General features: G+C 47.6%; 54 protein-coding genes and 1 riboswitch (2 of these 55 cut by a window edge). Of the genes, 37 read left to right on the top strand and 17 right to left on the bottom strand.

The features are described 5' to 3' along the window. From BLQ44_RS07765 to BLQ44_RS07745, 5 genes are all read left to right on the top strand, one after another. Nucleotides 1-1,526, top strand: partial view of a bifunctional 2',3'-cyclic-nucleotide 2'-phosphodiesterase/3'-nucleotidase gene (locus BLQ44_RS07765; RefSeq protein WP_245688130.1) — the 3' portion only. Its footprint begins 997 nt before the window's first position; 1,526 of the gene's 2,523 nt are visible here — the last part of the coding sequence; the start codon falls outside the window, past its left edge; it ends in the stop codon at nucleotides 1,524-1,526. A gap of 218 nt (nucleotides 1,527-1,744) precedes the next feature. Continuing rightward, entirely contained in the window at nucleotides 1,745-2,503 is a 759-nt protein-coding gene (locus BLQ44_RS07760; protein WP_176757469.1) for a CAP domain-containing protein, read from the top strand. Nucleotides 2,504-2,575: 72 nt separating this feature from the next. Beyond that, entirely contained in the window at nucleotides 2,576-3,973 is a 1,398-nt protein-coding gene (locus BLQ44_RS07755) for an amidase (RefSeq protein WP_093193329.1), read from the top strand. Between the two features lie 98 nt (nucleotides 3,974-4,071). Then, nucleotides 4,072-4,482, top strand: a complete 411-nt coding sequence (locus BLQ44_RS07750) for a GntR family transcriptional regulator (protein WP_093193328.1) — start codon at nucleotides 4,072-4,074, stop codon at nucleotides 4,480-4,482. Next, on the top strand, nucleotides 4,463-5,557 hold the full coding sequence (locus BLQ44_RS07745) for a DUF1648 domain-containing protein (RefSeq protein ID WP_093193327.1): 1,095 nt from the start codon (nucleotides 4,463-4,465) through the stop codon (nucleotides 5,555-5,557). Before BLQ44_RS07750 ends, BLQ44_RS07745 begins: the two co-directional genes overlap by 20 nt. 41 nt (nucleotides 5,558-5,598) lie before the next feature. Here the strand turns inward: BLQ44_RS07745 and BLQ44_RS07740 are convergent, their stop codons facing one another. Together BLQ44_RS07740 and BLQ44_RS07735 are read right to left on the bottom strand one after the other, a co-directional pair. After that, a complete protein-coding gene (locus tag BLQ44_RS07740; RefSeq protein WP_093193326.1) occupies nucleotides 5,599-6,219 on the bottom strand; it encodes a response regulator in 621 nt (206 codons plus the stop codon). Then, nucleotides 6,200-7,534, bottom strand: coding sequence for a sensor histidine kinase (locus BLQ44_RS07735; RefSeq protein WP_093193325.1), 1,335 nt, complete (start codon nucleotides 7,532-7,534; stop codon nucleotides 6,200-6,202). The genes BLQ44_RS07740 and BLQ44_RS07735 overlap by 20 nt, the downstream gene beginning before the upstream one ends. A gap of 322 nt (nucleotides 7,535-7,856) precedes the next feature. Here BLQ44_RS07735 and BLQ44_RS07730 point away from each other — a divergent pair, with 322 nt between their 5' ends. Together BLQ44_RS07730 and pabB are read left to right on the top strand one after the other, a co-directional pair. Then, nucleotides 7,857-8,486, top strand: coding sequence for an anthranilate synthase component II (locus tag BLQ44_RS07730; protein WP_322787521.1), 630 nt, complete (start codon nucleotides 7,857-7,859; stop codon nucleotides 8,484-8,486). After that, nucleotides 8,464-10,149 carry an aminodeoxychorismate synthase component I gene (gene pabB, locus BLQ44_RS07725; RefSeq protein ID WP_245688129.1) on the top strand — a complete coding sequence of 562 codons (1,686 nt, stop codon included), beginning with the start codon at nucleotides 8,464-8,466 and terminating at the stop codon, nucleotides 10,147-10,149. The genes BLQ44_RS07730 and pabB overlap by 23 nt, the downstream gene beginning before the upstream one ends. A gap of 52 nt (nucleotides 10,150-10,201) precedes the next feature. On the opposite strand, the gene BLQ44_RS07720 is transcribed toward pabB, so the two are convergent. Together BLQ44_RS07720 and exaC are read right to left on the bottom strand one after the other, a co-directional pair. Beyond that, the gene (locus BLQ44_RS07720; protein ID WP_093193322.1) at nucleotides 10,202-10,576 is read right to left on the bottom strand and encodes a DUF779 domain-containing protein; all 375 of its coding nucleotides are present in this window, start codon (nucleotides 10,574-10,576) and stop codon (nucleotides 10,202-10,204) included. Nucleotides 10,577-10,780: 204 nt separating this feature from the next. Continuing rightward, nucleotides 10,781-12,301: an acetaldehyde dehydrogenase ExaC gene (gene exaC / locus BLQ44_RS07715; RefSeq protein ID WP_093193321.1), complete on the bottom strand. Its 1,521-nt coding sequence runs from the start codon at nucleotides 12,299-12,301 to the stop codon at nucleotides 10,781-10,783. Between the two features lie 189 nt (nucleotides 12,302-12,490). Between exaC and BLQ44_RS07710 the strand changes: the two genes are divergently transcribed. After that, the gene (locus BLQ44_RS07710) at nucleotides 12,491-13,354 is read left to right on the top strand and encodes a 5'-3' exonuclease (protein ID WP_093193320.1); all 864 of its coding nucleotides are present in this window, start codon (nucleotides 12,491-12,493) and stop codon (nucleotides 13,352-13,354) included. 37 nt (nucleotides 13,355-13,391) lie between these two features. Here BLQ44_RS07710 and BLQ44_RS07705 read toward each other — a convergent pair whose 3' ends face one another. Together BLQ44_RS07705 and BLQ44_RS07700 are read right to left on the bottom strand one after the other, a co-directional pair. After that, nucleotides 13,392-14,027 (bottom strand): SDR family oxidoreductase, encoded by a 636-nt coding sequence (locus BLQ44_RS07705; RefSeq protein ID WP_093193319.1) that lies wholly within the window; start codon nucleotides 14,025-14,027, stop codon nucleotides 13,392-13,394. Nucleotides 14,028-14,092: 65 nt separating this feature from the next. Next, complete coding sequence (locus BLQ44_RS07700; protein ID WP_093193318.1) at nucleotides 14,093-15,025, bottom strand: PD-(D/E)XK nuclease family protein; 933 nt, start codon at nucleotides 15,023-15,025, stop codon at nucleotides 14,093-14,095. Nucleotides 15,026-15,079: 54 nt separating this feature from the next. Between BLQ44_RS07700 and thiD the strand changes: the two genes are divergently transcribed. Continuing rightward, nucleotides 15,080-15,874: a bifunctional hydroxymethylpyrimidine kinase/phosphomethylpyrimidine kinase gene (thiD, locus tag BLQ44_RS07695; protein ID WP_093193317.1), complete on the top strand. Its 795-nt coding sequence runs from the start codon at nucleotides 15,080-15,082 to the stop codon at nucleotides 15,872-15,874. A 107-nt stretch (nucleotides 15,875-15,981) separates the two neighbouring features. Here the strand turns inward: thiD and trhO are convergent, their stop codons facing one another. Together trhO and BLQ44_RS07685 are read right to left on the bottom strand one after the other, a co-directional pair. Beyond that, complete coding sequence (gene trhO / locus BLQ44_RS07690) at nucleotides 15,982-16,926, bottom strand: oxygen-dependent tRNA uridine(34) hydroxylase TrhO (RefSeq protein WP_407690369.1); 945 nt, start codon at nucleotides 16,924-16,926, stop codon at nucleotides 15,982-15,984. Nucleotides 16,927-17,039: 113 nt separating this feature from the next. Then, nucleotides 17,040-17,588, bottom strand: coding sequence for a cysteine hydrolase family protein (locus tag BLQ44_RS07685; protein ID WP_093193315.1), 549 nt, complete (start codon nucleotides 17,586-17,588; stop codon nucleotides 17,040-17,042). A gap of 189 nt (nucleotides 17,589-17,777) precedes the next feature. Here BLQ44_RS07685 and treP point away from each other — a divergent pair, with 189 nt between their 5' ends. The 5 genes from treP to BLQ44_RS07655 all read left to right on the top strand — a co-directional run bounded on the left by treP (nucleotide 17,778) and on the right by BLQ44_RS07655 (nucleotide 24,801). Continuing rightward, entirely contained in the window at nucleotides 17,778-19,187 is a 1,410-nt protein-coding gene (gene treP, locus BLQ44_RS07680) for a PTS system trehalose-specific EIIBC component (RefSeq protein ID WP_093193314.1), read from the top strand. A 74-nt stretch (nucleotides 19,188-19,261) separates the two neighbouring features. Beyond that, nucleotides 19,262-20,929, top strand: a complete 1,668-nt coding sequence (treC, locus tag BLQ44_RS07675; protein ID WP_093193313.1) for an alpha,alpha-phosphotrehalase — start codon at nucleotides 19,262-19,264, stop codon at nucleotides 20,927-20,929. Nucleotides 20,930-20,952: 23 nt separating this feature from the next. Further along, nucleotides 20,953-21,666, top strand: a complete 714-nt coding sequence (gene treR, locus BLQ44_RS07670; protein ID WP_093193312.1) for a trehalose operon repressor — start codon at nucleotides 20,953-20,955, stop codon at nucleotides 21,664-21,666. Between the two features lie 126 nt (nucleotides 21,667-21,792). Further along, entirely contained in the window at nucleotides 21,793-22,305 is a 513-nt protein-coding gene (locus BLQ44_RS07665) for a DUF6933 domain-containing protein (protein ID WP_093193311.1), read from the top strand. A gap of 546 nt (nucleotides 22,306-22,851) precedes the next feature. Continuing rightward, complete coding sequence (locus tag BLQ44_RS07655; protein WP_093193512.1) at nucleotides 22,852-24,801, top strand: aconitate hydratase; 1,950 nt, start codon at nucleotides 22,852-22,854, stop codon at nucleotides 24,799-24,801. Nucleotides 24,802-24,858: 57 nt separating this feature from the next. Here the strand turns inward: BLQ44_RS07655 and BLQ44_RS07650 are convergent, their stop codons facing one another. The 3 genes from BLQ44_RS07650 to BLQ44_RS07640 form a co-directional block, all read right to left on the bottom strand. Continuing rightward, nucleotides 24,859-25,710, bottom strand: a complete 852-nt coding sequence (locus BLQ44_RS07650) for a GAF domain-containing protein (protein ID WP_093193309.1) — start codon at nucleotides 25,708-25,710, stop codon at nucleotides 24,859-24,861. A gap of 42 nt (nucleotides 25,711-25,752) precedes the next feature. Next, nucleotides 25,753-26,475, bottom strand: coding sequence for a tryptophan-rich sensory protein (locus BLQ44_RS07645; protein ID WP_093193308.1), 723 nt, complete (start codon nucleotides 26,473-26,475; stop codon nucleotides 25,753-25,755). Between the two features lie 63 nt (nucleotides 26,476-26,538). Next, nucleotides 26,539-27,489, bottom strand: a complete 951-nt coding sequence (locus BLQ44_RS07640; RefSeq protein ID WP_093193307.1) for a ring-cleaving dioxygenase — start codon at nucleotides 27,487-27,489, stop codon at nucleotides 26,539-26,541. Nucleotides 27,490-27,617: 128 nt separating this feature from the next. Between BLQ44_RS07640 and BLQ44_RS07635 the strand changes: the two genes are divergently transcribed. Continuing rightward, complete coding sequence (locus BLQ44_RS07635; RefSeq protein WP_093193306.1) at nucleotides 27,618-28,229, top strand: trimeric intracellular cation channel family protein; 612 nt, start codon at nucleotides 27,618-27,620, stop codon at nucleotides 28,227-28,229. A gap of 228 nt (nucleotides 28,230-28,457) precedes the next feature. Here BLQ44_RS07635 and cysK read toward each other — a convergent pair whose 3' ends face one another. From cysK to BLQ44_RS07620, 3 genes are read right to left on the bottom strand one after another with little or no spacing between them, the layout of a single operon-like run. Then, the gene (cysK, locus tag BLQ44_RS07630; protein WP_093193305.1) at nucleotides 28,458-29,387 is read right to left on the bottom strand and encodes a cysteine synthase A; all 930 of its coding nucleotides are present in this window, start codon (nucleotides 29,385-29,387) and stop codon (nucleotides 28,458-28,460) included. A gap of 15 nt (nucleotides 29,388-29,402) precedes the next feature. Then, on the bottom strand, nucleotides 29,403-30,068 hold the full coding sequence (locus tag BLQ44_RS07625; protein WP_093193304.1) for a YpmS family protein: 666 nt from the start codon (nucleotides 30,066-30,068) through the stop codon (nucleotides 29,403-29,405). Between the two features lie 16 nt (nucleotides 30,069-30,084). Beyond that, nucleotides 30,085-31,005, bottom strand: coding sequence for an SGNH/GDSL hydrolase family protein (locus tag BLQ44_RS07620; protein WP_093193303.1), 921 nt, complete (start codon nucleotides 31,003-31,005; stop codon nucleotides 30,085-30,087). Nucleotides 31,006-31,632: 627 nt separating this feature from the next. Here BLQ44_RS07620 and BLQ44_RS07615 point away from each other — a divergent pair. Both BLQ44_RS07615 and BLQ44_RS07610 read left to right on the top strand, forming a co-directional pair. Further along, nucleotides 31,633-33,876, top strand: a complete 2,244-nt coding sequence (locus BLQ44_RS07615; RefSeq protein WP_093193302.1) for a helicase C-terminal domain-containing protein — start codon at nucleotides 31,633-31,635, stop codon at nucleotides 33,874-33,876. Between the two features lie 83 nt (nucleotides 33,877-33,959). Next, nucleotides 33,960-34,550 (top strand): biotin transporter BioY, encoded by a 591-nt coding sequence (locus BLQ44_RS07610; protein ID WP_093193301.1) that lies wholly within the window; start codon nucleotides 33,960-33,962, stop codon nucleotides 34,548-34,550. Nucleotides 34,551-34,591: 41 nt separating this feature from the next. On the opposite strand, the gene BLQ44_RS07605 is transcribed toward BLQ44_RS07610, so the two are convergent. Then, nucleotides 34,592-35,224 (bottom strand): TetR/AcrR family transcriptional regulator, encoded by a 633-nt coding sequence (locus BLQ44_RS07605; protein WP_093193300.1) that lies wholly within the window; start codon nucleotides 35,222-35,224, stop codon nucleotides 34,592-34,594. A gap of 126 nt (nucleotides 35,225-35,350) precedes the next feature. Between BLQ44_RS07605 and BLQ44_RS07600 the strand changes: the two genes are divergently transcribed. Next, nucleotides 35,351-37,582 (top strand): MMPL family transporter, encoded by a 2,232-nt coding sequence (locus BLQ44_RS07600; protein WP_093193299.1) that lies wholly within the window; start codon nucleotides 35,351-35,353, stop codon nucleotides 37,580-37,582. Nucleotides 37,583-37,899: 317 nt separating this feature from the next. Here the strand turns inward: BLQ44_RS07600 and BLQ44_RS07595 are convergent, their stop codons facing one another. Beyond that, nucleotides 37,900-38,298 (bottom strand): hypothetical protein, encoded by a 399-nt coding sequence (locus tag BLQ44_RS07595; RefSeq protein ID WP_093193298.1) that lies wholly within the window; start codon nucleotides 38,296-38,298, stop codon nucleotides 37,900-37,902. Nucleotides 38,299-38,435: 137 nt separating this feature from the next. Here BLQ44_RS07595 and BLQ44_RS07590 point away from each other — a divergent pair, with 137 nt between their 5' ends. From BLQ44_RS07590 to BLQ44_RS07555, 8 genes are all read left to right on the top strand, one after another. Beyond that, nucleotides 38,436-39,524 carry a M24 family metallopeptidase gene (locus BLQ44_RS07590; protein WP_093193297.1) on the top strand — a complete coding sequence of 363 codons (1,089 nt, stop codon included), beginning with the start codon at nucleotides 38,436-38,438 and terminating at the stop codon, nucleotides 39,522-39,524. A gap of 352 nt (nucleotides 39,525-39,876) precedes the next feature. Further along, on the top strand, nucleotides 39,877-40,209 hold the full coding sequence (locus tag BLQ44_RS07585) for a lmo0954 family membrane protein (RefSeq protein WP_093193296.1): 333 nt from the start codon (nucleotides 39,877-39,879) through the stop codon (nucleotides 40,207-40,209). Between the two features lie 13 nt (nucleotides 40,210-40,222). Continuing rightward, on the top strand, nucleotides 40,223-40,837 hold the full coding sequence (locus BLQ44_RS07580; protein ID WP_093193295.1) for a PspA/IM30 family protein: 615 nt from the start codon (nucleotides 40,223-40,225) through the stop codon (nucleotides 40,835-40,837). A gap of 59 nt (nucleotides 40,838-40,896) precedes the next feature. Then, nucleotides 40,897-41,601, top strand: a complete 705-nt coding sequence (liaF, locus tag BLQ44_RS07575) for a cell wall-active antibiotics response protein LiaF (protein WP_093193294.1) — start codon at nucleotides 40,897-40,899, stop codon at nucleotides 41,599-41,601. Then, nucleotides 41,598-42,629 (top strand): sensor histidine kinase, encoded by a 1,032-nt coding sequence (locus BLQ44_RS07570; protein WP_093193293.1) that lies wholly within the window; start codon nucleotides 41,598-41,600, stop codon nucleotides 42,627-42,629. Before liaF ends, BLQ44_RS07570 begins: the two co-directional genes overlap by 4 nt. Continuing rightward, nucleotides 42,604-43,227 (top strand): response regulator transcription factor, encoded by a 624-nt coding sequence (locus BLQ44_RS07565; protein WP_093193292.1) that lies wholly within the window; start codon nucleotides 42,604-42,606, stop codon nucleotides 43,225-43,227. The genes BLQ44_RS07570 and BLQ44_RS07565 overlap by 26 nt, the downstream gene beginning before the upstream one ends. A 51-nt stretch (nucleotides 43,228-43,278) precedes the next feature. Next, complete coding sequence (rpiA, locus tag BLQ44_RS07560) at nucleotides 43,279-43,983, top strand: ribose 5-phosphate isomerase A (RefSeq protein WP_245688128.1); 705 nt, start codon at nucleotides 43,279-43,281, stop codon at nucleotides 43,981-43,983. Nucleotides 43,984-44,055: 72 nt separating this feature from the next. Further along, nucleotides 44,056-45,249: a polysaccharide deacetylase family protein gene (locus BLQ44_RS07555; RefSeq protein WP_093193290.1), complete on the top strand. Its 1,194-nt coding sequence runs from the start codon at nucleotides 44,056-44,058 to the stop codon at nucleotides 45,247-45,249. 305 nt (nucleotides 45,250-45,554) lie between these two features. On the opposite strand, the gene metX is transcribed toward BLQ44_RS07555, so the two are convergent. Continuing rightward, entirely contained in the window at nucleotides 45,555-46,607 is a 1,053-nt protein-coding gene (gene metX, locus BLQ44_RS07550) for a homoserine O-acetyltransferase MetX (RefSeq protein WP_176757468.1), read from the bottom strand. A gap of 140 nt (nucleotides 46,608-46,747) precedes the next feature. Then, nucleotides 46,748-46,860, bottom strand: a riboswitch (SAM riboswitch). 153 nt (nucleotides 46,861-47,013) lie between these two features. Here metX and BLQ44_RS07545 point away from each other — a divergent pair. From BLQ44_RS07545 to BLQ44_RS07495, 11 genes are all read left to right on the top strand, one after another. Next, the gene (locus BLQ44_RS07545; protein WP_093193288.1) at nucleotides 47,014-47,214 is read left to right on the top strand and encodes a DUF2188 domain-containing protein; all 201 of its coding nucleotides are present in this window, start codon (nucleotides 47,014-47,016) and stop codon (nucleotides 47,212-47,214) included. A 313-nt stretch (nucleotides 47,215-47,527) separates the two neighbouring features. After that, entirely contained in the window at nucleotides 47,528-48,847 is a 1,320-nt protein-coding gene (locus BLQ44_RS07540) for an ABC transporter substrate-binding protein (protein WP_093193287.1), read from the top strand. 167 nt (nucleotides 48,848-49,014) lie between these two features. Then, a complete protein-coding gene (locus tag BLQ44_RS07535; RefSeq protein ID WP_093193286.1) occupies nucleotides 49,015-49,875 on the top strand; it encodes a carbohydrate ABC transporter permease in 861 nt (286 codons plus the stop codon). Beyond that, the gene (locus BLQ44_RS07530; RefSeq protein ID WP_093193285.1) at nucleotides 49,875-50,699 is read left to right on the top strand and encodes a carbohydrate ABC transporter permease; all 825 of its coding nucleotides are present in this window, start codon (nucleotides 49,875-49,877) and stop codon (nucleotides 50,697-50,699) included. The genes BLQ44_RS07535 and BLQ44_RS07530 overlap by 1 nt, the downstream gene beginning before the upstream one ends. A 15-nt stretch (nucleotides 50,700-50,714) precedes the next feature. After that, on the top strand, nucleotides 50,715-51,746 hold the full coding sequence (locus tag BLQ44_RS07525) for a LacI family DNA-binding transcriptional regulator (RefSeq protein WP_093193284.1): 1,032 nt from the start codon (nucleotides 50,715-50,717) through the stop codon (nucleotides 51,744-51,746). A gap of 50 nt (nucleotides 51,747-51,796) precedes the next feature. Next, nucleotides 51,797-52,516, top strand: a complete 720-nt coding sequence (locus BLQ44_RS07520) for a ThuA domain-containing protein (RefSeq protein ID WP_093193283.1) — start codon at nucleotides 51,797-51,799, stop codon at nucleotides 52,514-52,516. 24 nt (nucleotides 52,517-52,540) lie between these two features. Next, nucleotides 52,541-53,572: a Gfo/Idh/MocA family protein gene (locus BLQ44_RS07515; protein WP_093193282.1), complete on the top strand. Its 1,032-nt coding sequence runs from the start codon at nucleotides 52,541-52,543 to the stop codon at nucleotides 53,570-53,572. Nucleotide 53,573: 1 nt separating this feature from the next. Then, complete coding sequence (locus tag BLQ44_RS07510) at nucleotides 53,574-54,620, top strand: Gfo/Idh/MocA family protein (protein WP_093193281.1); 1,047 nt, start codon at nucleotides 53,574-53,576, stop codon at nucleotides 54,618-54,620. Between the two features lie 11 nt (nucleotides 54,621-54,631). Continuing rightward, on the top strand, nucleotides 54,632-55,600 hold the full coding sequence (locus BLQ44_RS07505; RefSeq protein ID WP_093193280.1) for a sugar phosphate isomerase/epimerase family protein: 969 nt from the start codon (nucleotides 54,632-54,634) through the stop codon (nucleotides 55,598-55,600). Between the two features lie 382 nt (nucleotides 55,601-55,982). Next, the gene (locus tag BLQ44_RS07500; RefSeq protein WP_093193279.1) at nucleotides 55,983-56,669 is read left to right on the top strand and encodes a YesL family protein; all 687 of its coding nucleotides are present in this window, start codon (nucleotides 55,983-55,985) and stop codon (nucleotides 56,667-56,669) included. 76 nt (nucleotides 56,670-56,745) lie between these two features. Further along, a protein-coding gene (locus tag BLQ44_RS07495) for an NAD(P)/FAD-dependent oxidoreductase (protein ID WP_093193278.1) crosses the window boundary here: on the top strand, nucleotides 56,746-57,671 show its 5' portion. Its footprint extends 223 nt past the window's final position; 926 of the gene's 1,149 nt are visible here — the first part of the coding sequence; it begins with the start codon at nucleotides 56,746-56,748; the stop codon falls past the right edge of the window.

Genomic DNA, 57,671 nt, shown 5'->3' with positions numbered 1-57,671 from the left:
TTGCGGATCAACAGTCTGAAGTCCGTGCCATCTATGACTCCGAGAACGGCGAATCGCTGGTAGATAACCACGAAGGTGTGGAGGATGCTGTAGAAGAGGACCATGAAGCGACTCAGGACTATGTTGCTACACCGGTCGGTGAAACGGAAGTACCGCTATACAGTTATTTCTCTCAAGTGCTCGACGATCCGACCGTACAGATTGTAAATGATGCACAGAAACAATACGTGGAGAAATATATTCAGGGAACGGAATATGACGGACTGCCTGTCCTTTCAGCGGCCGCACCATTCAAAGCCGGTCGTGACGGAGTCAGTGACTTTACGGATATCGAAGCAGGAGATCTTGCTATCAAAGATACGACCTCCTTGTATAAATATCCGAACACGGTACGTGCCGTGAAAATCAACGGAGCTCAGGTCATCGAGTGGCTGGAGTGGAGTGCCGGTCAGTTCAATCAGATCGATCCTGAGGAAGAAGGACCGCAACAGCTCGTGAAAGAAAATACGAGTACGGAGCCAGGATTCCCGAGTTACAATTTTGACGTGATCGATGGTATCACCTATGAGATTGACGTAACGGAACCTGCCCGTTACAACAATGACGGAGAACAGATCAACGATAGTCACCGCATTGAAAATGTACAGTATCAGGGAGAGGCGATTGATCCGGACCAGGAGTTTCTCGTCGCGACGAACAACTACCGGGCAAACATGAAATTCGCCAATCCTGATGGGGATAATGTTGTCATCGAGTCCCCGGATGAGAACAGACAGGTGCTCGTCAACTATATCCAGGGTAACGAAAGCATCAACCCGAAAGCTGATGAGAACTGGTCCTTCGCTCCGATCGAAGGAGACCCGACCTTAACGTTCACTTCCGCTCCTGGCGGACAGAAGTACTCCGAAGACATCGATTCGATTACCTATCAAGAAACGAAGGACGACGGATTTGCGACATATGAGTTCAACCTGCCTGAGGAAGAACAGACTGGTTCGATGTTTGAAGACGTACCGGAGGATCATCACTTCGCTCCCTACATCTATCCACTGACAGATCTTGGTGTGATTAAGGGGTACAGCAAATCGGAATTCCGTCCCGATACAGAAGTGACTCGTGCCCAGTTCGCAGCGTTCATTTCGCGCGCATTGGATCTTGAAGCAGAAGGGGAGCTTCCGTTTACGGATGTGAATGACAGATTCGGTGATGAAGTGACCGCAGTACATGAAGCCGGAATCACGAACGGGTATACAGAAACGACGTTCCGCCCGGATGAAAATATCACGAGGGAACAGATGGCGACGATGCTGATGCGCGCTTATAATCTGTATCACGACGTAGACTATGAAGCAGAAGAAGATCACATTTTCGAAGATGAAGGACATATTCGCAAAGAATTCGATCCTTATATCAATGCAGCACATGAACTTGGAATCATGGAAGGTCAGGAGAACAATATCTTCCGTCCGAAAGATGCTGCGAATCGTGAAGAAGCAGCGAAAGTCATTTACCAGATTATGCAATGATTTTTGACCTGAAGAAGGTCCGGAGTTTCTCCGGGCCTTTTAGGTAGGAAAAAATCCATTTTCACCGAAAATATTCCTCGATCCCTTTGTTTCTGCATCTTTTTTGATGCTATAATTGTAACGGAAAACGAAAACTGATGGATTTTGTAGGAAATTAGCCTCTTGTCTGAAAACTCTAATTATGGGATTCTGAATGTAAAAGCAGGAGGGTGGTCGGGATGCAGAAGTATTGGACAGGCGGATTATTTTTGTTGTTGCTGGGTCTTACCAACCCCGCACAGACGGTATCGGAAACATGGCCGGAGAAAGAAGTCTCGATTGAGAAGCCCTGGACGATTGAATTCAACCAGACGATGGATGAGGAAATGCTGGAAAATAACAACTATATCGGAATCAGAGAACCGGATGGTACGTTTCATCCTTTGGAAAGGACAGTGAACGGCAATTCTGTTCGCCTGGAGCCGGAAGTTTTTTACGAAGACGGGCAAACGTATGAGCTGTTCATTTCACCGGAGCTTCAGTCGGAAACCGGTGAAACGATCAAAACAGGGGTAGTGCAGACGTTCAAAGCCGATTATGAGGTGTCTGAATTTGAGCGTGAAGTCGTGGATCTGACGAATGAAGAACGGAAACAGCATGGTCTTGATCCTCTCGAGTTGAATGAAGAACTGAGTAAAGTGGCGAAAGAAAAATCGAGGGACATGCATGAAAATCAATACTTCGATCATCAGTCTCCGACGTATGGCTCTCCGTTCACTATGATGAACGAGTTCGGATTCGATTATGCAGCGGCAGGCGAGAATATCGCTGCCGGTCAGGTTAGTCCGGAAGAGGTCGTCGCGGCCTGGATGAATAGCGAAGGTCACCGTGAGAATATCCTTAATGATGCTTATGATGAAATCGGAGTCGGATATCTGGATAGTGACGGGGAATATGTGACCTACTGGACGCAAATGTTTTATACGCCAAAGCAATGAAAAGGTTAGAAGAAGCGATGAAAAGGAACACTACATCCCAGTAGTGTTCTTTTTTGACGAAGGAGAGTGCCTATGTACATAAAAGAATTGATGGATATGGATGGATTGGGTCAGTTGAAAATGATAGAGAACGGGGCTTTGTCGAAAGAAGAAGTGACAGCTCATTATAGGACGATTACAGAACAGAGGAATCCTTCTCTGAACGCCATCGTTCATGATGTGGAAAAAGCGGAGTACGACGCATCCGGTTTCTTCAAAGGGCTGCCTTTTCTGATCAAGGACTTGAATGCCGTTAAGGGGGCTCCATTGACTTACGGATCGAAAGTGATGGACGGGTTCATTGCGCCGGCAGATGATGAGTTGGTCCGCCGCTATAAAAAGGCAGGGCTCCACATAACGGGAAAAACGAACACACCTGAGTTCGGCTTTACGCCTGCGACCGAATCGCAGTTTCTCGGAGAAACGATCAACCCATGGGATCCGGAAAGGTCACCGGGGGGATCCAGTGGAGGAGCAGCGGTAGCTGTAGCGACCGGTATGGCTCCTTTTGCCCACGGGAGTGATGGTGGTGGATCCATCCGAATCCCTGCTTCAAATACTGGAACGTTCGGATTCAAGCCGACCCGGGGGCGTTCCCCACTTACGATGTATTTGAACAGTCTGTCGGTTCAGCATGCCATCACGACTTCGGTACGCGACAGCGCGGCTTTGCTCGACGCAATCGAAGGACCTGTACCGGGCACCGGATACAGCATGCCTCCGAAGGAACAATCGTTTCTCGAAGCTTCGAATGAATCACCTGGTCGTTTAAAAATCGCTTATGCTCCGTATATCCCGGGGGCTATCTCCATTGAAGAGGATGTTCAGGGAGTGATCCGGGAGACCGCCAGAAAATGCGAGGCTCTCGGTCATGAGGTCGAAGAGGTATATCCGGACTTCGATCACGACGGGATGATGGAGGCTTACTTATATTTATGGGTGATTGGTGGGGCGCTTAGCGTAGAGAAAGCGGCAGCGGCTAATAATCGGACTGCAGAAGCTCCTCATATAGAGAGGATGCTTTCGACATTACGTCAGAAAGCGGCAGGTTACAGTGCGCTCGACTATGAACGTGCCCGGGAGAAGGTGTTTCAGGAAACTGAGAAGATCGACCGCTTTTTCAAAACGTACGATGTTCTCCTGAATCCGGTCAATCATACAAAGGCTCTTCCTCTTGGTTGCTATAACGGTGAAGAGAAGACGATTGATGAAATATTGGCGGTTTCTGAAGTGTACGCCTATGTTGCTCCTATCGCTAATATGACGGGACAGCCGGCGATGAGTGTCCCGCTATACTGGACGAAAGAAAACCTCCCGATAGGCTCCCATTTTTCTGCAAGGCACGGTAGAGATGATGTGCTGTTCCAATTGGCCCGCCAACTGGAAGATGCTTATCCCTGGAGCGGAAAGTATAAAGAAATAAGAGAGTAAAAGAGGTATATCGCTTTAAAAGCGATATATCTTTTTTCTTGTTTTTTTAGTATAACTGTTATATTATAAGTATAACAAAAGAATATGGAGGTGAAAGGATGATTGTCCATATAGATTTGGAGTCGAAGGATCCGATCTACACTCAGGTGCGCAACCAAATCGTTGAAGGAATTGCAGGCGGAAAGCTGAAAGCAGGGGAACGTCTCCCTTCCGTACGGGCTATGGCTTCTGACCTGGGGATCAACTTGCATACGGTGAATAAGGGGTACAAGCAACTTGAAAAAGAAGGGTTTCTGAACATCCACCGTCAACGTGGCGTTGTTATTGCTCCGGAGGGAATTACCAAAGCGGATGCGGGATATTGGGAAGAGTTGCGTCATGGAACGAGACCTATTGTCGCTGAAGCGATTTGTCGAGGCGTATCGGAAGCGGAGCTGATTGAAATGATCAGGGACACTTATCGTTCTTTCGGAAAAGGAGGGGAAACGAATGGAAATGGTGATCATTAGTTTGATTTTGCTGCCGGTTTACGTTTCGGTGATTTTCATACCATATTGGACGAGGAAAACAGAAAGCTTCGGAGTGTCGATTCCGGAACGTGTGTATAACGATGAGCGATTGAAAAGCATGAGAAAAACCTATGCATTCTGGATGACGATGGTAAGTGCCGTCCATTTTGCGGTCACCTTTCTGCTTATGAGTATGGTAGAAGTGACCGACGATGCTTGGGGTATACTCTTTTCTTTGCTGCTTTTTATTTACATTGCTGTATCCTTCGTTCTTTATTACTTGATTCATCGAAGGATGAAAGTTCTGAAAGAGAAAGAACAGTGGATGAAAGAGCGGCAGAGAGTAACGACGGATCTGTCTTTCAGGGAACAGAAACTGACCTATTCTTCATGGTGGTTCATCATTCCTTTCCTTATCGCCATATTCACTATCCTGTTTACCATCCGTATGTATCCGCAAATGCCGGAGGAACTTCCGATGCAGTATGGATTGAACGGCGAAGTGACCAATGTGGCTGAGAAATCGTACCGTTCTGCTCTGATGCTGCCGATGGTGCAACTGTATCTGACCGGGATATTCTTCTTTGTGAATACAGTCATCGGACGCGCGAAACAACAGACCAGCGCTGAGAACCCGGAGAAATCCGTTCAGCAGCAGGTCATTTTCCGTCGCCGCTGGTCTTTGTTCACCATCCTATCCTCGATCCTTTTAACGCTTATCTTCATCGTTCCTCCTATTTCGTTCGTGTATGAGCTGCCACCGATGCTGATGATGATCATTCCGATGGCCGCAGCGATCGGGATTGTCATTGGGGCGATCATCCTGAGTGCGACAACGGGACAGGGAGGAAGCAGAGTTTCCACCGTCGCAGGTAAGGATGCGGAAGTTGTAGATAGAGACGATGATCGCTACTGGAAACTCGGGCAGATCTATTTCAATCCGAACGATCCTTCCATTTTCTTAGAGAAACGGTTCGGAGTCGGTTGGACTGTGAACTTCGCAAGACCGCTTGCCTGGGTGTTCCTGCTGGGTATCATAGGTATCGCAGTTCTTCTTCCAGTCGTCTTTGGATAAAAATATCGAAATAAAAATAACCGGCCGGGACCCCCGGTCGGTTATTTCGTATACCATTTATAAAGTTTTTTCGGGCGTCCGATTTTCTGGTGACTGATCACCTGTTTCACTTGTCCCTCTTCGAGCAAGTGCATCAGGTAACGATAGACGGTAGGGTAGGCAAGGCCGATATCCTTGGAGATGACATCCACCGAGGAAGGGTCTGACTGGTTCTTTAAGTGATCAGCGATAATATCGAGGGTGTTCTTACTGATACCTTTCGCTGTATAGACTTCTTCGCTTTCTTCCTGAGCGGACCGCATGTTGGCGAGTTGGGCATGCAGTTGGATTCTCGAGATAAGATCGGGAGCTTTGACGGGCTTCAACGCGAAATCGGTAGCTCCTTCTTCCAAAAAGCGGTCGGCGATTTCCTGGCGTTCGTCTACGGTCAGCACAAGGATCGGAACCTGTTGATTGTGTTTTCTCATTTCTTTGACCGTCTGTAGTCCATCCATTTCGGGCATGTGATAATCTACGAGAATGACGTCGAAGTCTTCAGCGTGGAATTTTTCGACTCCTTCCCGTCCGTTGATGGCTGTATCGGAATCCCAACCGGCATGGTTACAGAATTCCGTCAGCATGTAACGCAAGGATTCGTCGTTATCAATGATCAGTATTTTCATAGCGCGTTCTCTCCTTAGGGAAATGTATCCAGAATGTCGTGCCGATTCCCGGCTCACTTTCGATGTCCAGCACGGCTCCGTGCTCTTCAATGACATTTTTGACGAATGATAGACCGACCCCAGGGTGATTCTTCGTACTGAAGCCGGCGTTCCAGATTTTTTGGATATCTCTGTTGCTGATGCCGGGGCCATTGTCTTCTATACCGATCCAGATGCCGGATGGATCGACTTCGGTGCGTATAAGAACCTGGGCATCTTTCTGGCCTTCTACCGCATCGCCGGCGTTATCGATCAAATTGACGATAGCACGGGTCATGCGGATTTTATTTATATAGATTTCCATGTCACTCGGGGCCTGAAGATCGAATTGATAGATGGTGGACGACTCAGAGAGTTTGTTCTGCCGCACGTATTCGACCAGCGTATGCAGCGAGCACCAGTTCTTCTTCTCATCGTATAAAATTTCCGAGACCATATCGCTCGTAGCACGGATCGAGTCGGAAATTTTTCCGGTATAGGTCTGGATGTCGGGATCCGAAGATTTCATCTGGATCAAAGAATTCAGACCTTCCATCAGCGATAATGGCGTCTTCAGGTCATGGACGAGGTGTAACACTTCCCGTCCGCTGCGTGCTTCCACCATTTCAAGCCGGGCGGATTCGAGGTCTTTCCGTATTTTCCACTTCTGCTCGACGACCGTCAAATAGACGGCGAATACGAGGGCGTGTACAATGAAGACAGCGGAAAATAGAAGGCTGTATAGGGACAGGGTCTGATCGAAACCGATTGACACCGCTGTATCTTTGACGAGCGAGGAGACTTCTCCTCCTCCGAAGCCGTAGGCGGTAAGGGCCGGCACGATATCTAGCCACTGATAGCCGAATAATAGCTGGGAGAAGACGAATGACATGAACAGAGGCCGCATGTTTTGCCTTCCGAACAGCTGAAGAAATAGTATAGATAATAATAGCAGAATCGCCGGTCCACCGAAATGATAATTCATGGAATAATAGCTGTTGATGAGGAAATAAACCAGCGGAATGACGATCAATGGAACTGCGATCTTCAGCCCGGGCCGGTCATACTTTCTCCCGAGGGCATCGCCCAGCAATAAGGCACCGAGATAGTGAGGCAATGCTCTTAACGTGTTCAGAAAAACGAGCAGAAGAGCCGTGAGCATTAAAGAGTTCCCATCTGGATCGTTTTCAAGTCTGGTTATCATAGTTCTGAGCCCTACTTGTTCCAGGTCGAACCATAGAGGAAGCAGGATGCCGATGATGATCAGCAGGATGGGGATCCAGAATCTTTTTTTCATGAGGTTAGCCTCCTTTCTGTATCGTTTTGGGTAGCTCGCAGAGGGGTTATGCGACACTTTTTTATAGTCTTATGGCAAAAATCGACCATATGATTTTTAATACGATAATTTTGCCTTTGTCTTATGAAAAAATGGGCTATATCTTTGGATATGATGCATTTTCGCAATAGCGAATTGGATTTATTGTCGAATAACTGCTTCTTGCGCAAAGGTGAGCAGAACAAATCAGAAAAAGGAAAGAGAACCTTTGTCTGACAGTTCTGCTTATGACTAAGGTTTCTAAGCGGGAGGCTGCCACTTTTCTCTCTTAATTATAACTTCGATGAACAGGGGTTGCCATATGATATTGATTATTGATAACTATGATTCTTTTACTTACAACTTATATCAGACATTTTGTGAGGTGGAGGAGGACGTGAGAGTGATCCGAAATGATGCTGTGACTATTGATGAGATAGCTGATATGTCTCCTTCTCTTGTTGTCCTTTCTCCTGGTCCGGGAACACCTGGTACAGCAGGGATCAGTACGGAAATCGTCGAAACGTTTGCCGGCAAGATTCCTTTGTTCGGGGTTTGTCTTGGGCAACAGGTGATTGTCGAAGCGTTCGGAGGAAGAGTGGAGAAGGCGGAGCAGCCGATGCATGGGAAGCGTTCTGCCATAAGGACGGATCAGCGCACGATTTTTTCCCAGTTGCCTCCCACTTTTTCTGTCACCCGTTATCACTCTTTATGCACTCCTCAGAAGTATCTTCCCTCTATGTTCGAAGTGTCCGCTTTGAGTGAAGATCGGACCGTCATGGGCATCCGTCATATCCTTTTTCCGATAGAAGCTGTACAGTTTCATCCGGAAGCGATTCTTACAGAACATGGGAAACTTCTGCTGCAAGAAGCTTACAACCAGGCACTTAAGTGGAAAGGAGGAGCTAAGGGTGAAGTTGCAGTTTCGATTTGAAGAAGAGAATGTTACGTTCACGACTCCCGTAGAAGTGATAGAAGTATATGATGTGGAAGAAGTGGAGCAGGCGTTTCACCACATAGAAAAGTGGCTCGGAAAAGGCTGTTACATAGCGGGATATGTCGCTTACGAAGCGGCACCTGCTTTCGATCCGGCTCTTCAAGTACGCGAGACAGAAGGTCCTTTATTATGGTTCGGAGTATTTGAGGCGCCCGTGAATGAAGAAGAAGAGCCCCGCGGCACTTATGAAATTTCAGAATGGCAGCTCGACGCCGACTTCGAATCCTATCAGCAGGGTATTTCCGATATCAAGAACGCCATCGAAAATGGGGACACCTATCAGGTTAATTACACCGCCAGATGGAAGGCTGCTTTCAAAGGGGATTCCTACACATTTTTTGAAAAATTGGCCCGTCGTCAACAGGGGCGTTACAGCGCGTATCTGGAAACGGGGACACGAACGATTCTCTCAGCTTCTCCGGAACTCTTTTTCAAGAAAGAAAAGGGGACGATCACGACCAGACCTATGAAAGGTACGGCGGCAAGAGGGAAGACATTCGCTGAAGACATCAGGAAAAAAGAGCGGCTCGCTGCTTCAGAGAAAGAGCAGGCCGAAAACGTCATGATCGTTGATTTACTTAGGAACGACATCGGGCGCATCGCCGGGAAGGTGAGGGTACCGCGATTATTTTCCATAGAAACGTACCCGACCGTTCATCAGATGACGTCCACGGTGGAAGGGGAAATCAGAGAGAATAGTACCGTTTGGGAATTGTTCGAAGCCCTATTTCCCTGTGGTTCTATTACCGGGGCGCCGAAAGTGAAAACGATGGAGTATATCAGCGAACTGGAGGAGACCCCGAGAGATGTGTATTGCGGAGCGATCGGTTATATTACCCCAAAAAAAGATATGATATTCAACGTTCCGATCCGTACGGTGATGATTGAAGAAGGGGAAGCCATTTACGGTTCAGGCGGAGGAATTACGTGGGACTCGCAAACCTCTTCCGAATACGAAGAGATGAAGACGAAAGCGAAACTTTTGGATGCTGAATTCCCGGAGTTCGATCTTTTGGAAACGATGCGTTTAGCAAATCGAGAATTTCCGCTTCTGGAGCGTCATTTGAATCGGTTGAAAAGCAGCGCTGCTTACTTTTCTTATCCTTTTGATGAGCAACTGATTCGTGAAAGGCTTAAGAATGTCAAAGACGATTGGTCTATAGGCAGGGTCCGCCTCCTTCTGTCAGAAGAGGGGGAAGTTCAGGTGGAGACGTACGAACATAAGGATGAAGATAAGAAATACAGAGCGGTGCTTGCTGAAACGCCGATCAATGCCGAGAATCCGTTTTATTATCACAAAACGACTCATCGCGAGATTTATAACATTCACCCGAAAAAGGGAGCAGATACAGTTCTTCTTTGGAATGAAAGAGAAGAGCTTACGGAGTTCACTTTCGCGAATCTTGTTGTGAAAAAGAACGGAAAGTATGTGACTCCCCCCATCGAGAGCGGGTTGCTGGCTGGGACCAAGCGTGAAGAGCTGCTTGAACAAGGTGAAATTCAGGCAGAGGTCTTATTTGTAGAGGAGCTTTCGGATTTTGAAGAGGTGTGGATGGTGAATGGTCTCCGCGGGTGGATGAAGGTAGAAATGGAAGAATGAAAAAGGTAGAGGGTTCTCCGATTATTCAGGGAAACCTTCTACCTTTTCGTTTCTAAACGTTCTTTTCCGCTTTTCCGTTTAACTCATCGTTTTCTTCTTTGGTGAACGCACGGGAACGAGTGAGGAAGCGTTTGCCTTCCACGCCTTCAAGAGAGAACATGCCCCCGCGTCCTTCTACGACATCGATGATCAACTGGGTGTGCTTCCAGTATTCGAATTGTTTCTTGTGAATGTAAAATGGAACACCTGCGATTTCACCGATTTTTACGTCCTGGGCTCCTACGATCAGGTCACCTTCCGGGTAGCACATCGGAGAGCTTCCGTCACAGCAGCCGCCTGATTGATGGAACATGAGGTCTCCGTGTTTCTCCTTGAGCGTTTCGATCAGCTCCAACGCATCGTCTGTCGCTGTAACTCGTTCAACCATAGTGGTTCATCCTTTCTGGTAGAAAGCTCAATGCTTTCTACCTTATGTTTTGCTTCTAAGCGGGGCTTTTCCGCTTTTCATGTCTAGCTACGAAGAGCAGAAGCCCGAAATATAAGTAGCCACCTCTGTTTCGAGAAAGATCGCTCGAAATCAGAGCCGTCTACTTATATTTGAGCTTCTAAACGCTCTTCTCCGCTTTCCATCTTAGAAAAATCCAAGTTTCTGAGGGCTGTAGCTGACGAGCATGTTTTTCGTCTGCTGGTAGTGGCCGAGCATCATCTTGTGGTTCTCGCGGCCGATTCCGGACATCTTGTAGCCGCCGAATGCAGCGTGAGCTGGGTAGGAGTGGTAACAGTTTGTCCATACACGTCCGGCCTGGATGCCGCGTCCGAAGCGGTAAGCGGTGTTTACGTTACGCGTCCAGATTCCTGCTCCTAGTCCGTAAAGGGTATCGTTGGCGATTTCCATCGCTTCTTCTTCGTCTTTGAACGTCGTCACGGAAAGGACCGGTCCGAAGATTTCTTCCTGGAAGATACGCATGTCGTTGGTTCCTTTGAACACGGTAGGTTTCACGTAATATCCGTCAGAAAGCTCTCCGTCGAGGTGGTTCTGTTCTCCACCGGTCAACAGTTCCGCTCCTTCTTCCTTACCGATCTTAAGGTAAGAGAGAATCTTCTCGAGCTGCTCGGAAGACGCTTGTGCTCCCATAGCTACATTCGGATCGAGCGGGTTGCCGATATTGATCTCTTCTATACGTTTTATCGCCCGGTCCATGAATTCGTCATAGATGGATTCATGCACAAGCGCACGGGAAGGGCATGTACATACTTCACCCTGGTTCAACGCGAACATGATCAGCCCTTCGATCGATTTATCAAGAAAGTCATCGTCTTCCTGCATAATATCCGGGAAGAAGATGTTCGGGGATTTACCACCGAGCTCGAGCGTTACTGGGATGATATTTTGAGACGCGTATTGCATGATCATACGACCTGTTGTCGTTTCGCCGGTAAATGCGACCTTTTGGATGTCCGGATGCTGAGCCAGAGGCTTCCCTGTTTCAAGACCGAAGCCGTTGACGATGTTCAGCACTCCTGCCGGGAGCAGATCCTCGATCATCTCAAGGAGATAAAGGATGGAAACAGGTGTCTGTTCCGCCGGTTTCAATACGACGCAGTTTCCTGCTGCCAGAGCTGGAGCCAGTTTCCAGGTTGCCATGAGGATAGGGAAGTTCCACGGAATAATCTGTCCGACGACGCCGATAGGTTCATTGAAGTGATAGGCGACCGTGTCGTTGTCGATTTGTCCAATCGTTCCTTCTTCGGCACGGATCGCTCCTGCGAAGTAGCGGAAGTGGTCGATGGCGAGTGGAATGTCTGCGTTGAGGGTTTCGCGGACAGCTTTTCCGTTTTCCCAAGTTTCAGCGATTGCCAGATTTTCGAGATTCTCTTCCATACGATCAGCGATTTTATTAAGTATATTGGCCCGTTCAGCGACGGATGTAGCGCCCCAGGCAGCCTTTGCTTTATGAGATTCTTCTACAGCTTTATTGATATCTTCTTCCGTTGAGCGTGCTACTCTGGTAAAGTTTTTGCCGGTTACCGGAGACACGTTATCGAAGTACTGCCCTTTTTCTGGAGCAGTCCATTTCCCTCCGATGTAGTTCTCGTATTGTTCTTTGAATTGTACGGGTGACCCTTCTGTGTTCGGATTCTGATAGACCATTCAATCATTCCTCCTGTGCTCTTTTTGAAAACGGTTACAAATAGAATTTATCACGGAGCCGAAATATTGTCAATTATCTGAAAAAGTGAGAGATTCCTTCTATGGCCCGACTTCACAGGAATGATCTAAAAGCTTCAGCGGTCTTCCCTAAGCTGATATAATAATAGAAGGAGAAAGGGGAGAATACGGATGGAGAAAAGAGTGATGCTCGTAGATGGAATGGCTCTATTATTCCGTGCGTTCTACGCAACTGCTATGAGCAATTATTATATGATCAATTCGAAAGGTGTTCCTACCAATGCGGTATATGGAATGGTGAAGCACCTTTTTACAGCAGCCCGAGTGTATGAACCTACTCATATCGTCGCCTGCTGGGACATGGGGAGTAAAACGTTCCGGAATGATTTGTTTGAGAGTTACAAGGCCAATCGCAGTGCTCCACCGGAAGAGATGATTCCACAGTTCGATCTTGCGAAGGAAGTGACGGAAGCTCTCAATATCCCGAATGTCGGGATGGCAGGTTATGAAGCGGACGATTGTATCGGAACGCTCAGCAGTCATTACCGTGAAGAAGCGGAAGTGATGATTCTTACCGGGGACCAGGACATGCTCCAGCTTCTTCAGCCTAATGTTTCCGTGCTTTTATTGAAAAAAGGGTATGGCAACTACGCTGAATATACAGAGGATCGTCTCAAAGAAGAAAAAGGCATAACGCCCCGGCAACTTATCGATCTGAAGGCTTTCATGGGAGACAGCAGTGACAACTATCCAGGAGTCAAAGGGATAGGGGAAAAGACAGCGCTGAAGTTGCTTCACCAGTATGAATCGATCGAAGGGATCCTGGAGAACATCGATTCCCTGACGAAAGGCCAGCGAAGTAAAATCGAGACCGATCTCGAGATGTTGCACTTATCCCGGGATCTTGCTGAAATACGCTGTAATGCAGAAGTTAGTCATCCGCTGGAGGAAGCTTTCTTTGACGTGAAAGAAGAACGGATGGCGGAGAAATTCAATGAGCTGGAGTTCCGGAACTGGCGGAAGAACCTCATATAATACAAAAAAATGCACCCGGCGCCGGGTGCATTTTCGTTTATCTCAATGTTTTCAACGCTTCTTCGATCTGTGTATCGCCACTGATCACTTCGAACGTTTTATGGTAGGCGTTCGGCTCCTGAAGAGCAGCAATGATCGTTTTCGCGACATCCGCACGAGGAATTTCACCGAATTCGACGGTATCTCCCACTTGGATTTTGCTAGTAGATTCACCGTGCGTCAGCCCTCCTGGACGGACGATTGTGTAATCGAGTTCTGTGCTCTGCAGATATTCATCCGCTTTGCCTTTCGCTTCCATGTAATGACGCATATCTTCACCCACGCGACTTGGGTCACCAGCTGCAATCGAGCTCAACATAACGAACTTCGTCATACCGAATTTCTCTGTATTCTTCACGAGATTGATCGCGCCTTCCTGGTCGACAGCTACAGTCTGTTCAGGGCCTGTGCTGGAGCCGGAACCGGCTGCGAATATGACAGCGTCCATGCCTTTCACGGCGTGTCCTACATCTTTCGTAAGGTCCGCTAACACAGGGATACCTCCGAGAGATTCAATCGTCGCTTTCTGTTCTTCTTTACGGACCATTCCATACGGTTCATGGCCGTCTTCTTTTAGATATTGTACGAGCAAACGTCCTGTATGTCCGTTTGCACCAGCTACTAGTACTTTCATAAGTAAATCAAAGCTCCCTTCCGTAAGTTTGCTTGCTCTACTTACATATCCGCTTCTCAGAAGGTTTAAACATGTCCGCTGGAAAAACATAGTTCCTGATAGTTGCAGGAAGCACAGATCCGCTCGTCCTGCTGCATCGGAAAAGCCGTAAGAGGAAGAGGGGCATTCTGCTCCGTGTCTTCCATGTAACGCTGCATTTCCTGTAGGCTCCGGTCGAAAATCTCCTGGACTTGATGGAGGTCCTCTTCCCTCAGCTGGTATTCCGTTGTTTCCCCGTCCAAAAGGTACTCGTTACGTACGACTATATCGTTTAGAGACTCTAAGGGTAAGGTATGTTTGACGTAAAGAGCATAGAGCGCGAGCTGGTTCCGGTCTTCATCCGTCTGCTTTCCGGTTTTCCAGTCGACGATGACCCATTTTCCGGTTTCGAAATGGTAATACAATAAGTCCATCACGACGAAAACTTTCACACCGTCGATCCGGAGGTAGCGGAATTTCTCGGATTCGATGAAATCTGTTTCCTGACTCTTGAGCATATCGCGGAAGGTAGGACTCGCGAAGAAATTCTTCAGGACGATTTCCAGGCGGGAGCGGATTTTCGTGATTTTTTCATCAGGTACGTTATTTCCGTAATAGACTTCATGGAGCATCGTATAATCCTTCGGCCTGCGCCACCACATATATTCCCGCTCATGCGAGTCACGATAGGCCAGATTCAGGCCACGCCGGATGAAGTCTTTCATTTTCTCTTCTTCCGGGACTTTCCCCGTTTTCCGGTAGTGGGTGACCGCCCTTTCGATGGCGTCGTGGACGATGCTTCCGAAGTGCATTTCAAGATTCGTGATTTTTTTGAGCCTGTAGGTCTGTTGCGATAAACTGTCTATATCATGAAGCCACCCGTTATGAGAGGTATAATAGTGATAGGCGTATTTACGTGCGCAAGTCATTAATGTTTTATGCCTGGCAATGGACCAGGATAATTCGGGATATTTGGCCATAGTCACCCTCCTTCAATTCATTATAGTAGAAAAAGATAGAAAGGTGGAAGGATAATGATACCACGAACGCTCACGATTGCCGGTTCTGCCAGTCAGGGGAGTGCCGGCATTCAGGCAGATCTGAAAACATTCGAAGAGTTCGACGTGTACGGAATGAGTGCTGTCACTGCACTGGTCGCCAATAATTCGATTACAGAGCAGGGAGTCTTCACTCAAAGCACGGAAGCTGTGGAAGCACAGATCCATGCATCGATGGAACACGTCGGGGTGGATGCCCTGAAGACGGGGATGTTGTTCACGGAAACGATCATCGAAAAGACGGCAGACCTTCTGGAGCAGTATAAAGGAGCGCCGTACGTCCTTGATCCGGTGATGATCGGCAAAATGGGGACGCAGCTGTTGAAGGATGAAGCGATTGAGAGTATGAAAAGCCGGCTGATTCCGAAGGCGACCGTTCTTACACCGAATTTGCAGGAAGCAGGAAAGCTTCTGGGGGAGAAAGTGACTGAAACGATAGAGGAGATGGAAGAGGCCGTCAAAAAATTGCATGCCCTTGGTGCTGATTATGTGCTCATCAAAGGAGGGGCCCTTTCTGATTATCCGGCTGTGGATCTTCTCTATGACGGAGAAAAAGTGACGGAATATCGCTCGGAACGGATTGATACGGTTCATACGAGTGGTGCCGGGTGTACGTACTCCGCCGCTATTACGGCAGGGTTAGCAAAAGGGAATTCTGTAGAAGAAGCGGTGGGGGAAGCGAAGCGTTTCGTAACGGAAGCGATCCGTCACGCGCTTTCTTTTGAGAGAGGGATCGGATCGACTTATCACGCGGCTTCCAGGTTGAAATAAGCATGTTTCGCTGAGGATTCAGCATGTTTTTGTAGTTTTTGAGCATGTTTCAAGCAATTATGAGCAAAAAAGCAGCACCCGGATGAGTTCAGGGTGCTGCTTATAACTTATGCTTTTGTTTTCGTATATTTATCGATTTGTGTCTCAAGTTCAGGATCCCAGCGGTTCTCCGGGTGCTCCTTGCACTCGGCTGTGCATGCTGCGTGATATTCTTTCTCACAATCTTCACAGCATACATACTGACGGTTACATACAGGGTTCGAGCAGTTGATCATACGGTCTTCTTTGTTGCCGCAATGTTCACACTCTGCTACAACCACTTCTTCTTTCTGGTTGATCGGGACGGAAATACGTTCATCGAAGACGTACATTTTACCGTCGAACAATTCACCCTGTACTTCCGGATCTTTACCATACGTTGTAATACCGCCTTCAAGTTGATAGACTTCTTCTACGCCATTCTTCTTCAGGATTCCGGTGAGTTTCTCACAGCGGATGCCGCCTGTGCAGTACGTAAGAACTTTTTTGTCCTTCCATTCATCCGCCTTCTCAGCTACCCATTCCGGGAATTCACGGGAGAAGTTCACCTCTGGACGGATGGCGTTGCGGAAGTGGCCGATACGGTATTCGTATTCGTTTCTTCCATCGATGACGATCGTGTCTTCATCCTTCAGCATTTCGTTGAATTCTTTCGGCTTCAGATGTTGTCCGCCGAATGTTTTCGGATCGATGTCATCGTCGTCGATACTCCAGTTGACGAGTTCCGGCTTCACGCGGCAGTGCATTTTCTTGAACGCATGCCCTTCGTGTTCATCTATTTTGAAATGAATGTCAGCGAAACGTTCGTCGGAGCGTACATATTCCATATACTCCTCAACCTGCTCCACAGTTCCGGAAACCGTACCATTCATCCCTTCAGGCGCTATAATGATGCGTCCCTTCAAGCCAAGGTCTTTACAGAACTGTAGATGGTCAGCACAATATTCCTCATAATCCGGCAAATCAACATATTTGTAATACAGAAGAACTCGGTAATCTGAGCTCATGATGATTCCTCCTATTTTCTATTCTTATATAGGTAAAAAATTAAGTGTAATCATAATTGTCCATCATTCATCATATGCGATTTTCCCTATAAATTCAAATAGAAAATCTGTGAACATCGTTATTTTATAGAAGCGCCAAGAGAGGATTCGAAATGACCGAGCGCCCATTCATGACCCGTCTGGTTGAAAGAAGCGACAGCGTTTTGATATATGGTAATCGGGTAACCTAGGTTATAGGCATCAACTGCTGTGTGAAGTACACAGATATCTGTACAGACCCCAGTCAAATGTATTTCCGTTACGCCTCTTTCTTTAAGCAAAAGCTCGAGTGGAGTACCGGCGAAGGCGCTATAACGTGTTTTGTCGAGATAGTGGACAAAGTCTTCCGCTTTATAATGGTCATATTCTTCTTTGACTTTTCCGTATAGCTCTCTTCCGTTCGTACCTACGATGTTGTGGGGAGGAAATAGCTTGGTTTCAGGGTGAAAGGGATCGTTCTTTTTATGTGCATCGATCATAAAGAAAATGTCTTCTTTATTTTCGGCGAATTCTTTTATGTGTCCTGCGATTTGATTTTCGATATTCCGCCCCGGCTCTCCACACGTCAATGCACCGTTTTCAGCGACAAAATCATTGGTGTAATCTACGACTAATAAAGCTTTCTTCATGGAATGACCTCTCCTTTAACATGTGTATATACACATGTTAACAAACTTTTTGACAAATATCTAAATGAAAGGGTTGTCATTCTTGTATATACAAATTATAATATGAAGTATAAGATGTATATACAAGATTCGGATTTGTGTGAAAGCGGTTGAAGCTTCCGGATTCAAGAACTACGAGGAGGGAAACATATGGATTATCGTAAAGAGGCGGAACAGATACTAGAAGCCCTCGGCGGTAAAGAGAACGTAAACGCAGCAACTCACTGTGTCACTCGTCTTCGTCTGGCACTTAATGATGAAGGGATCGTTGACCAGGAAAGGCTGGATAATCTCGATGCTGTAAAGGGATCGTTTTCTGCGAACAATCAATTCCAGGTCGTTATAGGTCAGGGAACAGTTGATAAAGTATACAATGAATTTATTGAGCTTGCCGGTATAGGGGAAGCGACGAAAGAAGAAGTGAAAGAACAGACAGAAGATAAGATGAACCCGCTCCAGCGCGGGGTGAAAACGCTGGCGGACATATTCATTCCGATTCTTCCGGCCATCATTACGGCAGGTCTTCTGCTCGGGCTGAATAACCTTCTGACAGGAACAGGCATATTTTTCGATGATCAGTCAGTTATAGACGTTTATCCGCAATGGTCCGGCCTTGCCAACATGATTATCGTCATCGCGAACACCGCCTTCGTGTTCTTACCCGCACTGATCGGTTGGTCAGCTGCGAAACGGTTCGGCGGGACACCGCTGCTCGGTATGTTGATCGGTCTCGTGCTCGTGAACCCGGAACTGTTGAGTGCTTATGCGTACGGTAATGCTGTAGAAGAAGGTACCGTTCCGGTCTGGGATCTATTCGGATTCGAAGTGGACAAGATCGGTTATCAGGGGCAGGTATTACCGGTGCTCGTGGCGGCATGGGTTCTTACGAAAATCGAATTATTCTTACGTAAAAGAATTCCGGAAAGTATCCAGTTATTGATTGTAGCGCCTGTCGCATTGCTCGTAACAGGGTTCCTGACCTTCATTCTGATCGGACCTATTACATTCGCTATCGGTAACGGAATCAGTGATGGATTCATAGCTCTCTTTGATATGGCAGCCTGGCTCGGCGGTCTGATCTACGGTGGTCTGTACGGGGCTCTCGTTATCACAGGGATGCACCATACTTTCCTTGCTGTCGATATCCAGCTTGTCGGAAGCACAGGAAGCACCTTCTTATGGCCGATGCTTGCACTGTCGAACATTGCGCAAGGGTCTGCGGCATTCGCTATTTTCCTTGCAACGAAAGATGAGAAATTGAGAGGATTGAGTGGGTCTTCTGGTCTTTCCGCATGGCTCGGTATTACAGAACCGGCTCTATTCGGGGTCAATTTACGGTTCAAATATCCGTTCGTCATTTCTCTTATTTCGTCTGCGATCGCCGGACTTTACATCTCGTCTCAAGGAGTGCTCGCTACCTCTATCGGGGTCGGCGGTGTGCCAGGAATCTTTTCCATCATGAACCAGTACTGGGGAGACTTCCTCATCGGGATGGCAATCGTAATCGTTCTGCCACTCGCAGGAACGTATCTGTATGCAAAACGTAAAAAGGACGTATAAATGAATTATTCCAGCCGTGTGGGTGCTTACCTTACACGGCTGCTTGATTAAGTGAAGAAAAAGGAGGCGTTTTCATGACTTCAGCATCATGGTGGCAAAAGGCAGTCGTGTATCAGATTTATCCGAAAAGCTTCAACGATACGACCGGGAACGGAACCGGGGATATTCAGGGTATTATAGAAAAACTCGATTACATCAAGGAACTCGGAGCGGACGTCATCTGGCTGACTCCCGTGTACAAGTCTCCGCAAAATGATAATGGTTATGACATCAGCGATTACTTCGACATCCACGAAGAATACGGAACGATGGAAGATTTCGATCGTCTTCTTGAAGAAGCACATCAGCGTGGAATCAAGGTCATCATGGACATCGTCGTGAACCACACGTCGACCGAGCACCAGTGGTTCCAGGAATCGATGAAATCGAAGGATAACCCATACCGGGATTATTATATCTGGAAAGATCCAGTGGACGGAGAAGAGCCGACCAACTGGCAGTCGAAGTTCGGAGGGAACGCCTGGCAGTATGATGAAAAGACAGGGCAGTACTACCTGCACCTGTTTGACGTAACGCAGGCAGACCTGAACTGGGAGAACGAAGAAGTACGCAGAGATGTATATGAGATGATGAAGTTCTGGGCGGAAAAAGGGATCGACGGGTTCCGACTCGATGTCATCAATCTCGTATCCAAAGACCAGCGCTTCCCTAATGATGATACGGGAGACGGGCGTAAATTCTACACAGACGGTCCACGTGTCCATGAGTACATGCACGAAATGAACCGGGAAGTGTTTGCCCCTTATGATCTGATGACGGTAGGGGAAATGTCCTCCACGACGATCGATCACTGTGTAAAATATACCCGCCCGGAACGTCAGGAGCTTAGTATGACGTTCAGTTTCCACCACTTGAAAGTCGACTATCCGAACGGGGAAAAGTGGACGAAAGCGCCGTTCGATCTTCAGGAATTGAAGCGGATCTTAAGCGAGTGGCAAGTGGGCATGCACGAAGGCGGAGGCTGGAATGCGCTGTTTTGGTGCAACCACGATCAGCCGCGTGTCGTCTCGAGATTCGGTGATGATTTCAAATATCGGGTAACATCTGCAAAAATGCTTGCTACGACGATGCATATGATGAAGGGGACCCCTTACATTTATCAGGGAGAGGAAATCGGTATGCCGAACCCGGGCTTCGACTCCATCGATCAATACCGTGATGTGGAATCCCTGAACAGTTATGACATCATGAAGCAGGAAGGGAAATCCGAAGAAGAGGTCATGGGTATTCTGCAGCAGAAGTCGAGGGATAACAGTCGGACCCCTATGCAATGGAATAGCGGAAAGAACGCCGGATTCACTACTGGTACGCCGTGGATCGAGGTCCCGGAGAATTACAGGGACATCAACGCAGAGGCAGAGCTTCGGCAGGATGATTCTGTTTTTCAGCATTACCAGAAACTGATCGGGTTGAGGAAAGACTATGACATCATTACGGAAGGGAACTACGAACTTCTTCTGGAAGATGATGCAAGTTTGTTCGCGTATAAGAGAGAGACGGATACAGAGCGTCTTGTAGTTCTCAGTAACTTTTATAGTGAAAAAACTACCGCCCGGATTCCTGAGTCTCTTACAGGGGAAGCGCAGGTGTTGATCTCGAACCATGAGGACGCTCCTGATCTAACATCTGAAGTCGTCCTTCGTCCGTATGAATCCGTCGTTTATTACTTGCACAAAGACTGATATACTGACTATGGTGAAAAAATATGCAGAATAAATTTCTTACAATCTACAATGATCTCGTTCGGCAGATTCAGCGCGGCGAATACCACCCCGGTGAAATCCTTCCGTCTGAGCACGAACTGAAAGAAACGTACGAAACGTCGAGGGAGACGATCCGAAAGGCATTGAACCTGCTGGTGCAGAACGGGTACATCCACAAAGTGCGTGGGAAGGGATCGGTCGTACTGGACCACAGCAAGTTCGAATTCCCGGTTTCCGGTCTTACGAGCTTTAAAGAACTATCCGAGCAATTCGGCGGGGATATCCACACAACCGTCGAGCAGCTCTTTCTTTCAGAACCCGGTGAAGAACTTCAGAAGGCTCTTGGGTGTGAGGAAGACATACGCGTCTGGAACATTGTCCGAAGCCGGGAGATCAACGGCGAACGCATCATTTTGGATAAAGATTATCTCCGTCAGGACTACGTGAAAGGGCTGACGAAAGAGGTGGCTGAGGTTTCCATCTATGAATTCATCGAAGAAGAACTCGGTCTTGAGATAAGCTTTGCCAAAAAACAGATCGTCGTCGAAGAAGCGACGGAAGAAGACAAAAAATATCTCGACCTGAAGGAACACACCCAGGTGGTCGTTATCCGGAGTTACGTCTATTTGTCGGATGCTACGCTGTTCCAGTATACGGAATCGCGTCACCGCCCGGACAAGTTCCAGTTCGTCGACTTCGCGAGACGGGTGAAGTAATCCTGCAGTATATGAACTGCAGGATTATTCTTTTTTCGGTAAAATTGTTTTCTACCTGAGGAAGGTCAGAAGGCGATGCCATCACGCTGTTCATGTTACACTGAGAAAAAGACGAGGTGAGAGAGAATGTTTACAATCGGAGTTACGGAAAAACTGGCAAAATCTCTACCAATGGATAGGGAAGAAATCGATAAATCGGACATTCCTGATATTTATCGCTGGCAGATGAATCAATTCGTATTAGAAGACACGGAAGGGCTCATTCTCATGAATGACCGTACAGCGGTGACCCTTATTCTGTTCGGACTTGAAAAAGAGCAATATGAAAATATCGATAACGTGCTACGTGGTTCTTTGAAGCAGCTTCTTCAGATGCTTCATGTGAAAGAAGAGAGCAAAGATGATCTTCTGGAGCAATCGAAGAAGATTACGCTGACGAAGACGGATAATCGACGGACGCTCGGCCGGATGAATGAGGCGCTTAAGATGATGGAACGGTTCACAGATGGCAGAACCTATGAAGAGGTGGATGCCGTAGAAGTGAACCGCTGGATGAACGAAGAGATGCTTTATCTGACGCTTGAGCATAAGAATCCGATCGACGAATTGAATAGGTACTATGATCATAAGCATTCCTGAGGGGGGGTGCTTTTTCTTTTGCTCTTGTGCGCCGTTCGCGGGTGTGGTTCCTGTCTTGAGTGGGGCGCAAATGCTGTTGCTAACCACTCACAATCAAAAAGTGGTGCTGAACGTCGCGGTACTTAAGAACAGGGACACTCAGGGCACGAGCCGAGTCACGAGTGGAGGGCAAAGCTGGTATCAAGGTGTCTCCGCTTTTCTTTTTCAGATCCAGCTGCTAAAAACAGAAGTCCGAAATATAAGCAGCCAACCCAGTTTCGGGAAAGAACGCCCGAAGCGAGGCTCGTCTGCTTATATTTGAACTTCTAAATGTTCTTCTCCGCTTTTCCTTGTCTAGCTGCATCACCCAGAAACTCGAGCCATAAGCAACTTGAATCAAAGAAAGGGAGAGCGCCTTTCGTTGACCAAGTTGCTTATGGCTGAAGTTTCTAAGCGGGGTGATCCGCTTTTCTTCAATCCCATGAGTAATTTTCCAAGAATTCGGGTAAAGTTGTAGGAGGCACCATGAACATAGAAGAATTCTATTTTGATAAGGAGGGGTTTTGTGTGAGTTATAATGTCACACAAAAATTGATCAAAGATCACCTGGTTGAAGGTGAAATGAAACCTGGATCCGAAATCGGTCTGAACATCGATCAGACACTGACACAGGATGCTACAGGTACGATGGTAATGTTGGAGCTTGAAGCAATGGGCATCGACCGTGCAAAAACGGAAGCCTCTGCACAATATGTCGACCATAACCTGATTCAGGAAGACAGCAAGAACCCGGATGACCACTTGTTCCTTGAAAGCGCAGCCAAGAAATTCGGTTTGTACTACAGCCGTCCGGGTAATGGGGTCAGCCACCCGGTACACATGCAGCGTCTGGCGCGTCCGGGAAAAACACTTCTCGGTTCAGATAGTCATACATGCGCGAACGGTTGTATGGGAATGCTTGCAATCGGAGCGGGCGGCATCGACGTGGCGATGGCGATTGCCGGAGAACCGTTCCACGTAAAAATGCCGAAAGTCTGGGGCGTGAAAGTGACAGGAGAATTGCCGGACTGGGTAAGCGCCAAAGATGTGATTCTCGAGATGCTTCGCCGTCACGGTGTGAAAGGCGGGGTCAACCATGTATTCGAATACTACGGTCCAGGCCTTGAAAAACTTTCCGCGATGGATCGTCACGTCATCGCTAACATGGGAGCAGAACTCGGTGCTACCGGTACGGTTTTCCCATCTGATGAAGAAACGAAGAATTACATGACGCAGGAAGGTCGCGGAGACGAGTGGATCGAATTGAAAGCGGACGATGGAGCGGAGTATGATCGTCACGACGAGATCAATCTTTCCGAACTGGAGCCGCTTATTGCGAAACCATCGAGCCCCGGCAATGTCGTTCCGGTGAGCGAAGTGGAAGGCGAGCCGATCTATCAGTCTTATATCGGGTCTTCAGCGAACCCTGGGTATCGTGATTTCGCTATTGCTTCACAAATCGTGGAAGGGCGTCACATTGCAGAAGGGATTTCCCTTGACTTAAACCCGACGTCCCGCCAGATGCTGATCGATATGTCGAAGAACGGACATATTGCGAACTTCCTTCAGGCCGGCGCGCGTCTGCACCAGGCCGGTTGTAACGGATGTATCGGTATGGGGCAGGCTCCGGCTACGGGACGAAACAGTCTTCGTACCACACCGCGTAACTTCCCGGGACGTTCCGGTACGAAAGAAGACAGTGTCTTTCTATGTAGCCCGGAAACAGCGGCGGTTTCAGCGTTGTTCGGAAAGATCACTGATCCCCGCAACGCAGGATTCGATTATCCGAAAGTCGAGATGCCTGATCAGCCGACCGTGGACACACAACTGCTCGAACGTCCGGTGTCAGAGGATGAATCGAAGAACTATGAACTTGTGAAAGGTCCGAACATCGCTTCGATTCCGGAGATGGATGAATTGCCGAATGATATGGAACTACCGGTACTTCTGAAGATGGGCAATGATATTTCTACGGATGAAATCCTTGCCGGAGGCGCCCGTGTCCTTCCATACCGCAGTAACCTTCCGGAAATCAGTAAGTTCACTTTTGAAATCGTGGATGAAACGTATTATGATCGTGCGATGGAAGCTCGTGATGACGGCGGACATGCGGTCGTCGGAGGTACGAATTACGGACAGGGCTCCAGTCGTGAACACGCTGCCTTAGCACCGCGTTTCTTAGGTATGAAAGTGGCGATTGTCCAGGACTTTGCCCGTATCCACTGGCAGAACCTTGCCAACTTCGGTGTTCTTCCGCTTACATTCGTAAATGAAAGCGACTGGGATGAAATCAGTCAGGGAGATACCCTCGTATTCTCCGGCCTTCGTGATAAGATACGTGAAGGAAATGAACTTGAAGTAGAAGTAAAAGGTAAAGATAAGAAGATCAAAGTGGAACATGCTCTGTCTGAACGTCAGATTGAGATTATGGAAACTGGTGGTCTGATCAACTGGGTGAAAGATCGTCTGGAAAAATAATGAAGCAAAACAAGAGCCGTCAGGGTATCCCTGACGGCTCTTGTTACGTCCTTGTTGTTATTTTGATTCGATAAGAGAGAAACCTATGTATTCAAGGGCTTCTTCGACGTTCGAGACGGTTTTGATGCGCAGGTTTCTTAAAGCATCAAGCCCTGATTCCTGCATAGCGATGGACGGGGTGATCCCTGTGAGAATCGGAATGATTCCCATAACCTGAAGGGCCTGCAGGATTTCCACGACGACATAGGGGAACTTTCCGTTCAGGACGACAAGTTCGGATAATTCGATGATAAAATAATCGATTTCGTGTTGAGCGGCGTACCGAAGCACATCGGCTGTCAGTTTGTCGGCTCTTTCGTCGTCCACGATTCCCTGCAGTGTCAGAACGGAAACTCCTTGTGTGATAGGGAGTATCGGCACATTTAACAAGGACATATTGAACTGTGTATAGTCGAGCTCAATCAAATAAGAGAGAATATTAGCAATGGACCGGAGAAATTCTACGTCTTCCTCTGAAAAGTTTTTCTCTTCCTGATCCAGAACGCACAGCGTACCGAAGATTTCACCCTTCTGGTCGCGAAGGGTAACGCCGAGAAACCCTTTCATCTCCAAATCGTTTGCGACTTCCAGCTCTCTGGTCAATTCATCCCCCATCGTGTTGCTCGAGTTGAAGGTGTTGTTTTCGCCGTTGATGACTACGCGACAAACAGCCCCGCTGTATTCGACTTCTAGTCCTTCCGGTACAAGTTCTTCTTTATTGTTATGAGAGCTTAGGACGGTCATCGCTGTGTCCCCGCGCTTTGCGACGTAGGCTGATTGGACATTAAGGTGACTCGTGATCAGCTCGAATATTTTTTCAGATGCTTTCCTCAGCGACTGAAATGTTTCTACGCTTTCTTGATTTTTCATAGAAATATCGATTCCTTCCTTAACGTGTGTCTTCTTTCTATTCTACTTCTTTCTTCCATATGCAATCAAATAGTTGAGAATGGCCAGTGTTAGAAAGATAAGCAAAAGGAAGGTAGCAAGCGTAAATAAGAGGTTCTCGGAGTAATTTTTTATAGCTATGCCGAATGCGGACCAGATGAATACAAACGGCACGACTACATTTTTCTCGATTTTAAGGAAATACACCCCTGCCAGCCCCACCAAAACAAGTGCTGCATAAGCGATGATCCAGTGTAGAAGACTGCTGATCTCAACACTTGCGACCAGCCAGTACTGAGCATTCGTGAGCGTAGCGACGATGATCCAGCCGAGATAGATCGATATAGGGAAGACGTATCGACGCTTTGGATTCACCAACCGCTGAGCCTGATACAGAGCATAGATGGACAACAAGTGAAGGGTGATATTCAAGAGAGCGATGCCGTCGAAGAGAAAGTGCCATAGCACTATCCAGGAAATGTTGAATAGGCACGTTAATAGGAATAGAAGAAACAGAGAGTTCGTCAGCTCCTGTTTTTTCAAGGTAAAAGTGAGGAGCCAATAGAATAGTGAAAGGTAAATGATGCTCCATATACTGAACGTGAATCCGGCGGGAGTGAAGTAGACGGTATACATATTCGAAACCTCGCCGGTTGTGTAACCGTTCAATGGAAGAATGTTCGCGAGCACGTTCATAGCTACCATAACGAAGAACGCTATGTACATGATGAATAATTTCTTCTTCATAAAAACACCTTCTTTCTAGTAAAGGTGTACCCTTTACTGAAAGAAGGTAGTCAAAGGAAACGGTTATTTTTTAGAGTGGAGCGGCTTCAGATTATTTTCGATATCCTCTCGTCTTTCTTCAAGGAAAGGCGGAAGGGCGAGGCTTTCACCAAGGGAATCCATCGGTTCATCAGTGTCGAAGCCGGGACCGTCCGTTGCTAATTCGATAAGAATATGGTTCGGCTCACGGAAATAAAGTGACTGGAAATAGTAACGATCGACGAGTCCTGAGTTCACAAGACCAGCCTCCTGGATACGCTGGACCCATTTCTCCAGCTCATCTTTGTCATGCACCCGAAAAGCGGCATGATGGACGCTTCCTTTACCAGGACGTTCCCGAGGAAGGGAGCTATCCTCGATTACGTGGATTTCCGCTCCGGTTCCACCTTCTCCTGCTGAGAAACGGTGGATATTCTCCTCCTCATCTATCTTTTCGAATCCGAGAATGTCAACAAGAATCTGTTCTGTCGGCTCCAGGGCAGGCACGGTGAAATAGACAGGACCAAGTCCCTGAATAGCATACTCATATGGGATATCGTCCGTTTCCTGTCTCACACCGGGAGCTACGCCCTGATTATTTTCATCAGAGACGAGTGCGAGACGCTGGTCTTCCGGGTCACGGAAAAATAACATCTGACGTCCGAAGCGCGTAATGATCGGTTCTACGGAAAGCTCGTCTTCTTCCAATCTTTTTTGCCAAAAGGAGAGAGCTTCATCGCTCGGTACGCGAAGAGAGGTCGTAGAGATGCTATTGGTCCCTTCGTACGTGTTTCCGAGCATCGGTATTTCAAAAAATGTGAAATCCGTTCCTGGATTCCCTTCCGCATCTGCATAGAATAAGTGGTACATGGAAGGGTCGTCCTGATTGACCGTTTTCTTGACGAGACGGAGTCCCATCACTTCTGTATAGAAATCGTAGTTGTCCTGAGCATATTTGGTAATGGCTGATACGTGGTGAATCCCTTTGATTTCCACGGGATCGCCTCCTTTTATCTTGAATTCAAGATAATTATAATAGAAAAAAAGAAAAAAGTCAAAGATCCTCCTCCTTGGAAGGAAAGTGTGATATATTTCCAAACAGACAGAAAGGATGGGGGAAGACGATGGCCTGGGATATTTTGAATATGATCGCGGTCATGGCTTTTGCGTTCAGTGGAGCGATTGTAGCTATGAGTGAGCGTTATGATATTTTCGGCACGTATATGCTAGGGTTGGCTACAGCTTTTGTCGGAGGGATTATACGGAACATCGCTTTGGACGTGCCGGTTGTACACGTATGGGAGCAGGGAATCTTCTTCTATGTGGGGATCGCAACGATTACGGTAGCGTATTTCTTTCCGAAAAGCTGGGTCATGTTCATGGACCGATGGAACGTTTACACGGATGCGATCGGGTTATCGGCGTTTGCGATTGGCGGGGCCATGTTCGCGATGGATCAAGGGTTTCCGCTCGGAGGTGTGATGTTCGCTGCTCTTCTTACCGGCGTAGGGGGAGGGATGACGCGTGATGTGCTTGCGCAAAGACGTCCGATGGTTCTGCACCAGGAGATCTATGCTGTATGGGCGATGGCAGCGGGATTTGTCGTCGGTATGGGATGGGTGAATCTCGATAGTGTCGTGCAGATGTATAGTCTGTTTGTTGCTGTCATCGCTTTGAGGATCACTTCTTTCCATATGGGATGGCACCTTCGTTTCCGGGATTTTTACCGGATTTAGGAGAATCAGAGCGAGCTTGATCGGATATGAGGTAGTTTTCGAAGTGGTTAAGTCAAAAGCGCCTTATAAAAAATTTCATGGCATAGTTTAAGCTGTAGCTTTTGGAAAGATAGCTGAATTCATAAGTTATAAGCCGTTTTTCTATTTTCTATAGGGAAAAGTGTCTCATACGACTTTTACAAAAAAGACCTGTACAGGAAGTCGTCTTCCCGTACAGGTCTTTATCTTTTAATATCTGAATAGATCCCCGGAGAGGTATCGCTCGCCAGTGTCCGGTGCAATGACGACAATAACGTCTTCCGGATTCATACGCTTGGCTACTTCAATGGCAGCCCAGCAACTGGCTCCACAGGATGTTCCGAGAAGGAGCCCTTCTTCACGGGCTAGTCTTCTTGTGATGTCGTAAGCATCTTCATCTGTCACCTGAAGGATCTCATCATAGATCTCCTGGTTCAAAATATCAGGGATGAAACCCGGGCTTGTTCCGACGAGTTTATGCTTTCCAGGTTTGCCGCCGGAGAGAACAGGGGACCCTGCAGGTTCAGCAACGTGGATGCTTACGTCGGGATAGAATTTCTTCAATTCTTCACCGGTGCCGGTGATAGTCCCGCCCGTTCCCGCAGTGGAAACGAAAGCAGAAAGAGGTTTTCCGAGCTCTTCCATCGCTTCTTTGATTTCCACAGCTGTCGTGTGACGGTGGGCATCGGGGTTTGCGAAGTTCTCGAACTGCATCGGCATGAAGCTGTTGTCGATCTCTTTCGTCAGTTCTTTCGCTTTTGCGATGGCTCCGGGCATCTTCTCACTACCGGGAGTCAAAACGATTTCCGCTCCATACGCTTTCAACAGGTTGATGCGTTCCTGCGTCATCGTATCGGGCATGACTAAGATGGCATGATAGCCGCGCGCAGCCGCGTTCATCGCAAGGCCGATTCCGGTGTTCCCGCTCGTCGGCTCGATGATTGTTGCACCCGGTTTGAGGTGACCATCTTCTTCAGCCTGTTTCATCATCTGGAAAGCAGCCCGATCTTTTACGCTGCCGCTCGGGTTGAAGCGTTCAAGCTTCATGTAAATAGTGGCTCCATTTTCCGGTGCCAGTCGATTCAATTTGACGAGCGGTGTATCTCCGATCAGGTCGGCAATATTATTTACTACATCCATTGCGGGTCACATCCTTTAATTGTTGTCATTATTGAACTCAAGGTCGTTGTTCGCTACGACTTGCTGGGCGAGTTGGAAACTATCTTTTGGTACAGCTATTCTAAAGGCGAGCTGGTCGGATTTCAAATTAAACCGTTCGACTCCCAGCTGAAAATTGCTCTCTGTTTCCATCTGGGTCAGGGCGACATAAATGTTCTCTTCTTCCGGATTCACGACGACCCACTCAGGAAGATCATAATTCTTCTTGACGAATTCCAATACTTTGTTGCTCGGAAGAGGGAGCTTCCCAAGAGATATGCCGCGCTGTTCAAGAATAAGGTCGCCATTATCCTCGACGACGGGCTCGAGTTCGACGGTGATCGGAATGACCTGGTCGAACGCCCGGATATTACCGGTCAATTCTACGTATTCATCCAGAGATATGGAATAGTTGAAGATCGTCTGGGATGATAATTCATTCAGGTATTCATTAGTAAGCTGCTCTAAATTATCTTTTGTGGACACAATCGTAAATTCAGCGTCCGTATTGGTACGTTCCCGGTCGACATTCACAAGGGTGTAGTCGGTCGGGAGGAACACCAGGGCCAACAGCCAAAGGATGATGCCCAAGTTCACAAGTACAAGGCCAAAGAACGCGCTTCTCCATTTGTTATCAATGATGAGATCCTTCAAACGTTTCAAATTGAACTCCACCTAGTTATTGTTCTTCAATATCATCTCTTATATATTCTAACACGCGTTCCGCTATCCGTTTATACCCCAGTTCATTCGGATGGAAATTATCTTCCCACAGCAGATCCTCTTCCGTACTTTCGAAGATGTCTCTGATCGGAATGAAGGAGATATTGGTGAACTCCGTCATCACCTGCTTGCTGATCCGGTTCCAATCGCTCATGATCTGGTTCAGTTCCGGAATATGATTAAAATATTGATTGAACGGATTGTAGACCCCGAGCATATAAATGTCCGCATCCGGATTCAACTCCCGGGTTTTCGTGAATATTTTGCGCAAATTCGCTTCATAATCGCTCTGCGCTTCTACGAATTGCTGATAGTCGAGAGAGGCCACGTTATCTTTTACAACTTTCATGACGTCATTGGCACCGATCGTAATAAGGACAAGGTCCGCCTGTTCAATGGATTCCTTGATTTCTTCCTGTTCCATCCGTTTCAACAGTTGATCGGTGCGGTTGCCCCTTTTGCCGAAATTATCGATCTGTACCCTTTCCGCGGCTGTTTCGGTGTTCTGATTGATCGACTCTTCCAAAATTCCGATATACCCGCCTTTTTCCGTCCCATCTCCAACACCCTGGGTAAGGGAGTCACCCATAGCGGTTATATTCAGATCATTTCGTATAAAGAGAGTACGGGCACTTTCGAGTACACTCGAGAATGCGTCTCTTATGTCTTCGCTTAAGCTTGCGTCTTCTTCTGGTTCTTCTTCCGTGTCCGTCTCGTTCTCAGGAGGAGAGGTCGCTGTTTCTTCTTCAGGTTCTGCAGGGGGTGAAACCTGTGGTGAAGAAGGTTCTTCTTCTGAAAGGGGTGTTCCGAATAACAGAAAGAGACCGGAGAGGGTCGCAAGAAGAACGATGATCATAATCGTCCATTTTTTTATCATAATCGCTCACCTGATGGTTTATTTTCTGTGAAGTTTCAAATATCCGTTTCATTTTGCTGCGAAGCCGGGAAATTCAAGTATCTATCTCGGAGCAGGCCACTTAGTATGCGATAGTTTTCAAATCTGTATTCGGAAAAGTGTCTTATAAAAATCACTATCCGACACTTTCTGATTCATCAGGATGTGAAAGCATTTCATATTAGTTTTTATGCGATGCTTTTGATAATCAGATTGTGCGAAAGCACCTCATATTCTTGCCTGCTCACGTCGGGCTTCTAGGCGGGAAGTTTCTGCTTCCTTTACTCAGTCCAGCTACAACTTCCAGAAGCCCGTGACCTAAGCAGCCCCATCAAAGAAAGGAAAGGACGCCTTTCTTATGATAGGTCTGCTTAGCTCAGAGCTTCTAAGCGGGAAATTTCCGCTTCCTTTACTCAGTCCAGCTGCGAAGCCCAGAAGTCCGTAACATAAGTAGCCACCTCTGTTTCGGAGAAAAGCATCCGAAGCCAGAGCCGTCTACTTATGTTAGAACTTCTGAACGGGCTTCTTCACTTCCTTTACTATTATACCACTTTCCACGGGGTGTATAATATACATACGAAAGTCAGGAAGGAAAAAAGGTGATGTTGAATGGAATCGGTGAAAATTTCTGTTCGGGAACTTGCGGAGTATGCTCATAGACGCGGTGATATCGATGAGAGGTTCCGCTCCCGGAAAGCATTGACGGAAGGGACGGCGATTCACCAGGAGGTTCAGAAAGAATACAAAGATACAGAAGAGAGAGAAGTGTATCTTGAATACGTATATGAAACGTCGGAGGCTCATTTTCATATCCATGGCCGCTGTGACGGTGTTTTGTTTGAAGAGGATGGTCCTGTCATCGATGAGATCAAGTCGACAGCGCTTGAGGTCGAGGAGCTTGAGGAAGACCGCTTCCCGGAGCATTGGGGTCAGGCTTACGGGTATGCGTTTCTATATTGTAAACAAGAGGACCTGCCAGGGATGCACGTACAACTGACATACGTCCAGAAAACGTCCAAACAGAAAGAGCGCTACCGCCGCTATCTGTCTGTCACTCAGCTCGAAGAAGAAGTCGCTTACATGGTAAATGCTTATACACCTTATGCGTCTATCCTTCTTCGTATGCGCGAACAGAGGGAAAAGACGGTTCCTGATCTCGGTTTCCCTTTCCCTTCTTACCGGGAGGGACAGCGTACTTTTGCAGGAAGCGTGTATCGAACAGCTACAGAAGGGAGAACCCTTTTCGCACAGGCACCGACCGGCATCGGAAAAACGATTTCTTCCCTGTTTCCGGGAATCAAAGCACTTGGAGGAGAGTCTCTTGATCAGCTGTACTACGCGACGGCCAAGACGACGACGAGGGAAACGGCGGAAGAAGCGATCGGTCTTATGCAGAAGGAGGGCCTGTCTCTTACTTCCGTGACGCTGACCGCAAAGGAAAAGATATGTTTCCAGGAAGAGACGATTTGTCAGCCTGAGTATTGCCAATTTGCTGATGGGTATTACGATCGTATCAATGGAGCGCTCGTTGACATATTGACAGAAGAACCGCTGCTTTCCCGTGAAGTTATTGAGGCATACGCCAGGAAACATACGGTCTGTCCGTTCGAATTCTCCCTCGATCTTACGTATGCCGCTGATGTAACCATCGGGGATTACAACTACATCTATGATCCGAGAGTTGCCTTGAAACGCCTCTCCCGGGACCGGACGAAAAAAATGGGGCTGCTTGTTGATGAAGCGCACAACCTGGTGGAGAGAGCGAGGGATATGTACTCCGCTTCTCTCGTATCAAGCGAGTTCGAAGCCGTTTCTACTCTGGTCACGTCAGACTATATCAAGAAATTGGCGGATTCGATCCAATCGGATATCTCGACTCTTTTCCAGGAGCACGGGAGAGAATTTTCGACCGACGACATCCCCGGCCTGTTAGAAGAGAGGCTTGAAGCGTTCGTGGAAGAAATGGAAGCATATTTGCGCGACCTTCCCCCTGAAGAACAGGAAGATGACGTGATGAACGCATATTTCGTCGCTCAGCATTTCCTGAATATGCTTGAATTGAAAGACGATCATTTCGTTTATCTTGGGAAACAGGGGGAGGAGTTGAAGCTTTACTGTCTGAATCCGAGCGTCGTCGTGAGGAACGTTACAAAAGCGTACCGGTTCGCCGTCTATTTCTCCGCGACCCTTTCGCCATTCGCTTATTATAAAGAGATGCTCGGAGGGACGCCTGAGGATTATATTCTTCGTCTCCCTTCTCCTTTTAAAAAAGAACAGATCACGCCTGTATTCACACCGCTTTCCACCCGTTTCAAAGACAGGGAACGGACGGCGGAGCATATTGCGGATCAATTGAAGAAGCAGACGGAGGATCACCCGGGGAACCATCTCTTCTTTTTCCCATCTTATCATTATCTGGATCTTGTATATGCCTATGCTAAGAAATGGGGAAAGCGGGTGGTCGTCCAGGAACGCAACATGGATGAAGAAAGGAAGAAAGAGTTCCTCGATCAGTTCACGGAGCAGAGTGAAATCATAGGGTTCGCAGTGCTCGGTGGCGTTTTCTCGGAAGGGGTGGACCTGAAAGGGGAGCGGCTTGTCGGAGTAGCTATCGTCGGGGTTGCCCTTCCTCCCCGGAGTATTGAAAAAGAGTTGATTGAACAGTATTTCAAAGAACAGGGAAAAAATGGGTACTACTATGCCTATGTCTATCCGGGAATGAACAAAGTGCTCCAGGCCGGGGGAAGGTTGATCCGTTCCGAAGAGGACCACGGGGTGATTCAGTTTATCGACGATCGTTTCAAGACCCCTCTCTATCAGCAGCTGTTGCCGGACGAATGGCAACCGAGGTGAGTCAACCTTTTTTGGTAAAGTGAGGTTGACACATATGGCCGCTTTTATTAAAGTTAACCTATAAGATGAAGGAGGGTTAACACATGGAACGTACATATGATATTACCATCGGTGCGATGTTTGTGGCTCTTATGGCTATCGGGGCCAACATAACAGCGGTCGCTCCGTTCTTATCGGTGCTGGGCGTACCGCTTACACTGCAGACATTCGTCGCTATTTTGGCAGGCTTGATTCTCGGGAGCAGGCGAGGAGTGTTCGCAATGTTCGTCTATATGGTCATCGGGTTGATCGGCGTACCTATATTCGCAGGCTTCAAAGGAGGTATGGGGACGTTCATTGACCCGACGTTCGGATTCATTCTTTCTTTTATGGGAATCGCTTTTGTGGCGGGTAAAATCGCTGAGAATCGCCGTGAATTTCCGATGTATGTCACAGCTTCCTTCGCAGGTCTTGCTGTCAATTACGTCATCGGTGTGACGTGGATGTATGCAGCTTTGTCTCTGTGGGTTGGCGAGGGTGCAGGCATCAGCTACACAACTGCCTGGGCCAGCATGATTCCTTTCCTTGTGAAAGACGGGGCCCTTGCATTCGTAGCTGCAGTAGCAGCCACCCGCCTGGAAGGTTCCTTCCTGAAAAATACGAGATTAAGACAAAAACAGGCGTCCTCCTTGTGAGGATGCCTGTTTTAATAATGGGGGAAAAGGGTAATCTTATATTATTCTTTCGATTGCGGAAACATTCCGTTCCAATAGAAGTCAACGATGGCTTCAGCCGATTCTTCCGTCGAAGGAAACAAGGGCCTGTGATCCTGATCCCGATAATTTCCGAGACGAAGAAGCGTAACATAGGTCTGGACCGCGAACTTCAGCGGGACGGATGGAATCTCCCCCTGGTCCATTGCCCGCGTGAAGGCTTCTTCAAGTGTCGTATTCATGGTATCTTCGGCTTCCTGCATCGCTTTCTGCTGTTCTTCGGAAAGAGAGGCCTTCGTTTCCCGTAGGAATCCTTCCATGTCGATGTGGAACGTCGCCTTTAGGTGAGCGTTTGTTATGCGAAGAAGTTTATCATAAAGGGAATCATCTGCACGCAGGACTTTCTCCATTTGTGCGCGGATCGTCTCCATCATATCTTCCATCATTTTCGTGAAAAGCTCCGCCTTGGTTTCATAATAATAGTAGACAGTGGCTTTCGTCACTCCGCAATGGCGGGCAACGTCATCGATGGACACACGCTGATACCCGTACTCCATGAACAGCGTTTGAGCTGATTGTAAAATGGCTTCTGAGGTCGGTTGTTTCTGTTCTGACGCTTTAGGTCGTCCGGGAGATTTCTTGTGGCCATTCTCCATAACTTCATCCCTTTCCTGAGGCGGTTCGATTTTCCTAATTGTACCACGAATCAGATGACTAGATAATTAACTGACTAGTATATATAATTCTAGTATGAAACAAAAATAGACAAAGTGGGTGAAGAGATGAGAAATGTATGGAAGAACTGGGGGAATTTCGTTGCCGCCTCCAAAACGAGATGGGTGACACTTCTTATATGGGTGGCCATCGTCGCCGTCGTATCGGTGATATGGCCGCAGGTGAATGATGAAACGACCGGTGGCAGTCAGCTACTGCCGGAAGATGCCATGTCGGTGGAAGCATCGAATATAGCGGATGAACAATTTCCGAATGATGCAGGAGTTCCACTGTTACTTGTCTGGCATAGAGACGGAGGGCTTGAACAGGAGGATCTCGCTGATATCCAGGAGTTCTACAGCAATCTCGAAGAGGACCCTCTGGAGTACCAGTCTATGATACCTCCATTTGCGGAACTGCCGCCACAGGCATTGCTTGAATCCGCTTCTGAAGATGAAGAAGCACTGACCACACCGGTATTTTTCAGTACAGAGGCGAACGCGGAAGACCTTCAGCCGGTGCTCGCTACTGTGCAGGAACGTATTACGGAAGTCACCGGGGAGAATTATTTTGATACGGATCTATCTGAAGACGGGATGCATGTCCGTTATACGGGAGCCGTAGGGATTCAGGTGGACTCAACAGAGCTTTTCAGTAATGCAGATGTAACGCTGCTGATAGCTACTGTTCTGCTAGTGCTATTTTTACTCGTTATCCTATACCGTTCACCGATTCTTGCTGTGGTGCCGCTTGTAGCGGTAGGGTTCGCCTATGGTATCATCAGTCCGCTCCTCGGTTTCTTCGCCGATCAGGGATGGATCGTCGTTGATTCCCAGGCCGCTTCGATTATGACGGTTCTCCTGTTCGGGGCAGGGACGGATTATTGTCTGTTCCTCATTACCAGATACCGGGATGAACTGTTGATGGAGCCGAACAAATACAAAGCGATTACAAAAGCGATTGCTCATTCCGGCGGTGCCATCGTGATCAGTGCACTTACTACAGCTGTAGGTCTGTTTACATTGGTGCTTGCGCAATACGCTTCCTATGATCGGTTCGCCGTACCGTTCAGTGTAGCCATCATCATTATGGCGATCGCTGTATTGACACTGCTTCCGGCTATTCTCGCTTTGATCGGCCGGGCTGCATTCTTCCCGTTTATTCCTAGAACGGAAAGTATGATCAAAGAACTCGAGTCCAAGAAAGGTAAAAAAGTGAGACGACCGAAAACGAGAAGTCGTTTCAGTAAGTGGACAGGGAATATCACCGTCCGCAAGCCTTGGACAATTATCGTTGTCACCGTCGTCGTTCTCGGGATTCTTGCATTATTCGTCCCTCGGATCAACTATACGTACGGAGTGTTCGATTCTTTTCCGGAAGATATGCCGTCCCGTGAAGGTTTCTCCATTATCGGCGAGCATTATCCGGACGGGGAGGTTGCTCCGGCCCAGGTTCTCGTGAAGACGGAGGAAGACGTATCTTTGCAGGAAGACATTGCTTCGCTTGATAACGTAGAAAGTGTCGGAGAACCGGAAACAGGGGAGGAGGATGCGAGCTACAAGCAGTACAGCGTGACTCTATCCATCGACCCTTACTCCGAAGAAGCGGTTAATTTTGTTCCGGAGTTGAAAAATGAAGTAGAAGGGTGGCTTGAGGAAGCAGGAGTCGAGAATCCTGAAGATCAGGTATGGATTAACGGGGAGACGGCCGGTCTCTATGATACGGAGCAGGTGACAAGCAGTGACCAGAACCTTATCATACCGGTTGTTCTCGTAATCATCGCCTTGATTCTTGTTTCTTACTTGAAATCCGTCGTTGCGATGGGCTACCTGCTGCTGACAGTCGGTTTATCCTATCTGTCGGCGCTCGGTCTCGGCTGGATCATCATCCATTACTTTATGGGAGCCTCCGCGATGCAAGGGCTGATCCCGCTTTATTCTTTCGTATTCCTGGTTGCTCTCGGGAATGACTACAACATTTTCATGATCTCGAGCATTTGGAAAAATAGGGAGCACATGAAACTTGATGAAGCGATCAGTGATGGGGTGAGCAGTACCAGCAGTGTAATCACATCTGCCGGGCTGATCTTGGCAGGAACGTTCGCTGTACTTGCCGTCTTGCCGCTGCAGGTACTCGTCCAGTTCGGTACGGTTACAGCAGTCGGTGTCCTCATTGACACATTCGTTGTCCGTCCGTTCCTTGTCCCGGCGATTACGAAGGTGTTAGGAAGATACTCCTTCTGGCCTGCGAAAATCTCCAAAACGAAAGATGACCAAGTATATGTAAGAGAAGAAAAATAATACGAAAAAGAAGCGGAGCCGCTCGTGGCTCCGCTTTTCTATGCTTCTTTCCTCCGCTCTCAATCTTATCGAGCTAGGAAGAACAGAAGCCCGAAAGATAAGCAGCCAACCCTGTTCGGGGAAAAACGCCCGAAGCGAGGCTTGTCTGCTTATCTTTGAGCTTCTGAACGTTCTTCTCCGCTCTCAATCCTATCCAGCTACATCACCCAGAAACCCGAGCCTTAAGTAGGCAGGATAAGAGAAAGGAAAGAGCGCCTATCATCTTACCTGCCTACTTATGACTGAGGTTTCTAAACGTTCTTCTCCGCTCTCAATGCTTAATCTTCTGTAATGAACTTACTATGTTTGAAAGCAATGACGAGAAACAGGGCAAAAGCGATAAGGAGGATGGTTCCGCCTACGATGAAGAAAATGGTGCTGAATGTTTCCAGTCCCGGAATCGGATTGGTGTAGTATAACCACATACCGAGGGTCAGTCCGAAAACCCCGATAAAAGAACTCCATACATGAGCGGTTGCCAGCTTGGAATCTTTCGGTATCGGAAACACTTTATAAAACATGGCGAAAGCGAATAGCGATAGCCACCCGACCACAAGAATGTGGGCGTGAATCGCTGTGAGTTGTAACCCACCGCCTCCGGCCATGTGAGAGCCGATGAATGCACCGATGAATGCATAAACGGCTGAAGTTTTTACTAGAAAACGTGTACGATCCATGGATTTCACTCCTTCCTGCTTGTCCATTATACAGAATTTCGAAGGTAGAAAAATATAGAAACACAAATTGTTGAAAAGTTCTCAAGAAGTTGGCATTCTTTTTTCCTTCCGATACGATAGAGGGAGGAGGGGATAAGATGGAACGAAGAATCGAAGTGCTATGTGAAGAATTGAAGAATCAGAAGATGGATGCGAGCTTCATCAATACGAAAGAAAACTTTTTTTACCTGACCGGGTTTTTGACGGATCCACATGAGCGGCTGCTTGGATTGCTGGTCTTTCCGAATAAAGAGACAGTTGCGGTTCTGCCGGCGATGGAAAAAGCGCAACTGGAAGAGGCCGGATTTCATGGAACAATTGTAGCTTATGAAGACCATGAAGATCCGTGGAAGAAACTGAAAGGACATTTACAAGGCGTACATACAATCGGGATTGAAGAGGAACACCTTTCTTACGGACGTGCGAAAAGTCTTTTGGCACTCCTCGAGGATCATCAGGTGAAAGATGTAACGGATATATTGAATCGTCAGCGTGTGATCAAAGATGAGAAAGAGATCGAAATGATGAGGGAGGCCGCTGCCCTTGCAGATGAAGGGGTGGAAGCCGGAGTCGCTGCCCTTTCGGAAGGGGTCACGGAAATGGAAGTTCTGGCGACCATCGAGTTTGAGATGAAGAAACGGGGCGTCCGTGAAATGTCATTTTCCACGATGGTGCTTTTCGGGGAAAAAGCCGGCCATCCCCACGGAAATCCAGGAGACCGCATTCTGAAAAAAGGGGATCTTGTACTATTCGATCTCGGGGTCGTCTGGAAAGGGTATACGTCTGATATTACGAGAACCGTCGCTTTCGGTGAAGTGGATGCCAAGCAGCGGGAAATCTATGAAACGGTGAGAAGTGCTGAAGAGGCTTCGTTGAAGTTGAGCAAGCCGGGGACACGGATCGGAAACCTTGACCAGGTAGCAAGAGACATCATCACGGAAGCAGGCTACGGGGATTATTTCCCTCACCGGATCGGGCACGGGCTCGGAATCAACGTTCACGAGTTTCCATCGATGAGTCATTTAAATGATGACGTGTTACAGGTAGGAATGACGTATACGATTGAACCGGGAATCTATGACCCTGCTGTCGGCGGTGTGCGGATTGAAGATGATGTGCTGGTGACAGAAGATGGCTATGAAACATTGACGAAAACGACGAAAGAATTGCGGATAATTGAAAAATGATAAGTGAGGAACCGGTACGAGCTATTGTGGAGCTTGTACCGGTTCTTTTTGAATGGTTGTGAACCGTTCGATTATGAAGGGGTCTTTCCGAGCGGTTCATTTATATAGAAATAAACCGTTCAAGGGTGCCGTTTTTGTTCCGAACGGTTCAATAGAAAAGAAATGGACCGTTCAGAGCTGGAAGCAAATGACTGAGTAGTTCATTTGCTGAAAAAAGGGTTAGACTAGAGCTTCTAAACGGGATGTCTTCGCTTTTCACTTCTACATCTCAAGTCGTAGATAAAGATATGTCTCCGGCTCATTACCGAAAACGCCGCTTCTCTGTAACATAGTAGTTGAAGGAGGAGATGATATGAAACAATTTCTGTTGTTCGTAGGGGCACTGGCAGCCGTTGCCATAGTCCTTGCAAGTCTAGGACCGATGATTATGCTTGCGATCGGTGTGTGGCTGCTGTATCTCGTGTTCAAGCAGTTCGTCAAGACGGACTCGACGGGAGCTAAGATCGGCTGGGCGATTGTCGGGCTGATTGTGCTCAGCATCATTACCCCGAATCTCCCTGCGCTGATCGGCATAGCTGCTTTATACGGGTTGTATCTGATCTATAAGCATTGGAAAAAGGAAGAACCGGAAGTTTCTGATGACCCATTCACCAATTTCGAGAAACAGTGGAAAGAACTACAATAAGGAGGAGTTACTGATGACTAACGTTTTTACACGAATGAAAGATTCTATTACTGCTGATATGCATGAAGTACTTGATAAGAAAGAACAGAAGAATCCGATGGCTCTCCTCAATCAGTACCTGAGAGAAAGTGAAAAAGAGACGGAGAACGTGCGCAAGCTCATTGAACGTCAGTACAAGCTGAAGGAAGAGTTTGTAAGAGAATATGAAGAGGCTCGTGCGATGGCAGACAAGCGCAGTCACCAGGCGACGGTAGCGGAGAATGCGGGGGAAATGGAAATGATGGAATTCGCCCTGATGGAGAAAGAAGCCTATACCAATCGCGCAGAACGTCTGCTACAATCAAAGCAGGAATCCGACGGTCAACTGCAGGAACTTGAACGCAAATATGAAGAAATGAAGCATAAACTGAAAGATATGCATGTGAAACGCATGGAACTGATGGGGCGCGAGAATATCGCCAAAGCTCATCACCGGATCACTCGGGTTTCGGAAGATGCGGCAGATAAGCCTTACAGCCGATTCTCCGAGCTCGATCGTCACATGGAAAAGCTTGAACAGCAGATTCATCGTTCCTATCAGCAATCCACGTTTGATAGTGAGATGGCGAAGCTGGAGAAACGACAATAACAGACTCTCTCCCGTGTCAGGTGGCGCGGGAGAAGGATGTGTATAAGGGGGGAGCCACGATGTTTGATAAAATAGGGACCGATACGATCAACAAACTATTGCTTGTTCTCGTCGTATTTCTTGCGGCCGAAATCATCTTTTTCGACGGCGGCAACCTGTTTTCCTTACTGATCAGTGGACTCCTCGTTTATTTTGGACACCGCTCCTATGAACGCACATCGGGAAAAGTGATGTTCTGGATCGGTCTCGTCTCTCTTATCATGACGATTCTGAGTATGGCGATTGTCCGCTTTCTTCTGTTTCTATTTCTCGTACTTTTCCTCTATAACTATTTCCAGTCAGGCAAACGCACGGACTCGCCTTCTTTTCCGGAATCCCCTCCCCAGCCTCCGGAAGAACCGGTCTTATCCTCGAAAGTATGGGGTGATGAATCTACTCCGCAGGCCTATGCGTGGAACGACATTAATATCCACGGGGGTGTAGGAGATAAGACGATCGATTTGAGTCGGACGGTTTTACCGGATAAAGCCCTCATCTCTATCAGACATCTGGTAGGGAATATCACGATCTATGTCCCTTATGATACCGAGATCGCGGTTGACCACAGCTCTGTGATCGGAAGGGCGACGATATTCGATTACGGTAAGAAAGAGTTGTGGAATCAGAATATTCATTATCAGACCGAACATTATGGCGCGGAGTCCCCGAGTGTGCGCATCGTCACTTCCGTTTTCTCCGGGGATGTCGAGGTGAAGCGCATATGAAAAAAACCATTCTTTTGCATACTCTGCTCTTTCTTATGTTTTCAATTTTCCTTATGGGACTCACCCTTTTCATATTCCCTCCGGAGAAATGGTCGCTTCTTTATACAGAAGAGGTACTTGATATTCCGTTCGTTCTTGTGCCAGTCATAGTCGCGCTTATTCTTGGGATCGGTACCGGTATTGCCCAGGGTCTCCAGGAGAAACAGAGGCAAAAAGCTCTCTACCAGCATCTGGACTCTCTTGTACAAGGTGTTCCTATCGGCTCCGGAACGAAGGAGGACCTCGGGGAGGATCTCACCGGGAGACTTTCGGCCATCGGAGAGAAAATGGAGAGACAGACAGAACTTTCGCGCAAGCAGGCTTCCGAACGTGCGGAAGAGAGGGAGAAAAGCCTTCAGGAAGTGGTGGCCCAGGAAAGGAGTCGTCTGGCGCGGGAATTGCATGATTCCGTCAGCCAGCAGCTCTTTGCCGCTTCGATGATGATGTCCGCCATCAATGAGCAACAGGAGGAGAACCGTCAATTGAAGATGGTAGAGAAGATGATCCACCAGTCTCAGCTTGAGATGAGGGCCCTGCTCCTTCATCTGCGACCGGTTCCGCTTAAAGGGAAAACATTGAGAGAAGGGACGGAAGAACTCCTTGAAGAGTTGACGCAGAAAGTCCCGCTTCATGTCGAAAAGAAGCTCGAAGACGTAGGTTTGGAAAAAGGGATAGAAGACCAGCTGTTCCGGATTCTGCAAGAGTCTGTGTCCAATACGCTCAGGCATGCGGAGGCTGAGAAGCTCAGCGTGCAACTTCTTCACAGAGACGGGTTCATCCTTCTTCGTATCGAGGATGACGGAAAAGGTTTCGACGCGGAAGGAACGGCTTCCAATTCTTATGGGCTCGACAATATGAAGGAACGCGCATTTGAAATCGGCGGGGTGCTGAAAGTGGTGAGTGTGAAAGGCAACGGGACGAGGATTGAAGTGAAAGTACCTTATACCAAAGGGGGAGAAGTCGATGATTCGAGTACTGTTCGCGGATGATCATGAGATGGTGAGAATAGGGGTGTCCGCTTATCTCTCAGCACAGCCGGATATCGAAGTCATCGCAGAAGCGGATGACGGGAAGGAAGCAGTACAGAAAGCGCTTGAGGAGAAGCCGGACATCATTCTCATGGATCTCGTCATGGAAGAGATGGACGGAATCGAAGCGACGGAGCGGATTATCATGGAATGGCCGGAAGCGAAGATCATTATCGTGACGAGCTTCATCGATGATGAAAAAGTATACCCTGCACTCGAAGCTGGAGCCGTCAGCTACCTTTTGAAAACGTCGAAAGCAGACGAAATCGCTGAGGCGATCCGTGCGACGCATGGGGGGCAATCGATTCTCGAGCCGGAAGTGACCGGGAAGCTTATGAATAAAATGAGAAACGATCCGCTCCATGAGCAGCTTACCAATAGGGAGAAAGAAATCCTCATGCTGATGGCAGAAGGGAAGACGAATCAGGAAATCGCCGATCAGCTGTTCATCGCTTTGAAGACCGTCAAAGTACATGTCAGTAATATCCTCGGGAAGCTTGAAGTGCACGACCGCACCCAGGCGGTAGTTTATGCTTTCAAACATCACTTAATCAAGTGAGGGAATTTCTGATAAACTAAGAGCAGTACATAATTCAACCAGGAGGTATCGATGATGAAATGGACGAATCAACTAGCCAGTCACCTGAACTGGTCCGGAGACATTTCCAATAAAGAAGAGAAGCAGCAGGTAGCCGATCAGGTGGCCGGAAAGGTCAGAGACGGAGACGTTATAGGAATCGGGTCAGGTTCTACCGCCTTTCTTGCCCTGCAGGCAATTGTCCAACGTGTAAAAGAAGAAGGGATCGACGTCAAAGGAATCCCGACTTCCAAAGAAGCGGAATTGAATTGTTCCGTATTAGGGTTGCCGACTACGACACTCATCGATTCCAAACCTGACTGGGGCTTTGATGGAGCCGATGAAGTCGATGGAGAGTATCGTCTCATCAAAGGTCGAGGCGGCGCCATGCTCCGGGAGAAATTGGTGATGGCAAGTGCCGAAAAGACTTATATCCTTGTAGATCAAAGCAAAATCGTAACTCGTCTCGGGGAGAAATTCGCTGTACCGGTGGAAGTCGATGCGAGAGCGATTCACCTCGTAGAAAGTAAATTGGAAGCATTCTCCGGAGTGACGGATATCAAGATGCGTATGGCCGAGAAGAAAGACGGTCCTGTCATCACGGAAGGCGGGCACGTCATTTTGGATGTGACATTCGATAATATAGATGCCGATGCAGAAAAGGATCTCAAAGGAATTCCGGGCGTCGTAGAGACGGGTCTGTTCGCCGGGTATCCGATCGAAATTCTTTCCGTGTGACCCTCCCTTTCCCTTTACAAACATGTTACAATGGTGCTGACTGTGTAATATTTTGAAATGTAGAGGGAGAAAATGAGACTACTATTAATAGGACTATTTTTATTGTTGGGCGGCTGTTCATTTATGGCAGATGCCGGTGAGAAGGATGGCATACAGACGGTGAAAGCCAATGATTATGAGGATTATGATGCGAACATAGAGACAAAAATAGAAATGTTCGATGACTTGTCGATCGTCATGCACTACCCGGAAACACCGAACGATCAGGTCGATCAGACCGTGCTTGATTATTTGAACGGAAAACGTTCTGTATTTAAAAAGGAAAGCTATCAACGTGTCCAGAAGAACGGTATTTCTGCTTTGCAGGAACTGCATGTCGATTATGAAATCGTCTATGAGGACCCGGATACGTATGTTATTAAATTCAAGGAAACGGAAACATGGGGAAAGAATCGAAAAGAGACGGATGAAACGTATCTTCACTTCAATAAATCGAATGGCAAACGCTTAACTCTTTCTCACTTTCTGAAAGAGAAGAAGGCGCGGGAAACTTCAGAGAATGTGGGAGAAGCCATTTCCGATGAGAGATTCGGAGATTTCCTTTACAAAGGAGACAGTCTGACGCTCTTTCCTGGAGAAGAAGAGGAAACCCGGATAGATAAATCGGAGCACCCCGACTGGTTCAAGGAAAAGTTTCGGAAACAATTCGTGATGCGGGGGGGAGCGACTGATTCTTCAGAACAGCTGAAGACGGACCTTCCTGAAACGAAGCCTGTAACGGAACAGACCGTTTCTGATTTTCCCGTCATCGTGATGGGCGGTCCTCATCCGGAACGCACGGAACAGCTTCTCCAGATTTTAGAGAAGCATGATCAGCAAGCGATGTTCTACCTTTCGGGGAACCGTGCAGAGCGTTACCCGGAGCAGGTAAAAGCCATTAAAGAGCGTGGCCACGAGATTGTATCCCATACGTGGAATCACCGAATTCCGGAACGTATGTCTGTACAGGAACAGGAAAACCATCAGAAGCGCTCTGTCAGGACGCTTGCTTCCATCACGGACCAGGAAGAAATATTTGTAGATACAGGGAAGATAAGTCCTGAACAAGCATTGATCAATCGTGCCAATTGGAAAGATGAACCGTTTGAATGGGTGGTGGATCAGGTGCGTCAGGATGCTAAGGCCAGAGGGTATCTTGTTGTCAGTGATTTGAATGATAAATCACCGAAAGTACTTGAAGAGCTTTTGCCGCGCATCGAAGAGTAAGAAGTGAAATATTTTAAGGACATTCAGGTTCCGATCGTATGATGCGATCGGAACTTTTTTCGTTTCCTGGATTTACGTGATGATTTCATAGGTGCTGAAGGAAAAAGTGTCTCATAACCTTCCGTATGCGAGTGGAGCTGACCAATCGACTTATGACTGAGGTTTCTAAACGGGGTGATTATACATTTAGGTGATATCCAGTACCGTTATCCAGAAACGCATGTCTTAAGCAGTGATTTCTTTTTCAGGAAAGTGCACCTGAAAAGAGAAACCCCTGCTTAAGCCAGGGTTTCTAAGCGGGATGACTATACATTCAAGTGATACTTTATAAAGGTGCCCCATTTGTCGAATTCGACGAGGAAGCCGTCGTGGCCGAATTCGGTTTCAACGTGGTAATGGGTTGTTTTACGAGGGAGAAGGCTGAATTCTTCCATCAATTCTTTCGGGTAGACGAGATCTTTTTCAAAGCTGACCGTATAGATGTCTGCCTTGTACTGATCAGCGACTTCTTCGAGTGTGCCCCGTCCTCTGGTTATATCATGATGATTCATCGCTTCGAGCAAGTACAGATAGCTGTTGGCATCGAAGCGTTTTTTGATTTTTTTGCCCTGGTAATCGAGGTAGGACTGAATGTGATAATTCTCGTCGTTCTGGCCGCGGTTGAATCGCTGCTGGAACAGAGAGCTGCTGCGATAGGTAACCATGCCCGTCATTCTTGCGATTTCAAAGCCGTCCAGTTCTTCATTGGAATCGTACGCTCCTCCATTCCAGTTCGGATCACGCTTGATAGCTTCCGCTCCGATATGATTGAACGCTATCCCGTAATCACTTAGGAAAGGGGTGGAAGCAAGCATGAAAAGGTTATCCATCGTGTCCGGATACAGGAGCCCCCATTCGTACACTTGCATGCCGCCGAGCGAACCACCGATCACAGCGTGAAGATGATCGATGCCGAGAACTTCCAATGCGCGTTTTTGAGCTCGGACCATGTCTCGTATAGTGATGGTAGGAAAATCAAGGCAGTAAGCTTCTCCGGTTTCCGGGTTCGTGCTCGCCGGACCGGTAGACCCGTGGCATCCCCCGAGAACATTGAACGTGATCGTTTGATAATCTTCTTCCGGGATCAGTCCTTCTTTCCCGAAGAGCCCGCTCCACCAGCCTGGCTCTTCTTCGGTTCCGACCGTGAACTGATTTCCGGTCAGCGCATGACAGATAAGGAGAAGAGGCGCTTCTGTGTTGCCGAAGTGTTCATAGGCAAGCGTCACTTCAGGAAGTGTTTCTCCTGATTCACACGTGAAAGCTCCTATGGAAATTTCTTTGTAGCTGGTTTCACATCGTTGGATACGATTGACGGACATGCTTTTCCCTCCATACGTTAGTCTCTTGATCGTCCTTCTAGAACATGAACTCTGCATCAGGCGGCGGAGGGAGACGAACCTATAAGAAAAGCCCTCTTCTTAAAGGATAAGAAGAGGGCTGATTATGTATCATATACCTCCTCTTATCTCTCAGATCTCTTTAAGATCTGTAGGACTTGGCACCTTTTCAAACCGATGTTTGAAGGTTGCCGGGCTTCACAGGGCCTATTCCCTCAGCCGCTCTTGATAAGAGTTGAACGAACTATTCAATTTAATCTTAATCCAAATTATAACGACCGAACCCCGGTATGTCAAACAATTTTCAGACAATTATCTTTATGTTTTAAGGCGAAAGGGACAGGGAAGTAATTACAGTAGCCAATCAAAGAAGAGGAGTGAATCAACTATGGTAAAAGAATATAGTGTAGTACAGAACAAAGAAGGAGACGGCTGGTTCGTAAAAATCGAAGACGTCGCTCCAACGGAAATTTTCGAAGATCGTGACTCTGCTGTCGAAGAAGCGGAAAAGATAGCGAAGAAGAATTCTCCGAGTAAAGTACTTATTCTCGACCAGGAGAGAAACGTAGAAGAAGAAAGAAATTTTTAATCACCTATTAGAAGAAAGCTGGAGGCCCGTCCTTCAGCTTTTTTTTAATGGATGAATCTATTCCGTTTCTAACAATTTTCAGAAATCATATTGTAATCTATTTGCAATCATGCTACGATACATACAATGAATCTATGCAAACGCATTCACATCACTGTTGTCGAAAATTAAGAGGTTCCCTGATGGAAGAGGGAATTATTTATTAAAAGTTTTTGCAAACGAATGCACAAACTTTTTGTCGGTATCATCTATTTTTTTTAGCTGAATGTGTAAGCGGATTCAACTCTTACCTATATCAGAAGGAGTGTATGGAATGAAAAAGAAGAAGTTTTACTCGGGTATTGCGACGGCTCTTTTGGCTTCAAGTGTTCTGGCGGGTTGCTCATTCGGTTCCGGAGAAGAATCGAGCGGCGGCGATAGCAACGGAGGAGACGAAGGTAGCGGCGATGCAGTCACTGTAGATGTTTTTCAGTTCAAAGTTGAATTCAAAGATCAATTCGAAGAACTTGTGACAATGTATGAAGACGAGAATCCGGACGTCAATATTAACGTCAAGACAGTCGGTGGCGGTAACGATTATGGTGCTTCTTTGAAAACATCCTTCTCTTCAGGGGAAGAGCCTGACATATTCAACGTCGGTGGTCCGACAGATGTTGATGAATACGAACAATACTTAGCGGATGTTTCTGATACGGATGCAGCAAATGCGGCGCTGGATGGAACATTGACAAGCGTTAGTCGTGACGACAAAGTTCTCGGCCTTCCGTTCAACCAGGAAGGGTATGGACTGCTTTATAACAAAAAGATTTTTGAAGAAGCAGGCATCGATGCTTCCTCTATCGAAACGATGGAAGACTTGAAAGCGGCAGTAGAAAAGCTTGATTCTCAGAAAGGTGAGCTTGGAATCGAAGCGCCATTCGCTTTCCCTGCCAAGGAAAAGTGGGTAATGGGGAACCACCTGGCGAACGCTTATCTTGCAGATGAGTTCAACCATGACGTGATGGAAGCTTACCAGGCAGACACTGTAGAATTCGCGATGGGTGATCAGATGAAAGAATTCACGGATCTTCAAAGTGAATACTCTGTTCAGCCGGTACTCAGCCTCGACTACTCCCAACAGGTAGAAGAACACTTTTCTCTTGGGAATGTGGCAATGATCCAACAGGGGAACTGGGTATATAATACAATCGCTTCCATGGATCAGGATTTCGCACAGAACAACGTAGGACTTCTTCCGATTCCGGTTGAAGGATACGAAGGAAGTATTCCGGTCGGCGTACCGAACTACTGGGTTGTAAACAAAGAATCTGAAGACGAGGTCGTACAGGCTTCTAAAGACTTCCTCGATTGGATGTACACATCTGAAAAAGGTAAGAAGTTCGTAACGGAAGAATTCAAGTTCATCCCGGCTTACGAAGGTTATGAAGATCAGGAAATCGCAGATCCTATTTCCAAAGAAATCTATGAGTATGCCAATGAAGGCAATACGCTCGGTTGGGTCTTCCTTGGAGCACCGACTGCCTGGACAGAAGACGCTCTTGGTGTAGCTATGCAGGAATACCTTGCAGGTAATATTACTTGGGAAGAAGTGGAACAGCAGGCTACCACGGCTTGGGAAGAAGCAAGACAGTAATCAAGAGGGAATATCTTGGCTTCTGAAAATTGCAGAAAGAAATGGAAAGCAGCGTTATCCGCTGAGAGAAGATTCAATCAAGACACCGACAAAGAGCGCTGATCATGGCGCTCTTGTTGGTTAATCAGACGACAGGAGAGCTTTGAAAGTTTGGGAGGAGATTACTTATGAAAAACAGGAGTCTTTCATTTTGGCTCTTTTTGACACCCGTGATCCTCGGCCTTGGAATTGTCGTAGTCATTCCATTCATCTATGGATTCTTCTATTCCTTCACGGATTGGAATGGGATTACGGCGAACAATTTCATCGGCTTTGAAAACTACATAAATCTGTTCCAGGAAGATGAGTTCATGAACTCGATCTGGTTCACGATCAAATTTGCTGTAGTTACCGTGTTACTACTGAATGTCTTCGGGCTCGGGCTTGCCCTGCTCGTGACGAGAAATATGAAGACGAATAACCTGATGCGTACCATCTTCTTCATGCCGAACCTGATCGGTGGTCTGATCCTGGGCTTCATCTGGCAGTTCATCTTCGTTTCGGTATTCGGCGATGTGGCAGGAATCACAGGAATCGAGGGTCTGAACGGTTGGCTGTCGACGACGAACACCGGGTTCTGGGGTCTCGTTATTCTCACCGCCTGGCAGATGGCCGGTTATATCATGATCATTTATATCGCTTATCTTGAGAACGTACCGAAAGAATTGATCGAGGCGTCGAAGATCGATGGTGCCAATGCCATGCAGCGATTCAAAAATGTCATTTTCCCACTGGTAGCACCGGCTTTCACCGTCAGTATGTTCCTGACGCTGTCGATGTCGTTCAAGATCTACGACCAGAACTTATCCCTTACGAACGGGGGACCTTTCAACTCCACCCAGATGGTGGCTATGGAAATCGTCCGTACCGCCTTCAGCGATAACCAGATGGCGTATGCCCAGTCGAAAGCGGTTATTTTCTTCCTGATTGTTGCCGTCATTGCTCTGACGCAAGTGTATTACAACAAGAAACGTGAGGTGGATGTCTGATGGCTAAAGATAACGAGAAACGTAATACCAGACTCCTGGAGATCTTCGGGATTCTGCTGGCGCTCTTATGGCTGTCCCCGTTCTACCTGATGATCGTAAACGCCTTCAAAACGAAGCGAGGCATTTTCGAAGGGGTTCTCGGCTTTCCTTCTGCATTTACCTTTGAGAATTTCGTCAATGCATTCATCGAATTGGAGTTTCTGAAGTCGCTGTTCAACTCGGTTCTGATTACCGGACTGAGTATTTTGATCATCATTCTGTTCTCCTCGATGGCAGGGTACGCACTTGCCAGAAACAAGAGTAAACTATCGGGCGTCATTTTTTTCATCTTTGTGGCAGCCATGCTGATTCCGTTCCAATCTGTTATGATTCCATTAGTAGCCCTTTTTGGTCAGGCACAGATGCTTAACGCAGCAGGACTTATTTTCATGTACCTCGGATTCGGATGTAGTCTATCGATTTTCCTTTACCACGGAGCGATGACAGGGATATCCCAGTCTTTGGATGAAGCTGCAATCATTGATGGAGCGAACCGTTTTCAGACGTTCTGGCACATCATTTTCCCGCTTCTGAAGCCGATTTCCGTAACGGTTGCAATTCTGAACACGATCTGGATCTGGAACGACTACCTGCTTCCGTCGCTTGTGTTGAGTGAAGCGAATGCGACGATTCCGCTGAAGATGTTCTATTTCTTCGGTCAGTATACGAAGCAGTGGCACCTGGCACTTGCCGGTCTTACCATCGCGATCATCCCGGTCATTATCGGATACTTCTTCGCTCAGAAGCAGATCATCGACGGTGTTTCCGAGGGTGCTGTGAAATAGAAAGGAGTTTGACGAATGTCTGTGACTATAAAAGATGTAGCAAAGGAGGCGAATGTCGCTCCTTCGACAGTGTCGCGCGTCATTGCGGATAGCCCCCGTATCAGTCCTGCGACAAAGAAAAAAGTGCGCAAAGTGATGGAAGAGATGGGGTACTACATGAACTACAATGCCCGTGTCCTTGTCAGTCAGACGACACAGACGATCGGCGTAGTGATGAAGCACTCGAGTTCCCATTCCTTCGATAACCCGTTTTTCTCAGAATTATTGAGTGGTATAAGCAAAGCCTGTCAGGAAAATGACTACAGTCTCAATTTAACGACAGGGGAATCGGAAGAAGCTATTTTCCAGGATGTCGTTAAAATGGTCCAGGGAAAGCGGGTTGACGGTATCGTCGTTCTTTATTCGAAAGAGGATGACAAGGTGGTACCTTATCTCATGCAACAGAACTTTCCATTCGTCATGATCGGAAAACCTCTCGTCGACGCTTCGAATGTTATGTATGTAGATAATGACAACGTCCAGGCTTCGAATGAAGCGACGGACTACCTGATCCAACTCGGACACGAACGGATCGGCATCGTAGGTGGAGAAGCGGATTTTGAAGTGACTAAAGCCCGTATCGAAGGGTATGAAAAAGCACTTGCCACTCACGGGTGCGAATCGAGAGAAGAATATGTCAAATACAGGCGCGACGGGAGTTATGAGAGTACATCGATTGTGCAGGAGCTTTTGGAACTTCCGGAACCTCCGACAGCCCTCGTCGTCATGGATGATTTTCATGCTCTTTCTGTCATTACTTCACTTAAAGAAGCTGGGGTAGATGTCCCAGAAGAGATGAGCATCATCAGTTTTAACAATACCATCGTTTCCAGGTTGTCGAGCCCGGCGCTGACCACGGTCGATACCAATGCAGATCAGCTCGGTTATTACTCTGCAGAAACCCTCGTAGAAAAACTGAAGAAACCGGACATGTTGAAGAGAAGTCTGGTCATCCCGACCAACATCATAGAACGACAATCCTGCACGGAACGCAGTAAAATTTTTTGAGGAAAGGTGCAACCGTTTTCGCTTAACGTTGCACAGAAAGGGGTAGACGTATGAATGTACTAGTATGGAATGAATTCCGTCATGAAAAAGAAAACCCGGTCGTCTCCGATATTTATCCGGAGGGGATTCACGGAGCGGTCGCCGATTTTTTGAAAAAAGACGGCCACAACGTAACTACCGCTACACTTGATGAAGAAGAGCACGGTCTCACGGAAGAAGTTCTCGACAACACGGACGTTCTCGTATGGTGGGGACACAAAGCTCATGAGGAAGTCGAAGAGGAAATCGCTGAACGAGTGAAGCAGAAGGTCCTTGATGGAATGGGGCTGGTAGTTCTTCATTCTGCACACTTTTCGAAAGTCTTCAAGAAACTGATGGGCACAGGTTGTGACCTTAAGTGGCGTGAGGCGGACGACAAGGAGCGGATGTGGAACATAGATCCGACGCACCCGATTGCAGAGGGAATCGGACAGTATTTCGACATCGAAAAAGAGGAAATGTACGGCGAGCACTTCGATATTCCTGCACCGGATGAGCTTATTTTCTTAAGCTGGTTCGAAGGTGGCGAAGTCTTCCGCAGCGGTGCAACCTTCAAGCGCGGAAACGGAAAGATCTTCTACTTCCGTCCGGGTCATGAAACGTACCCTACGTACTATCATGAAGACGTGCAGAAAGTGATTCAGAACGGTGTGAGATGGGCGAAGAATACGAATGGACCGAAGCATCAGTACGGTAATGCCCAACCACTTGAGCACATTTCCGAGAAGTGACATAAAGAAGGGAGAAGAGAAACGATGACTTTGAAAGCAGCAATCATCGGTTGTGGCAGTATTGCCCAGAACCGTCACCTGATCGAATATCGGAACAATGAAGAAACGGAAATCACGGCCGTTTGCGATATCGTCGAAGAACGTGCGGCGATTGCCGGACAGATTTACGGTGCCAAGACGTATACGGATTACGAAGATCTTCTGAACAAAGAAGAGGTCGATGTCGTAAGCGTTTGCCTTCCGAACTACCTGCATGCTCCTGTATCTATCGCAGCACTTGAAACAGGTGCGCACGTATTATGTGAAAAACCGATGGCTACGAGTTCCGAAGAAGCGGATCGTATGATCGAAGCGGCAGAGAAGAGTGGGAAGAAGCTGATGATCGCGCATAATCAGCGTTTCGTGAAATCCCATGTAAAAGCCCGTGAGATTATTGAATCCGGGGAAATCGGCAAAGTATACAGTTTCCGCACGACATTCGGTCACGGAGGCCCGGAAGGCTGGAGTGCCGACGGAGCGGATAGCTGGTTCTTCAAAAAAGACGAGGCGTTCATCGGCGCAATGGGAGACCTCGGCGTCCACAAAGCTGACCTTATCCGCTATATCCTCGGGGAAGAATTTACCGATGTAGCCGGTTTCGTTGAGAACAACGCGAAAGAAAATATTACCGTAGACGATAATGCTGTGTGCATGCTTCGCTCGGAGTCAGGTATTCTCGGTACCCTTACAGCCAGTTGGGCATACAACACGACGGAAGACAACTCTACAGTCATTTACGGTGAAAAAGGGATGCTCCGTCTTGAAGATGATCCTGATTATTCTCTTGTCGCAACATTCACGAATGGAGATGTCGTGAATTACAAACTTGGAAAAATCCAGTCCAATGAAGAAGGCGGACAGACGAATACAGGCGTCATCGATCATTTTGTAGAAAGCGTCCTGAATGATCAGACACCGCTGATCGACGGATATGAAGGGAAGAAATCGCTGGAGATTATTCTGGGAGCTCTTCAATCCGGAGAAACGCGTGAAATCCAGTCGTTGAAGAAGGGATAATATGAGTAAGTTGAAAATCGGAGTGATCGGTACCGGAGGAATTGCTATTCAGCGTCATATTCCTGCTCTCCGATCACTGGAAGATAAAGTAGAGTTGGTCGCTGTGCAGGATGTGAACAAAGAACGCGCAGAAGAAGTAGCGGGAAGATTCGCGATCCCGGAAGTCTGTGAATCACCGGACGAGTTGTTTGGTCTTGTAGATGCTGTCATCATTTGCACACCGAATAAATTCCATGAAAATTTGAGCGTTCATGCACTGAATAAAGGAGTTCATGTCCTCTGTGAGAAGCCGATGGCGATGAACGCTGTGGAAGCGTCATCGATGCTGGAAGCTTCTGAGAAAAACGGACGGACCCTGGCAATCGCTTATCACTACCGCCATATGGAAGAGGGACGGATGGCCAAGAAGGTGACGGAAGCCGGAGAAGTCGGCAAGCCGCTCGTTGCGAGAGTCCAGGCGATGCGTCGCAGAAAAGTACCGGGGTGGGGAGTTTTCACGAATAAAGAGCTTCAGGGAGGCGGGAGTCTGATTGATTTCGGCTGTCACCTGCTTGATTTGTCTCTATGGCTCCTTGGAAATCCGAAACCGGTGGAAGTGAGCGCACAGACGTACAATGATCTGAGTAGAATTCCCGGACAGGTGAACGACTGGGGCACATTCGATCATGAAACGTTCGAAGTCGATGATCACGTCACGAGTTACATACGATTTGAGAATGGCTTATCGCTGCAGTTCGAATGTTCCTGGGCGGCCAATATCAAAGAGGATCATACTACGGTAACTTTGTCCGGGGTAGATGGCGGTCTGAGTGTATTTCCGTTCGAACTGTACCAGACGAAGCACGGGGCTGTTTGGGACGCTTCCCCTGTACTGAAGGATGAAGAAGAAGTGGAAATCGGCGTCAAACAGCTCAGCAACTTCATCGGTAGTTGTCTCGGTGAAGAAGAACTGGTGGTGGATCCGGCAGAAGCGCTCAGAGTGACGGCGATCATCGATGCGATGTATGAGAGTAGTCAGAGCGGCCGGGCTGTCAGACTTGATGGATAGGAGGAATGGAAATGAAACTGGGTGTATTTACTGTATTGTTTTCCGACCTCTCCTTCGAGGAGATGTTGGATAAGGCGAAGGAATCAGGGTTGAAAGCAGTGGAAATCGGAACGGGTGGATACCCGGGAAATGCTCACTGCAACGTAGATGAACTTCTGGAGAGTGAAGAAAAGCGCCGGGCGTACCTGGAAGCGGTGGAGAAGAGAGGACTTGAGATCAGTGCTTTCAGCTGTCATGGAAATCCGATCTCTCCGGATGAGGCATTTGCGGAAGAGTCTCATGATATTTTCGTCAAAACGGTGAAGCTGGCCGGAATGATGGGGGTGCCGGTCGTGAACACGTTCTCCGGAACTCCGGGAGGATCTGAAACCGACAAAACACCGAACTGGCCTGTAACACCATGGCCGGAGGAATATTCGGCGATTCTGAAGTGGCAGTGGGAAGAGAAACTCGTTCCTTACTGGAAAGAGCAGGCGACGCTGGCTGAAGAGCACGGAGTGGACATCGGCCTTGAGCTTCATGCCGGATTCCTTGTGCATACGCCGTATACGATGTTGAAGCTACGTGAAGCGACTTCTCCCCGGATAGGCGCTAACCTTGATCCGAGTCACCTGTGGTGGCAGGGGATCGACCCGGTAGCAGCCATCAAAATCCTTGGAAGAGAAGATGCCATTCACCATTTCCACGCCAAAGATACCTATATCGATCAGGAAAACGTGAACATGTACGGACTGACAGATATGCAGCCGTACGGGGAAGTACGCACCCGCGGCTGGAGCTTCCGTTCTGTCGGATATGGCCACAGTGTTCAGGAATGGTCGAACATCATAAGTGCCCTGCGCACATTCGGATACGATCACGCCGTAAGTATTGAACACGAAGACCCGATCATGTCGATCGAAGAAGGCTTCCAGCGCGCAGTGAATAATTTGAGAAACGTGCTGATCGAACAACCACCTGCCGACATGTGGTGGGCATAAGGAAAAGCGGAGAAGGCCCGCTTAGAAACCTCAGTCATAAGCAACTTGGTCAACGAAAGGTGCCCTTTCCTTTCTTTGATCCAAGTTGCTTATGGCTCGAGTTTCTGGCCTTCGTAGCTAGACAAGGAAAAGCGGAGACAGCCCGCTTAGAAACTCCAGCGCGAGGAACTTATGAGGTGATTTTGTCCTCAGTGATTGAAAAAGCACCGCATAAATAACGATAAGCCACACTTTTTCTTCTCATTCATCGGAAAACGTCGAATAATAATTTATTTGCGGTGTTTTACTTTGATTCCCAAGCGGAAACTGTAGCATAGACTCTGCTTCATGGCGCACGGAGAGATATAGGAAAGATACATAACTGGAAAAGGAGAGAACGAACATGGGGAAACAATCAGGATTTATGGGCGGCATGTACGCCGTCAGCGAATGGATAGCCAAATTTTCACTGACGAACCTTGCTTGGTTCGCTATGAACCTTCCGCTCGTGCTCCTCGTGTTGAGTCTTCTTGACGCAGCGAACGCCGGAGAAGCTTTGGTGCTTCTCGTTCCTATCGTCGTACTCGCCCCGTTCCTCTTCTTTCCGGCAACGACCGCTCTCTTCGCAAAAGCACGGGAGTGGGTAAGGAAAGATTACGTAGTGAACAACAAATCCTACCTTTCTTATTACAAAGAAAACTACCTTCAAAGTATGCTTGGAGGCTTTGTTTTTACCTTCTTTTGGGTCATCGTAGCTCTCGATGTCTACTATTTCTCTTTGAATAATACGATAGTGATGGGCGTGTTCCTTGTCACTGGAATTCTTCTGTACGTGTGTACGGTGAATTTCTTTGCAACTCTTGTCCACGTACAGTTACCTCTCAGGAAATTGTTGAAGCAGTCGTTCTTCATTACGCTTGGCAGCCCTATTCTCTTCGGGGCGATTGCTATTACAAGTGGATTCGTCCTGATGATCAGCGTCTACATGTTCCCTGTCATCATACCAGTGTTTACTGGATCGATTATCGCTTTTCTCAGCTTCTCTGCTTATTATCGGTTCATTATCACTATCAAAGACGATGAAGAATAATCCAGTCCGATCATCGGGCTGGATTTTTTGTTATGGACGATAAAAAGTTATATTCTTGAGAAAGGAGGTAGATATTATGGCACAATTCGATGTAATCATTGTAGGAGCGAGAGTGGCGGGAGCGAGCCTTGCGATAAGACTTGGGCAAATGGGGAAACACGTACTCGTTCTTGATAAAGCTTCTTTTCCGAGTGATACCCTATCGACCCATCAGCTTTCCCATATCCAATACCTGGACGTACTCGGGGTACGTGAGAGCGTCGAGCAGCTCGGTCTCCGGGAAATCAATAGAATGCGAACGTACATAGGTCGAAATTTCACCGATGGAGAACGGGGAACGAGCACTGTCATTCCAGGACGTGCGGTTTTTGATTCGTTACTGATGGAAAAGGCCGTTTCCTACGAAACCGTGACGTTCAGGCAAGGGGCCCAGGTTCGCAGGCTTTTGTACGAAGGGAAGACGGTGACCGGTGTAGAGACGGTTGATAAGAAAGGGAACCTTACAGATTACCAGGCGGGGCTCGTCGTAGGAGCGGATGGCAGGAATTCCACCGTAGCCAGGGAAGCGGGAGCCAGGATGTATGATTATGAACCGGCAGAACGTCCTGTCTTTTACGGCTATTATGAGGGCATGACGGCTTTGCCTGACCCGACGGTAGAGATATTTCTCGATGAAGGACGGATCGGATTCGTCTTTCCGATGCAGGAAGGAGTGGACTGTCTCGGGCTTGAAATCCATTCGAGTGAGTTCAAGAAATTCGCGAAGAACCCACAAGAGGAATTTGAAGAAGTCTTCAGACGGCTGTACGGAATGGATGAAAGGTTGAAGGGAGCGACGCTTATCGGAAAAGTTGTCGGGACACCCGGAGTTCCTAACTTCTTCCGGGAACCTTACGGTGACGGTTGGGCGCTTATCGGAGATGCGGCTCATTCGAAAGATCCGAGCACCGGACTAGGTATGAACGATGCGATCTGGCAGTCTCTCCTTCTGGCTGAAGTCAT

Origin of the sequence: Salimicrobium halophilum (assembly GCF_900100295.1) — a bacterium.
Lineage (GTDB): Bacteria > Bacillota > Bacilli > Bacillales > Halobacillaceae > Salimicrobium > Salimicrobium halophilum.
Note: the sequence above shows the minus strand (reverse complement) of the source record. Positions and strands in the feature narration are given on the sequence as shown.

Excerpts from the sequence above, each read along its gene's own strand:
- BLQ44_RS07530 (WP_093193285.1), top strand. The coding sequence starts at position 49,875 with ATGGCTAAAGATAACGAGAAACGTAATACCAGACTCCTGGAGATCTTC.
- BLQ44_RS07610 (WP_093193301.1), top strand. The coding sequence starts at position 33,960 with ATGGAACGTACATATGATATTACCATCGGTGCGATGTTTGTGGCTCTT.
- BLQ44_RS07525 (WP_093193284.1), top strand. The coding sequence starts at position 50,715 with ATGTCTGTGACTATAAAAGATGTAGCAAAGGAGGCGAATGTCGCTCCT.
- treR (WP_093193312.1), top strand. The coding sequence starts at position 20,953 with ATGCAGAATAAATTTCTTACAATCTACAATGATCTCGTTCGGCAGATT.
- BLQ44_RS07755 (WP_093193329.1), top strand. The coding sequence starts at position 2,576 with ATGTACATAAAAGAATTGATGGATATGGATGGATTGGGTCAGTTGAAA.
- BLQ44_RS07745 (WP_093193327.1), top strand. The coding sequence starts at position 4,463 with ATGGAAATGGTGATCATTAGTTTGATTTTGCTGCCGGTTTACGTTTCG.
- treC (WP_093193313.1), top strand. The coding sequence starts at position 19,262 with ATGACTTCAGCATCATGGTGGCAAAAGGCAGTCGTGTATCAGATTTAT.
- BLQ44_RS07570 (WP_093193293.1), top strand. The coding sequence starts at position 41,598 with ATGAAAAAAACCATTCTTTTGCATACTCTGCTCTTTCTTATGTTTTCA.
- BLQ44_RS07505 (WP_093193280.1), top strand. The coding sequence starts at position 54,632 with ATGAAACTGGGTGTATTTACTGTATTGTTTTCCGACCTCTCCTTCGAG.
- BLQ44_RS07595 (WP_093193298.1), bottom strand. The coding sequence starts at position 38,298 with ATGGATCGTACACGTTTTCTAGTAAAAACTTCAGCCGTTTATGCATTC.
- cysK (WP_093193305.1), bottom strand. The coding sequence starts at position 29,387 with ATGGATGTAGTAAATAATATTGCCGACCTGATCGGAGATACACCGCTC.
- BLQ44_RS07735 (WP_093193325.1), bottom strand. The coding sequence starts at position 7,534 with ATGAAAAAAAGATTCTGGATCCCCATCCTGCTGATCATCATCGGCATC.
- BLQ44_RS07710 (WP_093193320.1), top strand. The coding sequence starts at position 12,491 with ATGGAGAAAAGAGTGATGCTCGTAGATGGAATGGCTCTATTATTCCGT.
- BLQ44_RS07510 (WP_093193281.1), top strand. The coding sequence starts at position 53,574 with ATGAGTAAGTTGAAAATCGGAGTGATCGGTACCGGAGGAATTGCTATT.
- BLQ44_RS07545 (WP_093193288.1), top strand. The coding sequence starts at position 47,014 with ATGGTAAAAGAATATAGTGTAGTACAGAACAAAGAAGGAGACGGCTGG.
- BLQ44_RS07500 (WP_093193279.1), top strand. The coding sequence starts at position 55,983 with ATGGGGAAACAATCAGGATTTATGGGCGGCATGTACGCCGTCAGCGAA.
- BLQ44_RS07535 (WP_093193286.1), top strand. The coding sequence starts at position 49,015 with ATGAAAAACAGGAGTCTTTCATTTTGGCTCTTTTTGACACCCGTGATC.
- BLQ44_RS07705 (WP_093193319.1), bottom strand. The coding sequence starts at position 14,027 with ATGAAAGTACTAGTAGCTGGTGCAAACGGACATACAGGACGTTTGCTC.
- BLQ44_RS07760 (WP_176757469.1), top strand. The coding sequence starts at position 1,745 with ATGCAGAAGTATTGGACAGGCGGATTATTTTTGTTGTTGCTGGGTCTT.
- BLQ44_RS07730 (WP_322787521.1), top strand. The coding sequence starts at position 7,857 with ATGAACAGGGGTTGCCATATGATATTGATTATTGATAACTATGATTCT.
- thiD (WP_093193317.1), top strand. The coding sequence starts at position 15,080 with ATGATACCACGAACGCTCACGATTGCCGGTTCTGCCAGTCAGGGGAGT.
- BLQ44_RS07520 (WP_093193283.1), top strand. The coding sequence starts at position 51,797 with ATGAATGTACTAGTATGGAATGAATTCCGTCATGAAAAAGAAAACCCG.
- metX (WP_176757468.1), bottom strand. The coding sequence starts at position 46,607 with ATGTCCGTCAATCGTATCCAACGATGTGAAACCAGCTACAAAGAAATT.
- BLQ44_RS07590 (WP_093193297.1), top strand. The coding sequence starts at position 38,436 with ATGGAACGAAGAATCGAAGTGCTATGTGAAGAATTGAAGAATCAGAAG.
- BLQ44_RS07600 (WP_093193299.1), top strand. The coding sequence starts at position 35,351 with ATGAGAAATGTATGGAAGAACTGGGGGAATTTCGTTGCCGCCTCCAAA.
- BLQ44_RS07620 (WP_093193303.1), bottom strand. The coding sequence starts at position 31,005 with ATGATAAAAAAATGGACGATTATGATCATCGTTCTTCTTGCGACCCTC.
- BLQ44_RS07580 (WP_093193295.1), top strand. The coding sequence starts at position 40,223 with ATGACTAACGTTTTTACACGAATGAAAGATTCTATTACTGCTGATATG.
- BLQ44_RS07650 (WP_093193309.1), bottom strand. The coding sequence starts at position 25,710 with ATGAAAAATCAAGAAAGCGTAGAAACATTTCAGTCGCTGAGGAAAGCA.
- BLQ44_RS07665 (WP_093193311.1), top strand. The coding sequence starts at position 21,793 with ATGTTTACAATCGGAGTTACGGAAAAACTGGCAAAATCTCTACCAATG.
- BLQ44_RS07635 (WP_093193306.1), top strand. The coding sequence starts at position 27,618 with ATGGCCTGGGATATTTTGAATATGATCGCGGTCATGGCTTTTGCGTTC.
- BLQ44_RS07615 (WP_093193302.1), top strand. The coding sequence starts at position 31,633 with ATGGAATCGGTGAAAATTTCTGTTCGGGAACTTGCGGAGTATGCTCAT.
- BLQ44_RS07555 (WP_093193290.1), top strand. The coding sequence starts at position 44,056 with ATGAGACTACTATTAATAGGACTATTTTTATTGTTGGGCGGCTGTTCA.
- BLQ44_RS07720 (WP_093193322.1), bottom strand. The coding sequence starts at position 10,576 with ATGGTTGAACGAGTTACAGCGACAGACGATGCGTTGGAGCTGATCGAA.
- BLQ44_RS07540 (WP_093193287.1), top strand. The coding sequence starts at position 47,528 with ATGAAAAAGAAGAAGTTTTACTCGGGTATTGCGACGGCTCTTTTGGCT.
- exaC (WP_093193321.1), bottom strand. The coding sequence starts at position 12,301 with ATGGTCTATCAGAATCCGAACACAGAAGGGTCACCCGTACAATTCAAA.
- BLQ44_RS07685 (WP_093193315.1), bottom strand. The coding sequence starts at position 17,588 with ATGAAGAAAGCTTTATTAGTCGTAGATTACACCAATGATTTTGTCGCT.
- BLQ44_RS07565 (WP_093193292.1), top strand. The coding sequence starts at position 42,604 with ATGATTCGAGTACTGTTCGCGGATGATCATGAGATGGTGAGAATAGGG.
- rpiA (WP_245688128.1), top strand. The coding sequence starts at position 43,279 with ATGATGAAATGGACGAATCAACTAGCCAGTCACCTGAACTGGTCCGGA.
- liaF (WP_093193294.1), top strand. The coding sequence starts at position 40,897 with ATGTTTGATAAAATAGGGACCGATACGATCAACAAACTATTGCTTGTT.
- BLQ44_RS07585 (WP_093193296.1), top strand. The coding sequence starts at position 39,877 with ATGAAACAATTTCTGTTGTTCGTAGGGGCACTGGCAGCCGTTGCCATA.
- BLQ44_RS07750 (WP_093193328.1), top strand. The coding sequence starts at position 4,072 with ATGATTGTCCATATAGATTTGGAGTCGAAGGATCCGATCTACACTCAG.
- BLQ44_RS07515 (WP_093193282.1), top strand. The coding sequence starts at position 52,541 with ATGACTTTGAAAGCAGCAATCATCGGTTGTGGCAGTATTGCCCAGAAC.
- BLQ44_RS07740 (WP_093193326.1), bottom strand. The coding sequence starts at position 6,219 with ATGAAAATACTGATCATTGATAACGACGAATCCTTGCGTTACATGCTG.
- BLQ44_RS07700 (WP_093193318.1), bottom strand. The coding sequence starts at position 15,025 with ATGGCCAAATATCCCGAATTATCCTGGTCCATTGCCAGGCATAAAACA.
- BLQ44_RS07605 (WP_093193300.1), bottom strand. The coding sequence starts at position 35,224 with ATGGAGAATGGCCACAAGAAATCTCCCGGACGACCTAAAGCGTCAGAA.
- treP (WP_093193314.1), top strand. The coding sequence starts at position 17,778 with ATGGATTATCGTAAAGAGGCGGAACAGATACTAGAAGCCCTCGGCGGT.
- BLQ44_RS07645 (WP_093193308.1), bottom strand. The coding sequence starts at position 26,475 with ATGAAGAAGAAATTATTCATCATGTACATAGCGTTCTTCGTTATGGTA.